Source organism: Methylobacterium sp. Leaf111 (genome assembly GCF_001423285.1).
Taxonomy (GTDB): domain Bacteria; phylum Pseudomonadota; class Alphaproteobacteria; order Rhizobiales; family Beijerinckiaceae; genus Methylobacterium.
This window is the reverse complement of sequence record NZ_LMNE01000023.1, coordinates 228,217-283,063: the sequence shown is the minus strand read 5'-3', so window position 1 is coordinate 283,063 and position 54,847 is coordinate 228,217. Positions and strand designations below refer to the sequence as shown.

Sequence of the window (54,847 nt, the reverse complement as noted above, 5' to 3'; positions counted from 1 at the left end):
CGGGGCCGTGCCGCCCGGCTCACCGCACGACGCTGCGCCGGGCGCGCGGCGACCGGCACAGAGGCGCGCCGTCCGCTCCGGCGCCGGGCTCACCGGGTCTTCGTCACAGGGTCCTTGCCACTCGGTCCTCGACGATCGTCACCGGGCCATGCGGTCGGCCCGCCCCGGCCGTTCGCCCGCCGTCGGGTCAGGCCGCCGCGCGTTGCGGCGCGAGGGCGCTGCGGCTCTTGCCCAGGGCCTTGGCGGCATAGAGCGCCTCGTCGGCCGCGGAGAGCAGGCCCGCCAGGTCGGTGCCGTGCTCGGGCGCCAGCGCGATCCCGATGCTGACCCCGACCTGCACCGTCCGCGCGCGATCCAGGGGGAAGGGAACGGAGATCTGCGCCACGATCCGGTCGCTGAACGCGATCAGCGCGGCGGGCGCCGGGACATCGGTGAGGACGACGAACTCGTCGCCGCCGATGCGCGCGACCATATCCTGCGGTCGCGCGCTGGACCGCAGGCGCTCCGCGACGGCCTGGAGCAGCTGATCGCCCGCGGCGTGGCCATGCGTGTCGTTGATGGCCTTGAAGCCATCGAGGTCGAGATACAGCAGGGCCGTGAGACCATCGCGCCGCGCTGCGATCGCGTCCGCCAGCCCGGCCCGGTTCAGAAGGCCGGTCAGGCTGTCGTGCCGGGCCCGGAACGCATGGTCGCGCTCGGCCTGCATGGTGGCAACCAACATCCGGTTCAGGCGAAACCCGGCCGCGCTCATGCTGGCGAGGTAGAACGGGATCTGCAGGAACGTGATGAGGAGGAGCGGCTCCCCGGTGAAGGGCGCGGCGAGGCAGCAGGAGCCGAGCGTCAGAACGATCATCGCCCCGGCGAGCCGCGGCGCGCCGAAGTTGCGGAACGAGATGCCCCCGACCATCGCCGCCGCGGAGAGGCAGGCCAGGGTCGCCACGACCCAGTCCCCGCTGGTCAGGCTGATGAAGGTCCCGTAGCCGACGCTGGCAGCCCAGGCGAGACCGAGCAGGATATAGAGGTCGGTCGGCGTCTTGCGGCGCGCGGCGGCGGCCCGCTGCGCGATGACGAGCACCAAGAGGCGGGTGAGGCAGATGCCGCACTCCAGCACACACCAGAGCAGGAACGGCCTCTGCGGAATCCGCGAGGCCACGAGCGCCGAGACCGCCAGAGTGTTCAGGACGCCCCCGGCGAAGATCGGCAGCGTCCCGAACAGGCTCGCGACCAGGGCCTTGCGGATCTCGTCGGGGACCTCGTGGCCTGCATCGGTCAGCCACCGTGTCACGCGCCAGCGGGGCAGGCTGAACAGCCGTGGATCGTTCTGCATCGCTCTACCTGGACCGGGCGGAAGACGCCCCTGGGCGCGTAAGGATCCCGATAGGTCCCGAACGCGCCGCATCCTGATCGATCACCCGCCTTGGGTTAACATTCACACAACCGGACGCCTGGGGGTTCAGCCCCTGGGCGGTTGCACCCCATCCACCGGCGGCCGACCAAGGCGGGCTGCGGGGCGGTCCGGCGCCTACGCCGCGCGGGCGCCGCCCTCCGGGTAGGCGACCGTCTGGCGACGGGAGGGCCGGCCGATCAGGTAGCCCTGGACCGCGTCGCAGCCGATCGCCCGGAGGAGATCGAGTTGCTCGCGGCTCTCCACGCCCTCCGCCAGGGTCGGGATGTTCATGTCGCGGCCCATCTGCGTCACCGCTTTGATGACCGCCAGGGATTGCCGGTCGTCCAGCGCCGCGGCGACGAAGCTGCGATCGATCTTGATCCGGTCGAGGGGAAGATCGCGCAGGTGGGCAAGGGAGGAGTAGCCCGTCCCGAAATCGTCCATCGCGATCTTGACGCCGACCCGGCGCAGAGCGTCCAGGGTATGGGCGATCTGCCGCCCGTCCTCGACAAGCGCCGTCTCCGTGAGTTCGAGTTCGAGCCGGCTCGCAGGCAGGCCGCTCGCGGCCAGGGCTTCGGCGACATGCGTCAGCAGGAGGGGCGAACGGAGCTGGACCGCGGACACGTTGACGGCCAGATGCTGCGCGTCCGGCCAGTTCGCAGCCTCCCGGCAGGCCTGTTCCAGCACCCATTGTCCGATCGGAACGATCAGCCCGGTCTCCTCGGCGAGGGGGATGAACTCATCCGGCGAGACCAGTCCGCGATGCGGATGGTTCCAGCGGATCAGGGCTTCACAGGAGACGATCCGGTCGGTCGTGAGCGACAGGATCGGCTGATAGACGAGATAGAACTGCCGCAGGGCGAGCGCCCCGCGCAGATCGTTCTCGAGATGGCCGCGGGCGGCGATCGCCTCGATCATGCCGGGCTGGTAGCCGACCGCCACCCCGCGGCCCCGGCGCTTGGCTTCGTACAGGGCGATATCGGCCCGCTGCATCAGGTCGCTGGGACTGGTGCTGTCGTCGAGGCCGCACACGCCGATGCTGCAGCCGACGACCACGGTCATGCTCGCGAGGATGTAGGGCTTCTCGATCTCCGCCACGATCCGGTCTGCCAGGGCCTTGGCCGAGGCCGTATCGCCCGCCGTGAGGATCGCGAGTTCGTCGCCGCCGTGCCGGGCGATGAAGTCCGCCTCGCCGATGAGCGCGCGCAGCCGGCCCGCCACCGCGACGAGCAACTGGTCACCGACCGCATGGCCGAAGGTGTCGTTGACGAATTTGAACCGATCGAGATCGAGCAGGAGCAGGGTGGATCGAGCCCCCGTCTGATGCACGGCGAGCATCCGCTCGTTGAGCGCGCGCCGGTTGCACAGACCCGTCAGGGGGTCGTGATAGGCTAGTTGCGAGATCTCCGCCTGGGCACGCCGGTCCCGGGTCACGTCGTCGTAGGTCAGGACGGCGCCGTCGGCGACGGGCTGGCAGGCGATCGACAGGATCCGGCCGTCGTCGAAGAGGTGCTCGACCCGGGTCTCCTCGTCCTTGCCCATCCAGAGCCAATGGTTGCCCGCCACACGGGCGGTGCGCTCGGCATCCCATCCGTTGGAATCACCCGTGGCCTTGAGAAAGTCCTCGAGGTGCATCCCGACCCGGACGGCGTCCGGAGCCAGATCGAGCATGCCGAGGAGGCGCTGGTTGTAGAGTTCGATGGATCCCTGGGACGAAATCTTCAGGATGCCGTTGGACATGTTCTGGAGCGCCGTCGCCAGGACGTTCAGGTGGGCCTGTTCCTGGGCCTCGAAGCGCCGGGTCGCCGCCAGGGCGACGAAGGCACCCGTGATGAGGATCGCCGCACCGGCGGCGGTCAGGATGCTCAGCGCCACCTGGACGTTCGGGCCGAGCGTCGCGGTGGGTTGCCCCTCCAGCACCGTCCCGGCCAGGGAGGTGAAGTGTGTTCCACACACCGCCAGGACGATGAGCGCGCAGGCGATCGCATCGAAGGGCCGGCGCTCGGGGAGGAGGCGCGCCCCCGCCATCACCCCCGCCCCCAGCAGGTAGGCCAGGGCGTTGGCCGTGTCCGACTGGCTTTGGGTGCAGCCTTCGAGGGCGGACATGCCGGTGATGTGCATCGCGCCGATGCCGAGCCCCGCCACGGCACCCAGGAGGCCCCGGGCCGGGCGACCCTTCGGCAGGGCCGAGAGCGCGAAGGGCACGCCCACCGCCACCACGGCGATCAGGGCGGACGCGATCGTGGTCCCGGAATGGAAGCCCAGGATGACGTCGGTCCGATATCCGAGCATGCCCAGGAAGTGCGTGGTCCAGACTCCGAGCCCGGCGGCGAGGGCCGTGCCCACCAGCCATCGTCCGCGTCGGGTCGCCGGCGCGGCCTCGGCCTTCCGGAGCAGGTGCACCGTCAGCCAGGCACTCAGGGTGCAGATCGTCGCTGCAGCCAGGACGGAGACGACGGCCTGGCTTTCCAGAAGCGTTGCGAGGGTGAGCATCATGGGATGCATTTAGCCCGGGAGACCTTATGTCTTCGTCAAAAGCTTCAGTGAACGCCGCGTTACTCTTGCTTGATGTCATCATGGTCGTCCGCGGCTTTTATCGCGGATTGAAGGCGGCAGACTCAGACACGACTTTGTGATTGGGATACTATAGCCTAGTTGTAGAGGACCCCGCCCTTCCCGTTCCTCGATCATCGTCGAGCTCCTGGTTGCCGTGAAGGCCGGCCCGACCGGCGCGCCTCGGGTCTGGAGGGACTGCCGGTTCTCCCGTGCATCCCGCCCCGGCATCTGCTAGAACGAAGGAAGAACATGTGTTGGGGCGGCCACCGGCTCGGTATCGATCCGGGCACGGGCGCTCGGCCCCTCTCCCACGCCGGGTGAAAGGGCCGGAGGGCGCGGACGCTCGGCGCGTTCCGTTTGCCCGGCGAACCCAGCAGGGCGCGGACCGCCCACTCGATCACCGGGGGCGATGGGGTGGCCGGCACGAGGCGGGATCCACACGGGCCGGTCCTCATCACGGATGATACGAGAAGAGGATCCGATCATGGCATTCAAGGCGAAATCGGCGGCCGAGACCAAGGCCGCGGATCTGGCATCCGCCCTCATCCGCATCGCCGACCGCGAGGGCGCGCCCTTGAGCATCGGCGTCGATCAGCTTCGACAGAGCCATCCGCGCCTGACGCCTCTGGCGATCGGGCAGACGTTCCGAAAGCACCGGGACGGTCTCGAGGCCGCCTTGCGCGAGCGCGGCTATGCCCTCGTCGACTATGCCGACCAGGGGCCGGGCCGCGGCATGGCGTTCGACATCGACGTCGACGTCGGCTGAGGCGGCCCCCGGTGGCTTGCCCCCCGGGCATGAAGAACCCGCCGCGGCCGGAGCCGGGCGGGTCGGTCGGGACTTGTCAAGAACAGGCCTTGCCGAAGGCCGTCAGGCGTCAGCGGCCGCCGGCGCTGCTGTTGGGGACGGCCTGCTCGGGCTTGCCGGCATTTCCACCCGCGGCCGAGTCCGTCGTCGCCGTCTCGGCACCGGTCGCACCCCGGGAGACGGACACGCTCGGGTCGTTGCCCGTGGTGTTCGGCTGACCCTGGACCACGGTGCCGCGCGGCTGGCCGGGGGCGGCGCCAGGGGCCGTGGCGGGCTGGGCCAGGGCGGACAGGCTGAAGAGGGAGGCGCTGAGGGCGAGGGCGGCAGTTCTGATCATGGGGTGTCCTGATGGCGAGATTACCAGGGCAACAGCCGGTCCGTCTTCGTCGTTCCCATCGGAACCTGTCGATCGGAACTTGCCAATCGGAACTTGCCAATCAAAACCCGCCGCGGCCGGAGCCGGGCGGGCGCGGTGAGACCTAACGGTTGATCGGGCGTCGACCTCAACGGAGGAATTCGACACGAATCGTGGACGATTCGCAGCAACAATCCAGCAACAGGAACCGAAAAACGCGTCGGAGCTTTCGCAGAACCGGGGAAGGCATTCGACGGACGCCCCCCCGCGGATGCCGGCACCGAGCAGGACGTGCGTCGCACCGGCAGCATCCCCGCGATGGATTGGCGTTCCGACCATTGGCGGTCAGGGTCGGCTCGCACGGCCGGGATCTTCGCTGGCGCATGCGAAGATCGCCTTACTCGGGCCCCTGTCCTTTCGTGACCTGTCCCGGATAACTATCGGACGCCGGCGCTGCGCAGACCTTCGCGCGGCATCGCAGGTCTTGCAGACCCGTCCGATCGCCTCGTCGCGACGGGCGTTGCCGCGTTCATCGATAGAGTCGCGCGCCCATCCTGCGCGGGGCGGACGAGCCGGCCGGTCGGTCGATCGGCCCAATGCCCGTCACGCCGGACGATTCCTGACGATGTCCCAGGGCGAACCCAGAAAAAACACCCGCCACGGCGTGAACCGCGCGGGTGTCAAGGTAACAGCCCCCGGGTTTCGGGAGGCATGAGATAGACGAACGGCCGAGCCGGAATCATCCGATGGTTGCGCGAACTCCGTGGGCCGGATGGCGCCTCTCCGGGCGACGCGCCGACGCGGGGTGCCTGCTGTCGGGCATGCGCGGGCGGCAGGGCCGCGACCTTGGATTGCCGTCGTCACGCCCTATCCGGTGGACGGCGGCCGGGCGTGTCGCCCTTGAACCGGGGCGGCGCCGGGCTGCCCCGCTACTGGTTGCCGATCGAAGGGCCGCCCGCCGCACCACCGGTCCCGGGCGGCCCGCTGGTTGGCGTGCCGCCGATGTTCAGGCCCGGGCTGCTTCCGGGAATGGAATTGGGGCTCGGATTGCCCACGACGTTCGGTGCGGGGCGACCCACGGCGTCGCTGGCCCGCGGCGCGGCGCCCGGGGCCATGGACGGCGTGGTGACCCCGGTATTTCCCGCTCCGCCGGTGGGCGCGAGCGGTTCCGCCGAGGCCGGATGCGTCAGGGGGGAGGCGGACAGGGCAATTGCCAAGGCGGCGAGGGTCAGAAGGGTGCGGGTCATCGGTCCGTCCATGCAGCTACGATCGATCGGCGACCGCCGGTCGCCCCGGAGGTTCAGCCCACCAGCCAATGGGCGGCGAGCATCACGATCGATCCCGCCACCGCAAACCCGAGCAGGGTCACGCTGCTGACCTGATCCACCTGGTCGACGGTGTTTCCGACGCGGTGTTCGCGGTTCATCGACGTGCTGTGCGGCCCGGTCCGATTGGCGTCGACGTTGCGGACATCGTTCGTGGTCTGGCGGGGTGTGGCATCGAGATGGGTCAGGGTGGTCATCGAAAAAATCCTGTGAGGGCGAATGATCGCGTCGTGGACGCGGTCCGGTGCGGGCTTCGGCTCAGGAAAACGAGCCGAAGCCCTCGAAGTCGGAAGCCGGCGAGACACGGGCGCCGGACGGCCTGGACGGTGGGCCGGCCACAGGCCCGCCGTGCTCGTCGTGAAGCCGCTCGAGGCGCTGGGTCGGGGCGGCGGAACCGGAGTTCTGACCCGCCTCGGTCGATGGCCCCGACAGGGCGCGATGGTCGGGCGTGATATGGTTGCGCATGCGGGGAACCCCGTTGGTATGCCACGACTGTCTGAATGTGAGCAGAGAATGTCTCGCAGCGACGGGCGTTCCTTGCCGACGCCCAAGCAAGGAGTCGCAGGCCGCGGCCCGTGCCGAGCCCTTGAACTCGGCGCATCCTCGCCCCGGATCGCCGCCAAGGATGCGCATTCCCGGGCGGGGACGCCGGTGACGCGAGCGACGGACCCTGGAGCCGCTCGTGGCGGCGCCGCGGATCCGGGTTCGCCGACGCACGTCGATCGCGATGCCTCGCTGCCGTCGCTGTACCGGGACTGCTCGGGATGGTGTCCCGTGGCCATCCGCGACACCCGAAACCGCCCGTGACCCTGGCCCCCGTCGCCCCCTCGGGGCAGCGCTTTCCCGCGGCCGGCCATCATGGCGCCACGAACCCGGCCGAAGCAGCCTGAACGCCACGTCAGGGATGGAACCATGCGCTCCGCTACCGGCCGCCTCTGGACGGTTCTGAAGGCCACGTTGGGAATCGGTCTACTGGCGGCCCTGTCGCTGTACTCGGCCAGCGTGGTCGACCAGAGGGGACTGAATCCCTTCGCCGCCGCCTTGGCCGAGCCGGCGACGACGGGAACGGTGAAGGCGAGCCTGGCGCGCTAGCGGAGATCACCCGCCCCTGCCGGGCCTACATGTTCTCGCCGGCATCCGGACTGACGCCGAGTTGCTCGGCCTCGACGGTGGTGTAGCCCTCCAGCCAGTCCGCGCTCTCCTGCGATCCGGCCGGATAGGGATTGGCGGAGACCGGGAGCCCATCGGTCCGGGCGGTACTGCCTTCCAGCCAGATCTTGTTCGAAGCCACGACGGTCATGAGCACACCTCCCGATGCCATGAAACGGTCCATCGGTCGGATGGTTCGAGGGAGCCCGGTGGGGGCCGAGCCCGTCACCATCCCACGCGACCGAGGGCGGGAAGCTTGAGGGCCGGACGCCGCAGATCGAGTCCCGCCACGGCACCGAGCAGGTTCACCTCGAGGCCCTCGACCCAAGCCACCGTCAGCCCGAGATAGCCGCCGAGGTTGAGCCGCAGGCCGGTTCGCGACGGCGTCAGGCCGATCCAGCGGCCGTCGTAGGGGAAGTCCTTGCCGATCGCGGTGGCCGGCAGGCTCGCCGCCATCTCGGGCACCGCGCTCATCACGGCGGCCACGAAGGTGTTCGAGTTCGGACCCGGCCAGACCGTGTAATCGCCCGGCTGCGCGTAGCGGTAGGTCCGGATCGTCTCCCGGATGCGCGGGATCATCGCCTCCGCGGTGGGACCGTCGGCGGCCACGATGGTGTCGGGAACGCTTCCGAACCAGCGCCCGTCGGGCACGAAGCGGTCGATCCAGATCGGCTGGCCCCAGGCCGTGTAGTCGAAGCGCTGATAGGCGGAGGCCCCCGCCTCCTTGACGACGATCCAGCTGTGGGTGGCGAGGATGCCGCGCCAACTCACCGTCCGCGCCGAGAAGATCCGGACGATCGCCTCGGGCTGGGTCGCGGCCGGCGGCAGGAGGCCGGTGCTGGACCGGTCGGCGGAGCGCCAGTCCCCGCGGGTCTGGCGGGCATAGAGGGCGGCGGAGATCGCGATGGGCGCGAGATAGAGGAGGACGAAGGCGAGAGCGGCGATCTTGAGCAAGGCGGTTCCGAACGGCGGGAGGACCATGCGCATATGGGGCGCCGGGCCGACGGCGGGAGGGCCACCGCGCACCGCGAGACCCCGGGGGGCCTGCGCGCGGAGGCCCCCGCCCCGGCGCGGACAGGGCTTCCTTAACCACTCGCGCGCTATCCCGGAGATGTGTCGTCCTTCGGTTAACTTGACGGTCCTGCCCGATGAGCCACCACTCGGAAACGCTCGTGATCGGGGCGGGACCCGCCGGCCTGACCGCCGCCTATCTGCTGACGAAGGCCGGGCGTTCGGTGACGGTCCTGGAGAAGGATCCGGCCCAGGTCGGCGGCATCAGTCGCACGGTCGCGCATAACGGCTACCTGTTCGATATCGGCGGTCACCGCTTCTTCTCGAAATCGAAGGCCGTGGTGGATCTCTGGGACGAGCTGCTGCCGGACGACTTCATCGAGCGGCCGCGCCTGTCGCGGATCTTCTACAAGGGCAAGTACTACGCCTATCCGCTCAAGGCCTTCGAGGCCCTGCGCAACCTCGGGATCCTGGAGAGCACCGCCTGCGTCGCCTCCTACCTCTATGCCCGCGCCCGTCCGATCGCGGAGCCGAAGAGCTTCCACGACTGGGTCCGCAACCGCTTCGGCGAACGTCTGTTCTCGATCTTCTTCAAGACCTACACGGAGAAGGTCTGGGGCATGTCCTGCGACGCCATCTCGGCGGACTGGGCGGCCCAGCGCATCAACGGACTCGATCTCGGGGCTGCGATCCGCGACGCGCTGGTTCGCTCCCTCGGCCTGCGCAGGGCGCCGCGCGCCGGCGAGCCCGTGATCAAGACGCTGATCGAGTCCTTCCGCTATCCCCGCAAGGGGCCGGGCATGATGTGGGAGGCGGCCGCCGCGAAGGTGGCGGCCCAGGGCGGAACGCTGCGCCTCGACCGGGGCGTGGACGGCCTGCACTACGAGGTCCGGACCGGCCTCTGGACCGTGACGGCCAAGGCCGCCGACGGCACCCGCGAGATCTTCACGGCGCGCAACGTCATCTCCTCGGCGCCGCTGCGCGAACTCGTCGGATCGCTCTCGCCCGCGCCGATCAGCACCTTCCAGGCCCGCGCCCTGCAGTACCGGGACTTCCTCACCGTGGCGCTGATCGCGCGTTCGGACCGGAATTTCCCCGACAACTGGATCTACATCCACGATCCGTCCGTGCAGGTCGGGCGCGTGCAGAACTTCCGCTCGTGGTCGCCCGAGATGGTGCCGGACGCGGCGCATACCTGCCTCGGCCTGGAGTATTTCTGCTTCGAGGGCGACGGGCTCTGGGCGCAGTCCGATGCCGACCTCATCGCGCTGGCCAAGCGCGAGATCGGCCAGATCGGGCTGATCCGCTCCGAGGACGTGGTCGACGCCTGCGTCGTGCGTCAGCCCAAGGCCTATCCGGTCTACGACGAGGACTACAAGGCCCACGTCGCCACCATCCGGCGGGACCTCGAACAGGCCTATCCGAGCCTGCACCTCGTCGGGCGCAACGGCATGCACAAGTACAACAACCAGGACCACGCGATGATGACCGCGATGCTCACGGTGGAGAACATCCTCGCCGGGGAGCGCCGCTACGATCCGTGGTGCGTGAACGAGGATGCGGAATACACCGAGGCGGGCGTCTCGGGCGCACAGGACGCCCTGACGAGCGAGCGCATGGTGCCGCGCCGGGCAGCCTGACGATGCGCGCGGCGTCCGGGACCTCCGACCCCCTGGTGGCCGTCCCGGATACCGTCCCCATGCCCGGAGCCGTTCCGCGCTGGGCGGCGGTCCTGCGCCGCTCGGCTTGGCCGGCGCTCGGCATGGGAGGTCTCTATCTCCTGCTGCATCCCTACGAGGGGATCGACGGCGATGCCCGCATCTACGTGGGGCGGGCCCTCGCCGACCTCGATCCGGACGGGGTCGGACGCGACCTCATGTTCACCTATGATGGGCAGTCGCGCTTCAGCCTGTTCCCCGTCGCCTTACGGGCGCTGGTGGGGGCGCTGGGGCCCGGTCCGGCGGCCCTGGCCGTCAGCCTCGTCGGGCTGATCGCCTGGTTCTGCGCCGCCTCGGCCCTGGCCGCGGCCCTGGGCGCCGGCCGGCGGCGCTGGGTCGTCCTCGCGGCGATGGCGGTCCTGCCCGCCTCTTACGGCTATCCCGGCATCTTCCGCGTCGGCGAGGCGCTGGCGACGCCCCGGACCCTCGCGGAGGCGGCGGTCCTCGCCGGTCTCGCGGCGAGCCTGTCCGGCCGCCGCGCAGGGGCCCTGGCCTTCATGGCCCTGGGAGGCCTCGTCCACCCGATCATGGGGCTGGCCGGCCTGGCGGTGCTCGTCCTCGCCCTGGTGGCGGAGAACCGGCGCTGGCTGCTGGTCCTGGTCCCGGGTCTCCTCGCCATCCTGGTGGCCGCCCGCCTCGGCGTGCCGCTGTTCGCGCGCCTGCTGCAGCCCGTCGATCCCGCCTTCCTCGAGATCCTGCGCCAGCGCTGTGCCGACCTCTTCCCCACGCTCTGGCCGAGCCAGGCCTGGGGTCCGCCCCTCGTGCAGGCCGCCACGATCCTCGTCGCCGCGACCCGCGTTCCGATCCGGGCTCGGAGGCTCCTCCTGGCCGCGCTTCTGGCGGGCGCCGGCGGGGTGGCGGCCACCACGGTGTTCGAGGAGCAATGGTCGTCGCTCCTGGTGATCCAGGTCCAGCCCTGGCGCTTCCTCTGGGTAACCTCCGTCCTCGGCGCCGCCGCCCTGGGCCTGTGCGCCAGCATCCTCCCGCGTGGGACGCCGGGCGACCGGATCACCCTCGCCCTCCTGGGGCTCGCCTGGGTGTTCTCCACCGACCTGCCCATCGCGGCGGCCGCCGGCCTCCTCGCCGTCGGGGTCCACGCGGCACTCCGCCGGGACCGGCTAGCGCCGTCGCGCGGCCTGATGCGCGCGACCCTGGGTCTGGTCGGCCTCCTCGTCGCCGGCCGCCTCCTCCTCGAAACGCTCGCCCTCGGCTGGCTCGCCGCGAACCGGACCGAGGGCGCCCATCTCGGCCTTAGCCTGATCCGAAGTTTCCCGATCGTGCCGTCGCTCGCCTTCGGGGCCGGCCTCGCGTGGCTCGCCGCTGAGCGGTCCCGGGTCGCTCGGCCGGTCCTGGCCGTGGCGCTAGTCATCGCCCTCCTGGGCCTCTGGGACGAGCGGGCGCGGGCGTTCCGGCGGATCGAGGACCGCACCCTGCTGCCCGGTCTCGTCGAGGCCATCGCGCGCCGGCCGGGCGAGGTGCTCTGGCTGGACGGGCGGGCCGAGACCTGGCTGACGCTGGGCCGCCCGAGCTGGATCACCAACCTTCAGGGCGCCAGCATCGTCTTCTCGCGCCCTCTGGCGATGCTGTGGTCCGAGCGGATCGACCGGCTCATCGCCCTCGGCCTCGCCACCGAGGCCCAGCGCAGGCCGTTCGCGCCTCCGGTGCCCCCGCGGGCCGACGACCTACCGGCCGGTGCGGTCGCGACGCTCTGTGCGGCTGCGGACGGGCCCGCCTGGATCGTGGTGCCCCTGCGGGAGGGCCAGGCGCCGCCGGACGGAGCGCGCGTCTTCCCGCTCGCGGAACCCTATGTGAGACCGATGGCGACGGTCGAGGGCATGGGCTGGCAGCGCGTGACCGCCTACGGGCTGCTCACCTGCCGCGCCTGAGTCCGATCCCACGCCGCGGCTCAATCCCCGCGAAGGAGCACGAGGACCGTGAGCACGGCGATCGGGATGACGAGGCAGCCGAACGAGACGGCGGCGACGCCGAAGGCCCCCGCGAGGGCGCCGACGGCGAAGGCCAGCACCGCGGGCAGCATCCGGCGCATCCGCCCCCGCGCAGCCCCGTCCGGCGGCACGGCGCCCCGCGCCCAGTCGACAAGGTCTATCACCGCCTGGGTGACGTTGACCGTCATCACCGTGGTGGCGGCGAGATGCGCGAGGCCGAGGCGTCCGATGGCGTTCTGGACTCCCATCGCCGCGACGCCGAGCATCCCGACCGTCACCGCCGCCGCGCCATCGGGGGAGCCGAGGGGCGAGAGGGCGAGACCGACGACGCAGAAGGCGGCCAGCAAGGCGATCTCGAGGGCCAGCAGCCAGCGCAGGGGCGCCCGGCCGCGGCGCTCCAGGGCCAGGGCGAGGAGCCGGGTGGCCGCGACCGCCCCCACGAAGGCCGGCAGGGCGAGGAGCTTGGCGACCACGCCGGTCGAGGTCGAGACGAGTTCGGCCCCCAGCAGCACGAAGTTGCCGGTCACGTGGGCGGTGAACAGGCCCGTCAGGGCGATGAAGGCGGCCGCGTCGACGAAGCCGGCCACGAAGGCGAGACCGATCCCGGCGGCGAGGTCCGTGTCGATGCGGAGGGGGCCCGACCCGCGCGTGCGGGAACGCTCGTTCGAAGAGGAGATCGGTGCCATCCGGTGCGTCTGCTGAGGATCCAGGGTGGAGGGATGTCGAATCGGCCGCCCCCCCATGCGCCGCCGGTTCTCGCCGAACCCGCGGCGAAACGGAAGCATCGGGGTACGGGATCATGGTCGGAGGATTTGAGCCTGCGTGCTTCGACCCGTGACCCTCCTCGCGGAACGGGGTGGAATCCTTCGGAGAGGCCAAAGAAAGCTTGCGACGACCGCAGGAGTCCCTGAACCGCTGGCGGGGCCGTTCGTTGTGTCGGCATGACCCATGCTGCAACTGATCCCGCCCCCGCCGAGTCCCGAATCGCGGACGCGCGCCACCGTGAACTCGCGACCGAGCACCTCCTGTTCGGAACGATCCGGTTCCTGGCCCAGGAACATCCGGACCTGCTCAAGAGCCTGGAGGCGAGCGTCGACCACCTCTGGGACAAGGCCGACGACGACACCCGGGACGACGAGGCCGTGCGCGAGGTCGCACGCCGCTTCCTCAAGAGCCTGCGGGCCGAGCGCTGATCCTCCGGCCGCGCGGCCCCGGCCCGAACGTCCGTGCCACGCGTCCGTTCTCAGCGCGACAGGAGGTCCCCATGGCGCACAATGCGATGATGGCCACAGCCATCCGACGCACCACGCTCTCCGCCACCCTCGTTCTGGGCACCCTCGTTCTGGGCCTCGGCGGCGGCGCGCTGGCCCGGGGCGGCAGCGGCGGCGGCGACGGCCTGTCGCCCTACGCCGCCCTGAGCGGCAACGACCGCTCGGCCGGCGTGAACAACGGCAACTACCGCGATCCCGCCCTCGACCCGTATCTGGGCGCCTACGAGGGCCGCTACGATCGGCCGGTTCGCGCGCGCCCTCGCCCGAGCCGGCAGCCCTATGACGGCACGCCGTACTGACACGGCACGCCCTGACGACCGGTGCGGAGGGAGCGGCGCCGAGGGGGTCCGAGGCTCTCCGTTCCGAGAGGATCGGATCGGAAGGGTCCGTCTGCGGCACGCTCCCATGGGACGAGCGGCGCCAGACCCGGAATCCGCCGGCGCCCATGCCCTGCCGGAGGTAGAGCGGGTCCGGTCCGATCGGAATGGGAAACGCGCCGGTTGGCGGCAGGCGGCCGTATCTGCGGGCGACGATCGACTCGCGCGCTTTCGCCTCCTCGTCCATGCGGACACAGGCGCGGGCGGGCCGACGCATTCCGTCCGCGGCGGACGCAACCGATCCCGGGCCGGGAACTTGCGTTCTCGCCGCGACGGCCGCGCCTCGGCCACCAGGAGTGCCCCATGGATACCCCCGCCCTGCCGCCATCCGCGTTCGACGCCCCCGCCATCCTTCTGTCGGGGACGGTCGACCAGGAGATGTACCGGGATTTCCGCCGCCAGCTCGACGCGGTCGGCGACCGAACCCTCGTGGTGGTCGAGCTGACGACGCTCGGCGGCGATCCCGAGGTCGCCCGAATGATGGGCGAGGACATCCGCTTCAAGACCGGCCTCCTGACGGATCGCCGGTTCGTCTTCCTCGGTAAGGCCGCGATCTACTCGGCCGGGACCACCTTCATGAGCTTCTTCGCCCGGTCGAACCGCTATCTCACCCGGGGCACGCGGCTGATGATCCACGAGCGCAAGCTCGACAAGCAGGTGGTCCTCAACGGACCGCTCACGACCTGCATCGCCAGCGTGAAGGCCGCCCTGCACGAGATCGAGTGCTCCATCGCGATCCAGAACGAGGGCTTCGCCAACCTCATCCGGGGCTCGCAGGTGACCCTGGACACGGTGCTGCAGCGGGCTCCCGAGAACTGGTACATCGAGGCGAGCGAGGCGCAGGAACTGCGCCTGATCGAGGGGATCCTCTGAGCGGCCAAAGCCGCTCGGCCCGTCAGCCCGTCCCGTCGACTGGTAGGCGCTCCGGTGCGGCCTCCTCGGCGCGATCCGCCGGGAAGGCGGTGCGCAGGAGCGCCACCTGCCGGCTCAGCGCCCGCTCGCCAGCCTCGCGGCCACATTTCTCCACGTGGACCCCGCGGTTGACGACCTGAAGGTTCGGGGCGCCCCAGAAGCCGAGCAGCGTCGGCCAGGGATCGTCCCGGTGCTCCCGCCAGACGCGGTAGAGGGGCACGCGATGGTCGACCTCGGCGGTCTTGAACAACCGCTTGCCCGAGGCGGCGCAGCGGTGGCGCTGATGCGCCTTCAGAACCTTCACCTGGTCGCTGGGCGCCACCCAGAGCTTCCAGGCGGCGACACAGGCCGCGTGCCAGCGCGCATTCTTGTTCGGGACGCCCGCCCCCCAGAGATCCCGGTGCCAACCGAAGCGGAAGACCGGCTGCCCGCAGATGCAGCAATGGCCCTTGCCGCGCGCATGGGCCGGCTCCCGGAAGGGCGAGGGCGGCATCCGGAAGGTGGCGGCGAGGCCGGATCCTTTCTCGGTGCCGAGACGCCAGGTCCAGCCCTCGGGATGGCCCGAGCGTGTGGCGAGGGCCCGCGCCAGCCGGTCCGCGCGCAGGAGATGCGCACGCCAGTAGCTCTCCACCGCGAGGCGCGGCGTCGGCGGGATCAGCGGGCGCGACAGGGCGTGCCGCAGGACGGGGGCCGGGAAGATGCCCGGCAGGGCGCGGTCGAGGCGCGCGCGCGCGGCGACGTTCCGCTCGGCCCGCCACTCCGATGCGGCGCTCACGCCTGAACGAGGCTGTCGTCGGCGGGCGCGGGCGTGGCGACCGGCGCCGGGCGTCCCGCGACCGCATCCGCGAGGCGGTTCAGGCGTCTACCCAGATCGATGACCTCGTTCAAGGCAATGGATTTCTCGCCATTCTTGACGGCACGGGTGATATCGCTGAGTTGCAGCTTGGAAATACGAAGCAACTCGGCGGCAAGCTGGTCTCTGGTCATCGTGCGGATCGCGGAGTTTGGTGGGCGGCGGGGTTCGCGAGAGTTAGGGCGTAAGGGTTACCGAGGCGTTGCTGTGCGGGGGCGGCGGCCCCGGAGAAGGTCTTATCCCGGTCGCCGATCGCAGCGCGTCCGATTGCGTGCGTGTCGGGCGCGGCGGCGGCCTCGACGGCCTCGACGATGGTATGTCGTGATCCGCCATCGTGGAAACTGAGGCAGAACGCTTTATTGTCCTGGGCCGACGGCGCTGGCACCAAGAAGCCTTTGCCGCCGCGCCGGCAGCGCGCTCAACTGGGATGGCGCGCCCTCATACTGATCTCTTGCATCGATCACAGAACCGTGAGTTGTCTCGCGCGTTCGGAACGCCCATCCCGGGGGGTGTGAGAATGGGTCGATTGGGATTTGTCCGATGGGCCCTCTGATCCATCCGGTCGGGTTCAGTCAGACGTGTCGCTTCCGTCGTTTGCCTTTTCCACCCAGGAGGTCGGTGCGGAGTTCGCATTCGAGGCGTATCGCGACCTCTATGCCGGCGGCGCCGATGTCGCACGGATCGGCCCGGATTTCTCCGCGCAGGTGCAGGCCTACCGGCTGGATCGGATGATCCTGTTCAAGCGCCAGCTGAACGGGCTTCAGCACAGCCGATCCCCGCAGCGGGTGCGCCGGGACGGCTTCGACCATATCACGCTCCACCTGCTCCTCGATGGCGACCTCCTGGCTGGCCCGCCCGGGCACGAGCGCCGCGTCCGACCGGGGGAGATCCTGGTCTGCGACAATACGCTGCCGCACCAGAGCCGGGCGCACCGCGTGCGGCAGATCTCGACGCCGGTGGCGCGCGAGCTCATCGAGCCCCTGGTCCCCGACCTGCGCAAATTCCATGGGGCGATCCTTCCGGAGACCGTGGGCGGCCTCGTGGCCGATTTCATCGTGTCCCTGACCCGCCGCTCGGAGACCCTCGACGGTTCGGTGGTCTCGCGGTCGAGCGCGGTCCTCGGCATGCTGCTGGCCGCCGCGCTGCGCGGCCATGCCGCCCCCACCGAGGCGATCGTCTGGGCCGCCGTCCACGATGGCCCCGACGACGCCGCCCGCCGCCGCGAGGCCGAGGCCCACGTGGAGCGGCACCTCGCGGATCGCGACCTCAGCGCCGAGACCATCGCGGCGGAACTCGGGATCTCGCGGAGTCGCCTCTACCGGGCCTTCCTGCCGGATGGCGGGGTCGCGCGCTTCGTGCAGCAGCGCCGCCTGGAACGGGTGCGCGATGCCCTCCGGCGCCAGGGCGAAACGCGCTCGATCGCCACCCTCGCCTACGCCTACGGTTTTGCCAGCGAGCAGCATTTCAACCGCGCCTTCCGGACGGCGTTCGGCCGCCCGCCCGGACAGTTCCGGACCCATATCCAGCAGCTGCGCGGCGACCCGCATGCCCGGGGCGATCGATCCTGGCCCCTCGCGGCCTGGCACAGCGAGCTCTACTGATGCCCCTCGACTCCGGCGTGCGTCGGCCTCCTCGCGCGTCGCGGACCGCCCCTCGCGCGTCGCGGACCGTATGAGCGAGACCGCCGGACGGCGCCCGCTCACGGCTCCGGCACGCAGGGTCCTGGGGTTCGGCCCCCTGGTCCTGCTCATCCTCGCGCAGCTTTCGGCGGCCAGCGACCGCTTCCTGATCACCCTCGTGACGACCCCGGTGAAGCAGGACCTCGCCCTCAGCGACGCCCAGCTCGGCCTGCTCCACGGCTCGGCCTTCGTCATCCTGTACGCGCTGACCATGCCGCTTTTCGGCAGCTTGGCGGATCGGGGGCACCAGCGGACGATCCTGCTCGCCAGCATCGGCCTCTGGACCTTGGCGACCCTCGGATTCGGACTCGCGGGCTCCTTCGCGGTGCTGTTCCTCAGCCGGTTCGTCCTCGGACTGGGACAGGCCGGTCTCGCGCCGGCCTCGCTGTCGCTCATCGCCCACGGCTCCGAGCAGGGCCGCATGGCCCGGAACGTGTCGCTGTACACGGCGGGAGGCAGCCTCGGGCAGAGCTTCGCCCTGCTCGCCGGCGGTGCGGTCCTGGCCTGGCTCGTCCTGCGCGGCGGCCTGGCGTTTCCCGGCCTCGACCCGCTGCCGCCCTGGCGCGCCCTGTTCCTGCTCGCCTGCCTGCCCAACCTCGTGCTGATCCTCGGCGCGGTGGCCGTCCGGCTGCCGCGGGCGCCACCCGCCGCCAGGGCGGGGCTGAACCCCGCCTGGGCGTGGATCCTGCGGCGGCGGCGGATCTACCTGCCCCACTTCGCGGCCGCGGCCTGCGCCGTCCTGATGGGTCGGACCCTGGCCGCCTGGGGGCCGACCCTCTACGTGCGAAACCACGGCATGAGCCCCGCGGAGAGCGGCGTGGTTCTGGGCGGCCTGCTGCTGATCGGCGGTCCGCTCGGCCATCTGTCCGCAGGCCTGCTCCTGGACCGGGTGGCGCGGGCGCGCCGGCGTGCGGCCGCCTCGCGCCTGCTCGGTCTCGGCCTGATGGCGGCCCTGCCGCCCGCGATCGTGATGGCGGTGGCCGCCGACCGGACGCTCTCGCTCGCCGCCTTCACCCTCCTCACGGCCGTGATCGGGTTCACCGCCCCCCCCGCCGTGACGGGGGTGCAGCTCCTCACGCCCGTCAGCCTCCGCGGGCGGGTCAGCGCCCTCTTCATCGCCGCCGTGACCCTGACGGCCTCGGGCACCGGGCCGCCCCTCCTGGGGTTCCTGGCCGACACCGTCTTCGGCGCCGAACACCTTGGACGGGCCCTGATGGTGCTGTACGGCCTCGTGGGCGTCCCCGGGATCCTCCTGGCCTTTCGGGCGGCCCGGATGGGCCGTCCACTCACCGGCGCAGGGCGCTGAGCCAGGACGAGACCGGATCGAGGACGTCGCTGGCGACGGAGGCGGCCCAGGCGCGCGCCCGCTCGGTCAGGGCGGGACGTCGGGCCGGCTCGCCCGCGCGCGCCTCGCGCGATCCGGCATCGACCTCCGTCATCGCCGCGGCCACGAAGGCATCTTCCTGGGCCTGGCAGGCATCGAGGGCGTTGCGCTGGGAGCCGGCGCGGCTCTGCGTCCGCGGCTGCTGCGCGAACGCGTCCCGCACGCAGGCGTGCCAGGTCTGTTCGAGGGCGGCGAGCCCGGCCTCGGACCGGCTAGGCACCTGCGCCGTCGCCGCCTGTGGCGCGAGGCTGATCAGCAGGAAGGCGGCGCGGACGGTCATCGACATGGAGGGGAGTATGACCGTCCGGCCCGTCGCGGCCTAGAACAAAAGCGCAACACCCGGGGAGCCGCGATCGTCCGTCCGCCGGATTGCCCCCCGGCCGGGACCGAACGCCGGGCCGCCCGCGCCGGGCGCTTCGGATCCGTCCGGGTCGATCGCGCGATCAGACCACGATCGCGAAATCCTGATACTGGAGAAGCGGGTTGTTGGAGAAGGTGGCCACCTGTTGGGCGGCCGCACTCCCGATGCCGTCCGCGTCCCAGCTCAGCGTGTGCGACCCCGAATTGAAGACGAACTCCGCGTGCGCCTTCGTGGCGAGACCGGTGGCGCTCGTCTCGAACCAGTCGCTCGCGAGCGTGCCGACGGGAAGCCCGTAGTCGGAGGCGTGCACCTGGATCTTGTCGCCCTGCGCCCGCGAGAAGTCGCGCACGAGGTCGATGCCCTGACCGGCCTTGCTGAAGAGGAAGGCGTCGGCGCCGAGCCCGCCCGTCAGGATATCGTTTCCGGCCTTGCCCTCCAGGATATCGGCGCCGTCGCCGCCGGCGAGCGTGTTCGCCGCGCTGTTTCCGGTCAGGACGTTCGCCAGGGCATTGCCCGTTCCGTTGATGGCGTTCGTCCCCGTCAGGACGAGCTTCTCGACATTCGCCGCCAGCGTGTAGGTCACCGCGCTCTGAACGGTGTCGATCCCCGCATTCACGGCCTCGATGATCCGGTCTCCGGAGTTGTCGACGATGTAGGTGTCGTTGCCGCTGAGGCCTTGCAGCGTGTCGGCGCCGGCCCCGGCATTGATCGTATCCGCGCCGTCCGTTCCGAAGATCCAATCGCTCGCGGTCGTTCCGACCGGCGCCGACGCGAGGACGATGGAGACGTTGTGCTGTCCCAGTCCGGTCAGGGTCAGATCCAGGTTGACGCCGGAGAGGCTCGCGCCATCCGTTCCGGTGATTTGCACCATCTGCCCGACATGGGACTTCAGCTGGATGATGTCGTGGCCCTCACCGACGACCGAGTAACTGAGGTTGGTGCCGTCGCCGGTCACGCTGAGGAGGTCGGACCGGTCCGCAAGGGTCGTCAGGTGGGTGACGTCGTCCGGCGTGCCGTCGAGGGCGATCTTGAAGGTCCCGCCCGCCTTCGGCACGAAGACGCTGTTGCTGTCGTAGGCGTACCAGCCGGCCACGTTCTTGATCGTATGGCCGCTGCCGATATCGAGGGCGAACTTGCCGAGATCTCCGGCCGCGGTGGTCGCCGACGCGGTGAGGACGTTCGCGGCCGCATCGAAGCTGTAGCTGACGTCGGACTTCTCGAGGGTCGCGGTGCGCTGGGCCAGATCGTTCAGGGTCACGAATTCCGAGCCCGCCTGCGCGGCCCGTGCGATGAAATCCGTGAACATCTGCTGGGTGTAGCCGGCATCCGTCGTATCGGTCAGCCAATTCGTCGGACCGTAATCGTGCCAGGGCCAGACCACGACCGGCAGGTCGGAATGCGCCGTCAGCGTCGCCCACTCCTTGGCCCACGCTGCGGAGGCCTGCGCGGCGGTGAGGTGCTGGTAGCCCACGAGGGTGAAGTCGAAGGAGGTATTGGGCGCGATGTAGACCGATTTCATATCGGTGGCCGTCGGGCTGAGATAGCCGATCGCCCCCGGATACCCGGCGCCGATCAGGGAGGCGCCGCCCGAGATGTAGGGATAGTACTGCGCGATCTGCCGCGCGGTGGCGAGATTTTCTCCCGCCCCGGGAACGGCGGCACCGATATTGGTCAAACCGAGCTGCTGCTCGATGATCGCGCGGGATTGCTGGAATTCGGTCTGGAATTGGGCCGCGGTGAGGAGGTTGGTGTTCTCGGGATGCGTCAGGGAATGCGAGCCGATCTCGTTCCCCATCGCCAACATCTGGTTGTAGTACTTCTTCGAGTAGGTCCAGTCCGTGACCTCGCCCTCGGCCGGATTGTTGCCGACATCGATGTAGTACGATCCGACGAAGTTGTAGGCCTGCTTCCACTGCGTCAGGATCGGCAGGAGCTTGTCGTAGATGCCCGATCCGGAGGCCGGCCGGACATCATCGGTGTACATGGCCTGATCCATGTCCACGCGGGCGGCGACGATCGCCTTGTTCCGGCTCATGTGGAGGCTGACATCCGGCCCCGTCGCCGGCGCCATGGTCCAATCCAGGGCGTGGGCCAGCATGTTGTTGTCGGCGAGCATGCCGTCCGTGGCGAAGTGAACGTTCTTGCCCCCGGTCTGCGTCGCCATCACCGCGATGTTGGATTGCCCGTTGACGATCTGATTGGCGAGCGTCGTTCCCAGCCCGTCCGTACTGGTGAAGTAGGAGGTGCTGATGTTCGTGTACTGGTGGATCGACTCGCCGGCCGTGTACCCGGCCATGACGGGATTGGTCGTGGCCGCCGCCTTGACCTCGACGTTCGCGCCGTTGACCCCGTCGACGCGGCTGACATCCAAGAGCGCCTTCATGCGCGCGTAGGAATCGCCGGAGAGCGGAGCGTTCTTCTCGTCGTTCGTCATGAAGTCGCCGGCGGTGATGATGCCGACGTGGTAGGTCTTCTCCAGGCTGGTCAGGGTGTCGGTGATCGCCGCGACCTTCGCGGCGGCGACGTTGCGGAACGAGGGAAAGATCAGCGTGTCGTAGTTCGACAGCTTCGCCAGATCGGTGAGATCCGATTCCGACAGGAGGTCGTAGGGGACGCCCGCGGCCGCGGCCTGGTTCTGCGCCGCCATGTAGAGCTGCGAATACGCCATCGGGCTGAAGTAGTTCGCCGCCGTGGATTCCGAGTAGACGATCCCGACCTTGTGCCCCGTATAGGTCCGGGCCGGCAGGGTGCTGGCATCCGAGACCGTGTAGGGGCCGGCCCCGTAATCGCCTGGTAGGAAGACGCTGTTGTTCACGTCGGCCAGGACGTTGAGGCTCTTCGGCGTCCCGATCTGCGCCGCCGAGACGCTGACCTCCAGCACCGTGCGATCGGCATTGTAGACGGCGGTCAGCGGCGTCGCCGACACGAGCGTCTGTCCGTCGCCCCCGCGATAGAGGTACGGCTTTCCGTCGGCAGCGATATTGATGTTGTAGTCGTAGCCCCCGTACAGACCCCAGATGCTGTAGCCGGTGGTGGCATTCTTGTCGGTGTTCAGCCAGATCGTCGTGTACGCCCCGATCGACGTCCCCGTCGGCGCCTGGAGGGCGAAGGTCAGGACACCGCCCGACAGGTCGCCGTACAAACTGTATCCGGCCGCTGTCGTGCCTGCGGGATTGAGCCGAGCCGACGATGTCCAATCGTTCAGGTTGCCATCAACCGTGGGCATGACAAAGCGTCCCCTCACAAGAGTAGAAAATTGGTCCAGCGCCGAAAGGACAAATCCCTCAGGCTTTTTCTCTTTGGCCAACGCAGATCAATGATTCGATGACGCCATCCATCGGCAATCGTGATGGCATCGACAACTTTCAGATCTGGAACGAATCCCGCATGTCTCGAATCATACTCAGTTGATCGGATAAAGTAATTCCGCCAAGGGGATTACCTCCAGGGGGCCAGTCCGGATACCTGACAATGGCTACACCCGGTTCCGTTCAGGGTGGGCCCAGGCCGGATGTCGGAGCGAGGCGCCCTGCGGCCGGAGGGGCGTTCGACGGCTGCGAGGGGCCCTGGCGGCGCCAGAAAGTGCCGAACGCGTCCCGGAGCCTCCGGCGTCCGCGCGCGTTGAGATGAAGATCACCTCACATCAGCGAGCCCCGATGCCCATGAACCGATTGGCCGAGACCGAGGCGGTTCTCACCCGCACGGATCAGGTGTGGCGTTCCGAGATGACGCGTCTCTACGGCTCGGACGGCGTCCTCCGCTTCGGCTACCGTCCGGAGGGGCAAGGCGCCGTCGATACGCCCATGCGGCGGGCCTACGAGGCGCGCCGGCACGCCATCGCGCTGTGGCGGCACGAGCGCCGGGTGGAAGCCTAGCCGCCGGGCCGATGGGGCTGATCTCCGTCCTGGGCCTCTGGGCCGCCTATTGGGCCGCGCTGTTCGCCCAGGTCGCCCATCTGCGATCCCTGGAGGACGGCGCGGGCGCCCTCGCCTTCTCCCGGGTGTCCCGAACCCTGCTCGCCATCGGCACCGGGCTCTTTCTGTTGGCCAAGACTGGATAATTGGCCCAGGCCGGGTAGCCTTCCGTCATCGACCCGGCCGCACCGGCGCACGGGACGGGCTCTGTGCCTGGGCCTCTGTCTTGGCCCGTCTCTTGGCCCGTCTCTTGGTCCGTGTCTCGGCCCGTGTCTTGGGAACGCGTCGCTCCGTGACAGGACTTCGCGGCCGAACGTTCACAGACGCATCGGCCTCCCGATGCAGCCCTGTCGGATCAGCGAACTTTCTCTCGGTCCGAGATCGACGAGGACTGGACTAAAGTGTGCAGGGCCGATGAGACGACGCATCGTTGCGGTAGATTGCGATTTTCGAACCGTTGCGACCCGAACTCTGCTAAAGACCTGTTATTCGGCTCATGAGATAGGGACCCGTCCGGGCTCCTGCGGTGACCTCGTCCATCGAGAAAGACACCGCATGCCCTACGAGAAACCGACGATGGAGTTCTCGGACCTGACCGGACAGGCGACCCAGGACGGCATCACGGTGACGGTGAACGTCTACCGCTTCGCCGGCTCCCAGGATCCCTGGACGCTGGAGGTCATCGATCCGACGGGATGGTCGACCCTCTGGGACACCACCTTCGCCTGCGACGCGGATGCCCTCGACGCGTTCACCGAGGCCGTCGAGGCGGGCGATGGCATGCGCGTGTTCCTGGAGCCGCCGCCGACCCTGCACTGAGGGAAGCCCCTCGGCCAGCGGAACCGCCCCCTCGCGGCCCGGCGGCCCCCTCCCGCGCGCGACGACAATCCCGGAGAGACCCCATGCGCATCCTCGTCGGCTGCGAGATGACCTACACCTTCCCCCAGCCCACCCCGGTCATCGCCACCCTCAACGTCCATGCCTCGCGGGTTTCGGACCTGGAGCGCCCGGACCACCTCGTCACGCAGCCCGCGGTGCCGCTGGAGGGCTATCGCGACAGTTTCGGCAACTGGTGCCAGCGGATGACGGCTCCGGCCGGCGCGTTCACGCTGAAGACCGAGACGATCGTGCGCGACGGGGGCCGCGGGGACCATCCGCACCCGACGGCGGCGGAGACGCCCATCGCGCAGCTCCCGACCGACAGCCTCCTGTTCCTCCTGGGCAGCCGCTACTGCGAGACCGACCGCCTCTCGCAGATCGCCTGGGACCTGTTCGGCCATCTGCCGCCCGGCTGGAGCCGTGTCCAGGCGATCTGCGACTACGTGCACGACCGCATCACCTTTGGCTACGAGCATGCCCGCGCCACCCGGACCGCCTTCGAGGTGTTCGAGGAGCAGCGCGGCGTCTGTCGCGACTACGCGCACCTCGCCATCGCCTTCTGCCGCTGCCTCAACATCCCGACGCGCTACTGCAACGGCTACGTCAGCGACATCGGCCTGCCGCTCCCGCACGCACCGGGCGACTTCGCGGCCTGGATGGAGGTCTTCCTCGATGGAAGCTGGCACACCTTCGATCCGCGCAACAATGCGTCGCGGATCGGCCGCATCCTGATCGCCTACGGCCGGGATGCGGCCGACGTGCCGCTCACCCTGACCTTCGGGCCCAACACCCTGACCCGATTCGTTGTGACGACCGAGGAAGCCCCGGCCGTCGCCTGACCGGCGCTGCGAAGCGCCCCCGCTCCCAACCGAAAGCCGAACCCCATGACCTCCCCCGCCATGCTCGCCGAGAACGTCTCCATCGCGGATCTCGCGGGCCGGAACGCCGACCGCCTCGAGTACCTGAGAGGCGTCTACCGCAACATGGTCCCCGACCAGGCGCGCAATCCGACCCTGCGGGTTCGGATCAGCCGCCTCGGATCGGAGGTTCGGCCGGCCTACCGGATCGAGCGCGACGATACCGACGGCCAGACCGTCGTGTTGGGGTTCTACCAGGGCGACAAGCACAAGCCGCTCCCCAAGCGGCTCCACGATTGCGACGGGCCGAGCTGGAGCAGCGAGACCATGAGCTACGTCGAGCTGCGCGCCCTGCACAACGGCGCGATCGGGGTCTGAACCGGCCTCCCCCTCGGGGTCGGATCGGCGCGTCCGTCCAGCCCCAGACCGATCGGCGACGCCTTGATCGGCTGGCGCGCTCCGCCCTGAGGCGGGCGTGCGAAGCCCGCCGGCGTCGCCACCGGGAGGCGGCGCGCTTCCCCAACGACAACCTCAGCCGCCACGACGACGTCGCCTCGATCGAATCGACCTTCGCCCTCGGCCCGGTCAAGCGCGCCAAGACCCGGTCGATCCTGCAGCGATAACGAGCATCGCCTGCCTGAAATCCTGGCTTACGACCCGCAATTGCACAAGTGCAGCGCAACATCCACGACCGCTTGACGGATCGAACACGCGCATATTCTATGCGTATAGTTTGGATAGTTCGACCGGCGCGAGAGCGGGGAGCGGTGCCATGCGTGATCGTCGTGCGTTTCTGAAGACCTCGCTGACGGCGGCCGCCCTGGGGGCTTCCGGCCTCCCGCTGTCCGGTGTCCTGCGCGGCGCCCACGCGGCGGAGGGGCCTCTCGTCATCGGCGCCCCGCTGCCGATCTCCGGCGCCTTCGCGGCCAACGGCAAGTACGCCTCGCTCGGCGCCGCGTTCGCGGCGCAGGAGGCCGGCAAGGTCCTCGGACGCACCGTCACGGTCGCGGACATCGACACCGAGGGCAAGCCGGCGCCGGCCGCCCGCAAGGTGCAGGAGGCGATGGCGCAGGGCACCCGGCTCTTCGCCGGCGGCATCCTCTCCTCCGAGGCCCTGGTGATGGGCAAGGAGGCGGCGAAGTCCGACGGCGTCTTCATCACCACGGCGGGCGCCGACGAGATCACGGGCTCCGACTGCAACCGCAGCACCTTCCGCTGGACGGTGCCGACCTTCGGCGCCATCGCGCAGACGGTGCGGCCCCTCATCGCGCAGATGCCCGACGCCAAGCGCTGGTACACCATCACTCCGCAATACGTGTTCGGCGAGGGCCTGCTGAGCGCCGCCAAGGCGGTCTTCCAGGAGAAGGGCATCGAGCATGTCGGCAACAGCTATCACTCGCTGGCCGAGAAGGAGTTCAGCGGCTACCTGACCAACGCGATCGCGGCCAAGCCCGACGTGCTGCTGCTCCTCAACTTCGGCTCGCAATCCTCGGATGCCCTGCGCCAGGCGGTGAGCTTCGGCCTCAAGAAGCGCATGACCATCGTGCTCGCCTGGGCCTCGGGCCTGGAGCAGTTCGAGGCCCTGGGTGCCGATCTCTGCGAGGGCGTCTATTTCGGCGCGCAGTACTGGCACGGCATCGACTCGCCCCTGAACAAGGCCCTGGTGGCCAAGGTCCGCGAGACCGCCAGGATGACGCCGAACTACTCCTTCGCCGGCTCGTACCAGATCACCAAGCTGCTCCTCGACGCCGCCGCCAAGGCCGGCAGCGCCGACGGCCCCGCCGTGATCAAGGCCCTTGAAGGGATGCGCTATGCCGGCCTGACCGGCGAGGAGGAGATCCGCGCCGCGGACCACCAGGTCATCAAGGATTACTACCTGCTCAAGGGCAAGGCGAAGTCCGCCATGAAGGACAAGGACGACTTCGCCGACGTCATCCAGTCCGGCAAGTCGTTCCTCTCGCCCGAGGCCGCCGGCTGCAAGATGGCGTGAGGAAGATGGCGTGAGGGCTGGCTCCGACCCTCCCCCCTCCGCGGAGGAGGGTGGTCGCGGAGCGACCGGGCGAGGGGGCGACCTCTCCGGACAGCACGCACCCCTCACCCGACCCGCGACGCGGACGACACCTTGGCTGAACGGGAGACTCCGTGACCTACCTGTTCCAGATCCTGAACGGCCTCGGGCTCGGGATGCTCTACTTCCTCCTGGCGGTGGGCCTGAGCATCATCTTCGGGCTGCTGCAGTTCGTGAATTTCGCCCACGGGGCGTTCTACCTGCTGGGGGCCTACCTCGCCTACGAGGGCGTCGAGCGGGGCCTGAGCTTCTGGGTGGCGATGCCGCTCGCCGCCCTCGTCGTCGCGGGGCTGGCGGCCCTGACCGAGCGGCTGCTCCTGCGCCGGGTCTACAAGCTGCCCCACACCTTCCACATCCTCGTCACCGTCGGCCTCGCCCTGGTGGTGCAGGAACTCGTCATCATCGTCTGGGGACCCCTCGGCGGGAACGTCGCCCCGCCGGAGGAACTGAGCGGCGTGTTGATCCTCGGCGACTTCGTCTATCCGGAGTACCGGCTCTTCGTAATCGGCTTCACGGCGCTCCTGGCCGCGGGCCTGTGGTGGCTCCTCGACCGGACGCGGCTCGGCGCCATCGTGCGGGCGGGGTCGGAATCGCCCGCGAACATGGCGCTCCTCGGCTACGATACCTTGCGCATCAACACCGCCGTCTTCGCCCTCGGCGCGGGGCTCGCGGGGCTGGCCGGGGCGCTGGCCGCCCCCATCCGCGGCGTCGAGCCCTTCATGGGCGTCGAGGCGCTCGGCATCGCCTTCGTGGTGGTGGTGATCGGCGGCATGGGCAGCTACGCCGGGGCGCTCGCCGCCGGCCTCCTCGTCGGCATCGCCCAGAGCCTGATGGCCACCCTGTGGCCCGAGGGGGCGCGCCTCGTCATCTATCTCGGCATGGCCGGCATCATCATGGCGATGCCGCGCGGCCTGTTCGGCCGGGCCTGAGGAGGATTTCGCGATGGTCCCTCTTCTCGACCGGCCTCTCGTCCAGTTCGGCCTCGCGCTCGCCGCCGTGCTGATCCTGCCGCTCGTCATGCGCTCCGGCACGCTGGCCAGCGAGATCCTGATCTACGGGCTGGCGGTCGCCGCCTGCAACCTGCTGCTGGGCTATACCGGCCTCCTCTCCTTCGGCCAGGGCATCTTCTTCGGCCTGGGCAGCTACGTCGCCGGGCTCGGCCTCGTCCGCGCCGGCCTGCCCGCCCCCGTCATGCTGCTGCTGTCCCTGGCCCTGGGGGCGCTGGTGGCGGCCGGCGTGGGCTGGGTCTCGATCCGGCGCCAGGGCGTCTACTTCGTCATGCTGACGCTGGCCTTCTCGCAGATGTTCTACTTCCTGGCCTACACCTTCAGCGGCCTCACGGGCGGCGACAACGGCCTGCTCGACATTCCCCGCCCGCGCCTCGCCGGCACGGTTTTGGCCGATCCCTGGACCTACTACGCCTTCGTGGCCGTGCTCTTCCTCGGGCTCTTCGCCGCCCTGCAGCGGGTCGCGCTCTCGACCTTCGGGCGCACCCTGCTCGCCATCCGCGACAACGAGGGCCGGGCCGGGGCGATCGGCTATCCGGTGCGCGCCTTCAAGGTCGCGGCCTTCGCGATCTCCGGGGCGGTGACGGCCTTCGCGGGCGCGCTCCACGCCATGCTGATCGGCGTCGCGCCCCTCTCGAACATCGACTACCACACCAGCGAGACCCTGCTGATCATGACGATCATCGGCGGCAGCGCCAACCTGTTCGCCTCGCTCCTCGGGGCCGGCGCCTACCTGCTCGCCGCCGACGCCCTCTCGGCGATCTGGCCGCGCTGGCTCCTCCTGCTCGGGCTCCTCCTCATCGTCATCACGCTGTTCCTGCAGCGCGGCCTCTGGGGCCTGATCGAGCACGCCGTCGCCCTCGTGACGCGGGCGCCGCCGGTCGACGATCCGGCGCCGGACCGGCCCGTGGTGACCGCCCCCGAGGTCGCGCCCGCGCCGGAGGCTCTTCCCGGCGCGGAGACCGGCCGCGCACCGGAGGTCGCCCGATGAGCGCGCCGATCCTCGCTACCGACGCCCTGAGCGTCCGCTACGGCAGCTTCGTCGCCCTGCAGGACGTGACCCTGCGCATCGCCGAGAACAGCGTCCACTCGATCATCGGCCCGAACGGCGCCGGCAAGACGACCCTGTTCCACGCGCTGACCGGTCGGATCGCGCCCTCGGCCGGGCGCATCACCCTGGGCAGCCGGGACATCACCCGCACCGCCGACCACGAGCGGGTGCGTCTCGGCCTCGCCCGCTCCTTCCAGGTCACCAGCCTGTTCCCGACCTTGAGCGTCCGTGAGAATCTGCGGCTGGCCGCGCAGGGCAAGACGCCCTGGCAGGCGCTGGCCCCCTGGCGCCGGGCCGAGGCGAACCGGCCGGCGCTGGCCATGGCCGAGGCGATGCTGGAACGCCTCGACCTGACCGCGGTGGCCCTGCGCGCCGCGGGCGCGCTCTCGCACGGCCAGCAGCGGCGCCTGGAGGTCGGGATGGCGATGGCGGCGGCGCCGAAGGTCATCCTCCTCGACGAGCCGACCTCCGGCATGGGCATCGACGACATCGCCGCCATGACGGCGCTGATCCGCGACCTCGGCCGCGACCACACCGTCCTGTTCATCGAGCACAACATGGGCATCGTCATGAACATCTCCGACACCGTGACGGTGATGCGCGCCGGCCGCGTGCTGGTGGAGGGGCCGCCGGCCCGGGTCCGCGACGACCCGGAGGTGCGGCGGGCCTATCTCGGCAACATGATCACGGGCGACCTAACGCCCGCCCGGGCGCACGCCTCGTGAGCGGCCCGGTCGCCCTCAGCCTGGACGCGGTCCAGGGCTTCTACGGCAAGAGCCACATCCTCCAGGGCGTCAGCCTGGAGGTGCGCGACGGCGAGATCGTCTGCCTGCTCGGGCGCAACGGTGCCGGCAAGACCTCGACGCTCAAGGCGATCAGCGGCCTCCTGCCCCCGCGCGGCGGCCGGGTGCAGTTCCACGGAACCGACGTAGCGGGCTGGCCCGCCCACCGCATCGCCCGGGCCGGCCTCACCCTCGTGCCGGAGGACCGGGGCATCTTCAGCCTGCTCAGCGTCGCGGAGAATCTCGCCATCGCCGTGCGCAAGGGCTCGCCCTGGGGCCTGCGGGACATCTACGCGATGTTCCCGCGTCTCGAAGAGCGCCGCCGCAACGGGGGCGCGCAGCTCTCGGGCGGCGAGCAGCAGATGCTCTCCATCGCCCGCGCCCTCCTCTCCGGGCCGAAGCTCCTCATGCTCGACGAGCCGGTGGAGGGCCTCGCCCCCGTCATCGTCGAAGAGATCGTGGCCCAGATCCGCGCCATCCGCGAGGCCGGGGTCCCGATCCTGCTGGTGGAGCAGAACCTGGCGGTCTGCACGAGCCTGGCCGACCGCCACTACATCCTCGAACTCGGCCGCGTCGCCTACGCGGCCGGCAATGCCGACTTCGTCGCCGACGAGGCGGCGCGCGACCGCTTCCTCGGCGTGAAGGCGGCGTGAGCAGCAGGGACTCCGAAACACCGATGTCGAACCTCACCATCAACGCCGAACGCCTCTGGGACACCCTGACCGAGACCGCCGCCATCGGCGCCACCCCCGACGGCGGCATCGCCCGCCTGACCCTGAGCGACGAGGACCGCCGGGTGCGCGACTGGCTGCGGACCCAGGTCGAGGCCCTGGGCTGCACCCTCACGGTGGATGCGGTGGGCAACATGTTCGCCCTGCGCCCCGGCCGGAACCCGGACCTGCAGCCCATCGCGCTCGGCAGCCACCTCGACACGCAGCCCACGGGGGGCAAGTTCGACGGGGTGCTGGGCGTGCTCGCCGGGCTCGAGGTGCTGCGCACCCTGGACGGGGCCAGCTACGTCACCGAGGCGCCGCTGCTGCTGGTGAACTGGACCAACGAGGAGGGCGCGCGCTTCGCCCCCGCCATGCTCGGCTCCGGCGTCTATGCGGGCATCTATGCCGGCGACTGGGCCGAGGCGCGCCAGGACAGCGCCGGCACGCGCTTCGGCGAAGCCCTCGACGCCATCGGCTACCGCGGCACGGCGCCTGCGGGCGCGGTGCCGTTCGGGGCGATGTTCGAACTGCACATCGAGCAGGGCCCGATCCTGGAGGCGGAAGGCGCCACCATCGGCGTGGTGCAGGGCGTGCAGGGCATGCGCTGGTTCGAGGTCACCCTGGAGGGCCGGTCCGCCCATACGGGCTCGACCCCGATGCCGCTGCGCCGCAACGCGCTGGTCGGCGCCGCCCGGCTGGTGGAGGCGGTGGACGCCGCCGCTCAGGCGCACGCCCCCGACGCGGTGGGCACCGTTGGCCACCTCACGGTGACGCCGAACTCCAACAACGTCATCCCGGGCCACGTCTTCCTCACCGTCGATCTGCGCCACCCGCAGGACGCGGTGCTCGACGCCCTGGAGGCGGAACTCGAGGCGGCCGTGGCGCGCGTCGCCACCGAGCTCGGGCTGGAGGCCCGCCTGCAGGCCATCGCCCGGACCGCGCCCGTCGCCTTCGACCCCGAGTGCATCGCCTCCGTCCGGCGGGCGGCCGCGAAGGGCGGCCACGCCACCCGCGACATGGTCTCGGGGGCCGGCCACGACGCCGCCCACGTCGCCGGCCTGGTGCCCACCACCATGGTGTTCGTGCCGAGCGCCGGGGGCCTCAGCCACAACCCGGCCGAATCCACCGCCCCGTCCGAATGCGCCGCCGGCGCGCAGGTCCTGCTCGACGCGGTGCTCGACTACGACGCCCGCCAAAGCGCCGCGCCCTGACCCCAACGACACGAGTTGCCGCCATGCGCATCGTCACCGCCCGGGTGAACCACGAGACCAACACCTTCTCGCCCCTGGCCACCCCGCTGGCCGCCTTCCACCCGCTCTGGGGCGACGCGGCCCTGGCGGCGGGCCGCGACAGCACCACGGCGCTGGGCGCCTTCATCCGCTTCGCGGAGGCGCGCGGCGCCACCGTCGCGGTGCCGGTCTCGGCCCATGCCAACCCGAGCGGCCCGGTGGCGGACGCAGCCTTCGAGGCGCTCTGCGCGGCGATCCTCGACGCGATCCGCCCGGGCTGCGACGCCATCCTCCTCGACCTGCATGGGGCGATGGTGACGGAGAGCCACGACGACGGCGAGGGTGCGCTGCTCGCCCGCATCCGCGCCCTGGCGCCCGGCGTGCCGCTCGGCGTCGCCCTCGACCTCCACGGCAACATCACGGACGCGATGGTGGCGCAGTGCGACGCGCTCGCCGGCTTCAAGACCTACCCGCACGTGGACATGGCCGAGACCGGCGCCCGCGTCGCCGGGATCGTCGGGCGCATGCTCGACGAGGGCCTCAGGCCCCACCGCGCCTGGGTCCACCCGCCGATGCTCGCCCACACCTTGCGCATGGACACCCGCGTACCCGGCCCGATGCAGGCGGCGGTGGCGGCCGCCCGGGCGGCGGAGGCCCGCCCCGGCGTGCTCGCCGCCACGATCTTCGGCGGCTTCTCCCTGGCCGACCTCGCCGAGGCCGGCGTCTCGGTCACGGTCACGGCCGAGACGCAGGGCGCCGCCGACGCGGCGGCCCGCGACCTCGCGGCCGGGCTCTGGGACGCCCGGGACGCCTTCGTCTACGCGGAGGCGCCGCTGGCCGAGTCCATCGCGGCGGGACAAGCCGCGCTGGCGCAGCCCGGCGACGGCCCGGTGCTCCTCCTCGACCACGGCGACAACTGCATGTCGGGCGGCACCTGCGACGTGATGGACGTGCTCGCCGCCGCCCTCGACGCCGGGATGGACGGCATCCTCGCCGGCCCGATCTGCGATCCGGAGGCCGTGGCCGCCCTGCACGCGGCGGGCGTGGGCGCCCGGGTCGCCTGCGGCCTCGGCAACCGCGTGCCCCTGCCGGGCTTCCCGCGCCAGGCCCCCCTCCCCCTCGCCGGCACGGTGACGGCGCTGGGCGACGGGGACTACGTCATCACCGGCCCGACCTATACGGGCCAACGCTGCCGCATGGGCCGGGCGGCGGTGCTCGACACGGGCGCGGCCCGCATCCTCGTCACGGAAGAGCCGCACGAGCCCTGGGACCTCGGCGTGTTCACCAGCCTCGGCCTCGACCCGGCGGCCGCCCGGGTGCTGATCCTGAAGTCGCGGATGTATTGCCGGCCGGTCTTCGAGCCCCTCGCCCGGGCGGTGGTGGAGTGCGCGAGCCGGGGCGTCACCAGCTCCGATTACGGCCTGTTCCCTTTCGCCAAGCTCGCCCGCCCGATCTTCCCCCTCGACGCCGACGCGGCCTGGGCTCCACCGAGTCCGGCTCCCCGATGACCACGCCCGAGGTGGACGGCCCGCCCGCGCCGATGCGGCGGATCAAGCTGTCGGACCAGATCGCCGAGGATCTCTGCAACCGGATCGCCCGCGAACGCCTGGCCCCCGGCGACCGCCTGCCGAACGAGCGCGCCCTGATGCAGCATTACGGCTGCGCCAAGGGCACGATCCGCGAGGCCCTGAAGGCCCTGGAGGTCCAGGGTCTGGTGACGATGCAGTCCGGCCCCAACGGCGGCCCGGAGATCCGCCCGATCTCGGTGGACGCCGCCGCCCAGCAGCTGCGCCGGTTCCTGCATTTCCAGGAGCTCGACTTCGCCCAGGTCTACGCCCTGCGCCGCAGCCTGGAGGTGACGCTCGGCGTCAGCGTGGTTGGCCGCCTCGGCGAGGCGGAGTTCCGCCGCCTGGAGGCGAACATGGCCGCCTGCGAGGCCGCCAACGCGGGCGACCAGCGCGGCCTCGGCCGGGTGGTCGAGGTCGATTTCCACGACATCCTGTGCGACGCCAGCGACAACCCGCTCCTCGCCTTCATGTGCCGGTTCCTCAACAGCCTGCTGCGCGACCTCGTGGAATTCCGCAGCGACAGCCTCACCGAGCACGAGGCCTTCGGCGCCCACAACCTCGAAAGCCACCGCGCCCTCGTGGCCGCCTACCGGGCCGAGGACGCCGAGGCCGTCCGGCGCGAGATGCGCGAGCACATGTGCTGCGCCGAGCACTTCATGCAGCGCCTCGATGCCAAGTTCCGCAAGGACCTGCTGAGCCGACGGGGCGCGAACGGCGCGGGTGTGTGAGGGTCGGGCCCGGGACGACGGCCCTCAGCGTCTGGGAGCCGGCCCAGGGACGGGTGCCCTCACTGGGTCAGGCGCAGCGTTCCGATGCTCTTTCCGATCTGGTCGAAGGCCGCGATGAGGGCGTCCGAGGTGTTGGCGATGAACGCCTGGCTCTGCGAACTCGCGCAGCCGTTCAGCAGGCTCAGGCCCTGGCTGTCGATCGGATCGCCCGCGGTGCTGAAGCCGATCGTGTAGAGCTGGATGCCGGCCGCCTTGGCGTTGGTGCAGGCCGTCTGGGTCAGGGCGTCCAGGGCGTTGCGCGCCTGGGTGGTGGTCGTGAGATTCTGGTAGTTGGGCGGCAGGCGCCCGTTCGGCGTCGAGCCGTCGGCGTTCTTGAAATACCCCATCGAGAAGAAGAACGTCCCGTTGTAGTTCTGGTAGGGGTTGTCGCTCCAGCTGTTCGCCCCGTCCGTCATCAGGATGATGATCTTGTTGACGTTCGCCGAGGCGTAGGAGCCGCCATCGCCGAAGACGCTGTTGGGCGACACCGTGCGCCATCCCCACATCAGGCCTTCGAGGATGTTCGTCGCGCCCTGCGGCTTCAGGCTCGAGACCAGCGACTTGAGGATCGTGACGTCGTTGGTCAGCCGCTGCAGGGGCTGACTGGTGCAGCCGAAATTGGGTCCGTTCGGCAGGGCGAGGTAGGAGCTCTCCGTGGGCGCCGCGCCCTGGGGATTGACGTACTTGCAGGCCCGCGCCTCGGTGGCGGCGAAGCTCAGGCTGGTGTCCGCCTTGCAGGAATTGGAGCCCGTCGCGTCGTTCAGGTAGCTGTTGAACGTGTAGTTCCCCGCATAGGTCGTATAGGACGTCGTCCCCTGACCGGGCTCGTCGGGTGCGAACATCGGGACGTAGAGGGAATCGGCGCTCGCCCCCGGTTGCCCGTCCTGGACGTTCAGCGGATAGGGCAAGGTCTCCAGGCACCCGCCCCAGCCCCAGCTCGGCGAGACGGTCTTGAGGGAATCGAAGATCCCGAACCGACTGGTGAACCCGGCCGCCGTGGCGCCGCTGACGTTGTTCCAGTGGTAGGAGGATTTGCCGAGCTTATCGATCCAGGCCGCGTTCCGGTACGTGACCGGATTGACCGCGACGGACGCCGCGAAGGGAACGATCGAGATCCGCGTATCCGCGGTGAAGGCGGGGTTGTTGTGGACGTAGTCGATGAAGTTGTTCGCCGCCTGCTGGGCGGCCTGCATCTTCGTCGTGCTGCCGCCGCTCGAACTCATCGAGCCGGTCGTGTCCAGCACGAGGGCGATCTCGAACGTCTTCGGAAGCGGCGTCGCGCATTGCGCGACGGCGGTGGGATTCAGATCCAGCGTCTTGGAGACCTGGCCGAACAGGGCCGGCGAGCTGATATGGGTGGCCAGGACGATCTTGCGCGGGCTCGTCGTCACGCTGATGGGATCGACCGTCAATCCGGCGGCTCCCATGTAGCCGGCCATCATGGCCTGGGCTTGGGCCTGCATCTGGGCCGTGGTCGTCGTGCTCGGGCTCTGGCACAGGCTCAGGGCCGTCGCATCGGTGGCCGCCTGGAGCTTGGCCTGCATCCGCGTGGCGGTTCCGTAATCGAGGGCGGCCCCCGCGAAGGCGAGCAGCGGCAGGCTCGCGAGCGCGAAGATCACCGCGACGTTCCCGCGGCGATCGCCGTGGAAGCGTTGGACCAAACCAGGACGACGCACGATCATCTCCTCACCTCGTCGCACTCAGGTCACGGGGGCGGGGCAGGGCGATCCCTTGGGCAGGACCACCTCGCTGTAGGGGTTCACCCCGTAGGGCTGGCCGCCGCGGGTCGGCCAGGGCGTGTTGACGGTCAGGGTGATCTGCCCGTTGGTCCCGCCGAGCTGGTTCACCAGGGCGCTGCCCAGCATCGGCGCGTAGGGCATCGTCACCTCCGCGAGGATGTAGCGGGTGCCGGTGACCTGGAATCCCTGCGGAACGCTCAGGTCCGCGGCGGCCCCGGTGGCGCGCGCCTTGGCGTTGTCCGTGGCGGCGCTCGAACAGACGACGGGCCTCAGGGAGAAGCCCTTCAGGTCGACCCCCAGCGCGCTCACGACGATCTTGACGTTCGTGGTGTCGAAGGGACGAAGAATGAGCTTGGCCGACTTCAGGATGTCGGCCATCGCCGCATCCGTCATCGGGTTCTGCTTGTCGCCCTGCGACGTGAGATCCGCGACGGCCCGCGACAGGAGGGTCACCTTGCGCCAGTTGTCGACACCATTCGACAGCTCGATGATGCCGACCAGCAGCAGGAGCATGATCGGGAAGATGAGGGCGAATTCCACCGCCGAGACGCCGCCGGCCGCCCGCCCGAACGAACGGGCACGGATCCGGACGGCGTGGATGTTCCGGGCAGGTGGCGGGAAGGAGCCTGGCGAACCCATGTCAGGTGTTGCAGCCCGTGGTCGATGTCGTCTGGTAGGGCTCCGTCCGGAAGACGGCCGTCGACAGCATCAGCTGGGATCCATCGGCGAAGGTATTCGGGCTCAGCTTCAGGAACGAGAAGAACACCGGAAACTTCGCGGCCGCCGAAACGATGACGATGGCGCCCGGCTGCGGACAGCTGAACTGCGTCCCGGCCGTGCGGGACCAGCCGCCCGTGCTCGAGTCGAACGGGCTGGAAACGCTGCCGCTGCCGTAGGACCCGCTCAGCGTGACGTCGAGCTTGATCGACTGGCAGTCGAAGGCCGGCATCAGCGCGCCGGAGTTGCAGAGATTGTCCCGCAGACGTCCCAACAGAACGGCCGGGTCCCGCTGCCCGCTATTGGCCACCTGAAAGGATCCCGTCAGAATGGATCGGCTTGCCTTCTGCACAGCATAGTCGAGGTTCTGCGCAGCCCAGACCTGAAACGAGATCTGAATGATCGCAGCAAGCATCGTGAAGAACGGAATTGCAACGAGCCCGAATTCGACGGCGGTCGCGCCACGACTGTCCGAGCGGAATCGTTCGAGCAGCGCAACCGCACGCAAGTTGAAAAAAACGTCGGCTTTTCCGGTCGTTTCAGGCTGGCAGGGATGTCCTGTACGATTCAAGACCATCTTTCGAAAGGTTTTCTGATCGAACAGCATCGGAACAAGTTTCTGTGATACAAGCTCTATAACGCAGAAGTTGCATGCGGCTCGATTTTTAAATCTTACGTGCTACAGGCATACGGGCCAGCAATTCACAATGTATGAATCCGTTTTTCGAATTTTTGCTTTCGTGCACCTTCGGACTCCTGCGAATTGAGCACCGGCCAGTCCGCGGGCGATCCGCCCGTGCCCAACCGGGGCTTCTCCGGACACCGATTCCCGCGCATCCGGGACGAGGCGGGCCCTGGAATCGAAGCGCCGCTCGGTCCCGGGGCGCCGACGTGTCGGGCGCGAGATGCACGAGCACATGCGCTGCGCCGGGCACTTCCTGCAGCGCCCCGATGCCAAGTTCCGCAAGGATCTGCTGAGCCGACGGGGCGCGAACGGCGCGGCGCCGTGAGCAGGACCCGCGATCGGCTAGAGTTCACGCAGCCAGGACAGCAGGCGTGACGCGCGGTCGTCGTGCGGGCAGACCTGGCAGGTGGCGTCGACCTCGCTCGGGTTCAGGCCGTACTTGCGCCGGAACGCCCGGCTGAACACCTGCTCGTTCTCGAAACCGCTCTCGAACGCCAGTTGCGCGATCCTCGGGCGCCGCCCGCCGGCGGCGCAGGCGAGCTGCTGCATGGCGTGCGCGAGGCGCCGGCTGCGGATATAGGCGTAGACCCCCCCATCGGCCTCGAACAGCTTGTAGAGGGGCGTCCGCGACAGGCCGAACTTGGCCATCAGCGTCTCGGCGTCGATCGCGGCGAGGTTTCGGTCGATCTCCTGGCGCACGGCGATCCCGAGGACGCCGGTGTGATTGTAGGCGCTGTCCGCCTCCGCGATGAACGCCGCGTTGCAGAGGGCGATGGAGGCCTCGGCGAGCCTGTTCTTCTGCAGCGGGGCCGCCGTCCGAAGGCAGGTCCGCAAGCCTTTCAGATGGTCGGCGAGCAGAAGGGTGAGGGGTGTGGTCGTCGGAGGGATGACCCGTCCATGCCAGCTCGACGGATCGCCGCGCCAACCATCCAGGACACGGCGCGGCACGATCGCCCCCAATTCGGCGCCCCCGCCCGCGCGGTCGATCGAGAGCTCCTGAGAAAGATCGAAGACGACCAGCATCTCCTTCTCGATTTCCGAAACGCACCTTTCGGTTGCAATCTTTTTCCGACCTGAGAGCTGGAGGGAGATGCAGATGTGATCGATGTTCTGGTTCGCGATTTGAGACGATTTTCTCTCCGCGACCTGCTTGAAGCCGTCGGTCTCGGTAAACATCATTTTCTTCAGATTATAATATCTTTGGTATACACTGCACGGAACAAAGACGTCCTGCTCGCAACGCACCTCGAATAGATCCGACAAGGCATCAATCCAGGCTCTTCGACGCGTATTGTTATCGGCGATGCTCTGGAAAAGATACTCTATCATCTATCCGATCCAGTTCTATGGCCCTCTCGATTGACCTAAAACAGTCCGGATATCCCGGAGTACGCCTCCCGGACAATCTATTGTTCGCTCTTCGCGCAGTGAATAGCGCCACAGCGGATCCGCACGCTCCGGGATGGATTGTCTGGATTGAAGGACGGAACGTCCGTCCGTGCACACGCCATCGTCAGTCTCAGAACGCCGCGCGCGCTGCGCTGCACCCGTCTTGCGTGCACGCGCGCGGTTTTGGCTGACTGAAACGGCCCTGAGTCGGTTCGCGGAGATGCGTGCGTCCCGGTCGGACTCGTCGACGCGTGCCGCCCGACCAGGGGCGTGCCTGCGGCGGATTCCCTCGGCGAAGCCCATCCTCGGAAAAGGGCGCCCAGGGTGCGGAACCCGCATCGACGGGCGAGGCGGAGGCCGCGAACAGCGCCTCCGATCTCGGTCGAATGGGCACACCATGCAATCGCTCCTCCCGACTGGGATAGAGAAAGATCAGGCGCCGTATCTATCTTCCATAAGATTCAGATATATTTTTAGTTTACATTATAATTTGGCCTATAGACTGCGACTTCGAACCTCATCCCGGAAACAGAAAGACTATTTCCTAGTCCGGACCGGACGGGTGGTCTGACGGGTCGCTCCGACCCTCGGACGGAAGCCTGCCAAGCTCGAACGCCGGGAGAGTGGAGCACGCGCAACGCGGGACGGCCCAAGATCGATGGTGCCGACCGGAAGCCCCGATCGCGGCCCGCCGGAGGATAATCCAGGAGGTTACTGGCGCATGACCTTGGAACTATTCCAACAGCAACGGAACGGATCAGGCTCGTCTCTCATCGCGGACGACCACGCATTCGACAGAATAATTCCCGAGCGATCCCGCACTCAGCGGCCCAGAGACCTGATAATATTCTGAACTTAACCGTGATCTGCGTTGATATGAAACAGGTTTATTCGAAATCATATTAGATTGAAACTTGTCAGACTGGATGGATCAGAGAAATCTCCGTTGTAGAATCCGCTTCCGATGGGCCGGAAGGGATGCGGCGGACGAGGCTGGAGCAGGCGGGGACGGGGCTTCCGGCGATGTCCGCTCGTTCGCGGCAGGGCCGTCCGTCAGGGGCCCGGCCGGGTCCGGTTTTGCCGGGCGCCCGGTCGATGAACGTCCGGCCCGCTTGCGCGTCCGGCCGGTAACGAGTGCCGCAAACCCGCCTGCAAACCCGATTGTCGTGAAGATCGCCCATGAGACGAGACACACGAGCCCGATCCGCACACCGTCCCACGAGGGGGCGGACTGCGTCATCATCACGATGGCACCCGTCAGCGCTGCCCCTGCGGCAAGCCATCTGGACAGTTCGGAAGCGAGAGCCATGGCCGGCCGGATCATGCTGGGAGAGGGGCCGCGGTCGCACCGGCGTGCGCGAACCCCGGGCGCAACTCGGCGCGGTCAATCGAACCGCGCCGAGTTGCCGGGTCCGCTTAGCGCAGGAGCTGCAGGATGCTCTGGTTCGCCTGATTGGCGAGGGACAGCGCCGAGACGCCGAGCGACTGCTGAAGCTGCAGGGCCTGCGAGTTGGCAACCTCCTCGTTCATGTCCGCCGCCGTCAGGTTGGAGGCGCCGGTCGCGAGGATGTTGGTCATGCTTTTGGTGAAGTCCTGGCGGGTCTGGATGATCGACATGTTCGAGGAGAGCACGTTCGATTGGGTCTTCAGGGTGTTGAGCGCACCGGTCAGCGCGTCCGCCGCTTTCGTGAGGTCCGCATTGTTCTGGATGCCGAAGTTCGACCCACCGGCGGACGTGGCTATATCCTGCATCAGACCGATCCCTAGGTTTGCTGAGTTGGTCACCGTGCCTTGCACGACGAGCTTTGACTGGTCCGGCCCGGTCAACTCGTTGAAGACGACCGAGGTCTTGTCGCCGTTGAGCAGATTGATGCCACTGAAGCCGGAATCCTTGGCTGCGGAGTCGATCTGGGTGCGCAAGGTGTTGAACTGCTCGACCAGAGCCGAGCGGGCCGCCGAGGTGAGGCCGCCGACGACGGCATTCGACTTCGCACCGAAGATCCGCGTCGTCGCCGTCGTGTTGGCGGTGAAGCCGGTCGCCGGCGGCGTCGCGGCGGCACCGAGATTGATGGTGAGAGGATCGGATCCCTCGCCGACCACCTGCATCAAACCCTGGTTGTCTACCGACGCGGTGGCGAGGCCCGACTTGTTGATCTGGCTGACGAGGTCGGCGACCGTATCGGACGCCGTGATCGTGTAGCTGTAGCTCGCGTTGCCAGCCGAAATCTGCAGGGTGTTGACGGTCGTCGCCAGCCCGACGTTTCCGTTGGCACCGGCCTTGGCCGGGGCGACCGGAGCGATCAGGGTCATGCCGAGGGAGTAGTCACGGACGCTCATGCCCGCAGCAGTGGCCAAGTTCGGAGCACCGAGGACGGCGGTCCCGGAAATCTTGGGCAGGTTCTGCGCGGCGCTGCTCTGGGCCTGCTGCACCACCGCCTGCATCGACTTCACGTAGGTGCTGATCGTGTCGAGGCCATTCGACGCCTGCTTGATGGTCTGGATGCCGTTGGACATGCCTGCGAGCAGGCTCGTCAGGGAGCCGGCGCGATCCGTGAGCGCCTGCGCGGTGAAATACTTGACCGGATCATCCAGGGCGCTGTTGACGCTCTTTCGAGTCGTCAGGCGCTCCTGATTGGTAGACATCAGCGACGCGGTGTTCTGTAGAGAGAGCACGTTGTCACGCGCAGCCTGAGTTAGACCAACAGAATAGTCCATGAGATGCAATCCAGGTTTGGAGCCGTCGATGCCGTCTAGGCACATCAATCTCGACCGGGATTGGTTTATGGATTTGTAAGTACAGAACTCTGAGTCGATTGATTAGGTGACGATCCGTACTTTACTTAGGACGATGCGTACTATAGCCAGACTTGATTGCTCTGCGCCTCGTTTGGGCGTTTCCCGCGCGGCGCGCCTGCGGTCCGCCGGTGCGCCGCGCCCCGGGGACGGGCCGGCCGGTGGGAATCGCCGCGACTTGGGCCGCGCCGGATGGTATCCGCCCGCCGAACCGGTCCATGGTCGATCGAGAGCGGGATGGGTGCTGCAGACGTGTCGACGATGAGGATCACCGCGTGAACGGGCAGGCACAGCCTCCATTCCCCAAGACGCGTCCGGGTCCCGGCCGGGCCGCCGAGGTGTTCGGCGTGTTCCTCAAGCTCGGCCTGACGTCCTTCGGCGGTCCGATCGCGCATCTCGGCTACTTCCGGGACGAGCTGGTGCAGCGCCGGCGCTGGATCGACGAGGCGGGCTATGCCGACCTCGTCGCCCTGTGCCAGTTCCTGCCGGGGCCGGCCTCCAGTCAGGTCGGCTTCTCCCTCGGGCTGCTGCGGGCCGGCGGCCTCCTCGGCGGGCTCGCCGCCTGGGCGGCCTTCACGCTGCCCTCCGCGCTGGTGCTCCTCGCCTTCGCCCTTGGGGCCGGCGCCCTGACGGGCCCCTGGGCGGAGGCCGTGCTGCACGGCCTCAAGCTCGTGGCCGTGGCGGTGGTGGCCCAGGCGGTCTGGGGCATGGCCCGCACGCTCACCCCCGACCGGCCCCGCGCCGGGATCGCCATCGCGGCGCTGATGGGGGTCGTCTTCCTGCCCGGCCCCGTCGGACAGGTGCTGGCGATCGCCCTCGGGGCCGCGGCCGGGCTGATCCTGTGCCGGGGTGCGCCCGCCGCCACCGTCGGCCGCCTCGCGGTGCCGGTCTCGCGCCGGGCGGGCGCGGTGGCGCTGATCCTGTTCGCGGGGCTGCTCGTGGGGCCGACCCTCGTGGGGCCGGCCCTGCTCGCCCCGAGCGGCGGCGCGGGTCCGGCAGGCCAGGGGCTCGCCCTGTTCGACGCCTTCTACCGCGCGGGCGCCCTGGTGTTCGGCGGCGGCCACGTGGTGCTGCCGCTGCTGCAGGCGGAGGTGGTCGGCCCCGGCTGGATCGATCCGGCCCGGTTCCTCGCCGGCTACGGCGCCGCCCAGGCGGTGCCGGGGCCGCTCTTCACCGTGGCGGCCTATCTCGGCGCGGCGGTCGGCCCGGTGCCGCACGGCCTGCCCGGGGCGGTCATCGCCCTGGTGGCGATCTTCCTGCCGGGCCTGCTCCTGGTCTACGGCGCCCTGCCCTACTGGGACGGCCTGCGCGCCCGTCCCCGTGCCCAGGCGGCGATGCGCGGCACCAACGCCGCCGTGGTCGGCATCCTGGGAGCCGCCCTCTACGATCCCGTCTGGGTCAGCGCCGTGGGCGATGCCCGCGACTTTGCCCTCGCGGTCCTAGCCTTCGTGCTGCTCACCGCAGGGCGGGCGCCCCCCTGGATCGTCGTCCTGCTCACCGCGGCCGGCGGGCTCGTGCTGGCCCGGCTCCGCTGACCCCTACGGGCGCACCGCCGGGGTCTCCATCGGCAGGGGTGCGGCCCGGTCCATGAGGTAGCGCTCCAGGGCGACGAACTCCGCCGCGCCGTAGGCGAAGGGCTCGGCCCGCATTCCCGTCATGCAGTTGCGCAGGCGCCGCTGCACGGACCCGACCCCCTGCCATTCCAGGCGGTAGAGCGGATAGCCGGTGGGGTGGCCCTGCGGGACCAGGGCCGCGCCGAGGCGGCGCCCGGGGTTGTCGTCGTGGCAGGCGGCGCAGGACAGGCCGAGCTGGCCCATGCGCTGCGTGAACAGCGCCTTGCCGGCCGCCCGGGCGGGACCGAGGCGGGGATCGTCCGGGGCCGTGATCGGCAGGCCCGCGGACTGGGCGGCGACGTAGGTGGCGAGCCCGAGGAGCTCGCGGCTCTCGTACGGATAGGGCTCCGCGCCCTGGTGGCGCCGCCGGCAGGCATTGATCCGGCCCTCGAGGTCGAGGGGGGCCGCGGTCTCGGCGTCCCAGGCCGGGTAGCGGGCGGCGACGCCGCGCATCGTGGTCCCGGCCTCGCCGTGGCAGCCGGCGCAGGCGGGCCGGCCCGGGGCCGGCGGCTTGCCCCAGAGGTCGGCGCCGTCCGCGAGCCAGAGCAGGGCCGGGTTGGCCATGCCGTCGCGCTGCATCGCCTGGATGTCGGGGCTCATGGTGTCGAAGCCCGAGCGCCGCGCGGCGGCGGGACTCCCGTCCGCCCGCCCCGGCCCCGCCGACAGGACCGCGACCATCAGGAGCGCGAGCCGCCTCACGTCACCGTCAGGGTCGCGGTCTCGGTCTGCGAGAAACCGTTGTCGCCGCGCCAGGTGAAGGTGAGCGTGCCCGTCCGCGTCGCCCGCAGGCTGAAGGTCAGGTAGGGGTTGGCTGCGGTGGCCGGAAACAGCTCGGCCCGGAACACCGTCTCGCCGTCGTAGAGGCAGGCGAACTCCGTGATGATGTCCCGCGGGCGGATGCGCCCGTCGGCCCCCGGCCGGAAGCCGGTCTCCATCGGGTGCGAGATCAGGGTCTTGATCGTGACGACCTCGCCGACCTGGGCGGATTTCGGCACGTTGATCAGGGTGCGGGCCATGGCGGCTCAGCCCTCCAGGCAGGCGGCGAGGGTGACGATGGCGTCGGCCGTGGTCGACCAGTAGCGCCCGTCGCTGGTCTCCGCGATGGCGGTGATGCGTTGCGTGTCGGCGAGGCGGATTCGGGTCGTGATCGCAGCGCGACCTCCACGCGACCCTAGGTATACGGTGATGACGTTCGGCTGCGGATTCCTGTCGTTGAACACCGCGATGCGGCGGACATGGTCCTCCGGCGTCATGGGGCTGTCCACCGCCACGGTGATCGTCACCGCGTTGCCGTTCTCGACCAGCGGCGGCAGGTCGAGGCGGACGCGCCCCGGGAGGATCTCGGCCTCGCCCGCGAAGCGCCGGATGGCCTCGGCCGTGCTCTCGGTGCGGATCGCGGCCCCGGCCGCCACCGGGTGCAGGGCGACGGTCGCGGCGAGGCCGGGTCCAAGGGCGAGGAGGCCGCGTCGGCTCGGGTGGTGGGACATGTGCGGGCTCACGGCGCCGGCCTCTCCGAAGGGGTTTCGCGTAGCGTCGCAAGGAAGGCGACGATGTCCTCGATCTCCTGGGGTGCCAGCACCGGCCGGCCGCGCCAGGCTGCGCCGACCCGCGTGGTGCCCGCGAGGCTGTAATAGGAGGGCATGATGGTGTCCGGGTTCAAGACCCGGCCGTCCACGAGGCGCAGGCGCAGGGCTCCGGGCGCGAGCCGGTCGCCGACGCCCACGAGGTCGGGGCCGAGATTGCCGGGAAACGGCTCCTCGGGGAACGGCCCGGCGTGGCAGAGCAGGCAGAGCCCCTTGGTGCGGTCGGTCACGAGGGCCCGGCCCCGCGCGGGATCCCCCGGCACGCCGGTCAGGCTGGCGGGTATGGCACGGTCGACGACGGTGACGGGCCGCAGGGGCCCCGCGCCCGGTTCGGCTCCCGCCGCGGCCTCGGCCCGCGCGGCCAGGATCGTGCAGCCGATCCAGACCCATCCGGGCACGCGCCTCACCCGAAGACCTGCCGGGTGATGGTGCGGTACCAGTCGGCGGCGTGGAGGGCCTCCTGCTCGCGCAGGGCCATCGACGCGTCGACCGGGCTGATGCCGCCGGCCCCCTCCACGTCAGCGAGGACGCCGCCCGCCGGGTGGTAGACGCCCGCGATCGAGATGCCGTAGCCGGGCGCCACCAGGCTGTAGCAGGTGTTGATCAGCTTCGGCGTCTCGGGTGCGCGGCCAGCCAGGAGGTCGATCACCGCGTCGGCGCAGACCTTGGCCTGGGCGTTGGCCGAGAAAGCGGATTTCGGCATCGCCCCGGCGATGGCCGCGTCGCCGATGACGTGGATGCCGGGCACCAGCCGGGATTCGAAGGTGACGGGATCGATCGGGCACCAGCCGCTGCGGTCGGCGACGCCAGCGACGGCGGCGATCCGCCCCGCCCGCTGGGGCGGGATGATGCAGGCCACGTCGGCCTTGTAGTCCGAGAAGTCGGTGCGGACGATCATGGCGTCCGGGTCGACGGCAGTGACCTGTCCGCCCTCCGCCAGGGGGACGTATTCGAGTTGCGTCGGGTAGAGGGCCTTCCAGCCCGACTGGAACAGGCGCTGCTTCGAGAAGGTGTCCTTGGCGTCGAGGAGGATCAGCTTCGCGCGGGGCTTGGTGGTCTTGAGCACATGGGCGATCAGGCTCGCGCGCTCGTAGGGGCCGGGCGGGCAGCGATAGGGATTGCCCGGCACCGCCAGCACCACGGTGCCGCCCTCGGGCATCGCGGCGAGCTGCCGGGCGAGGAGCAGCGTCTGCTCGCCCGCCTTCCAGGCATGGGGCATGCGCTCGGCCGCCGCCGCGTCGTAGCCGGGAATGGCGTCGAAGCGCAGGTCGATCCCCGGCGAGAGCACGAGTCGGTCATAAGTGCGTGCGGTGCCGTCTGCGAGCGTCACCCGGCGTACATCCGCGTCGATGCCGGTGGCAGCGGCGTGCACGACGCGGATGCCGGCACGGGCAAGGCCCTCGTAGCCGAACCGCTGCGCCGCCATCGGCTGGAGCCCGGCGATGACCTCGTTGCTGAACGGGCAGGAGACGTAGGTCGAATTCACCTCGACCAGGGTCACGTCGAGGCCGCCGCCGTGGAGCGCACGTGCGGCGGTGGCGCCGCCGAAGCCGCCGCCGATCACCACGACCTTTGCCGCGGCCTGAGCCAGAGCCGGCCGCCCCAAAGCGAAGGCTGCCCCGGTGGCGAGGAACGCCCGGCGCGTCCGGCTCATGGCCGCTCCTGGCTCGTCTCGGGGGCGGCCGGACGCTGCCGCGACAGGTAGGCGGCGATCGCTCGGGACTCCTCCTCCGAGAAACCCCTGGCGATGCGGCTCATCACGCTCGCGGGTCGCACGCCCGAACGGTACTGGGCGAGCGCCGCCGCGATTTCGGCCTCCGGGCGACCGTCGATCGCCCCCATCGCGGCCCCCTCGGCGTGACACCCGGCGCAGGAGGAAGCCCCCGGCGGCGGGCGCTCCCTCGCCAGGACCATCCCGACGGACCCGGCGAGCAGCCAGGCCGCGAGCACAGCCGGGCGCATCACGCCCGGCGCAGGTCCGTGTTCTTCACCGGCATCTGGCGCACTCGCTTGCCGGTGGCCGCATAGATCGCGTTCAGCACAGCGGGGGCCGCCACCGCGATGGTGGGCTCGCCGACCCCACCCCAGAAGCCGCCCGACGGCATCACGATCGTCTCGACCACGGGCATCTCCTGAAGCCGCATCACGGGGTAGGTGTCGAAGTTCGTCTGCTCGATGCGGCCGTCCTTGACGGTGCATTCCTGGTAGAGCGCCGCGGACAGGCCGTACACGAAGGAACCCGCGATCTGGGCGTCGATCTGCTGTGGGTTGAGGGCATGGCCCGGATCGGTGGCCGCGACGATGCGGTGAACCTTGACCGTCCCATCCTCGCCGACGGAGACCTCGGCCACCGCTGCCACGTACGAGCCGAAGCCCATCATCTGGGCGAGACCCCGGTGGACGCCTGCGGGGGGCTTCGTGCCCCAGCCGGCCTTGTCCGCCACCGCCTGCAGCACCGCCCGGTGCTTGGGGTGCTGCTCCATCAGCTTCAGCCGGAAGGCCAGGGGATCCTGTCCCACCGCATGGGCGAGCTCGTCCATGAAGCATTCGAGGTAGATCGCATTCGGGTTCATGTTCACGCCGCGCCAGAAGCCCGGCGGGACGTGCGGGTTGCGCATGGCGTGGTCGACCAAAATGTTCGGGATCGCGTAGCCAATCGCGGCCTCCGCGCCGCCGGCATTGAGCCCCTGGAACACCACCGGATCCTTGCCGTCCACCATCCGGTTCGGCGCCACCGAGACCAGGATCGATTGCCCCGAGATGCGCATGTGCAGCCCGGTGACGTTGCCGGCGTCGTCCAGCCCGGCGCGCATCCGGCATTGGGTGATCGGGTGGTAGCGCCCGTGGGTCATGTCCTCCTCGCGGGTCCAGATCAGCTTGATCGGGGTCCCGGGCATCTCCTTCGCGATGAGGACGGCTTGGCGCAGCCAGTCGTGGGTGGCGCCGCGCCGGCCGAAGCCGCCGCCGAGCAGGAGCTTGTAGACGTCGCACTGTTTCGCCGAGAGGCCGGCGGCCTCGGCCACGGCGGCGAGCGCCGCCTCGCCGTTCTGGGTCGGTGCCCAGGCCTCGCAGCGCTCCGGGGTCCAGCGCACCGTGGCGTTCATCGGCTCCATGGTGGCGTGGTTCTGGAAGGGGACGCCGTAGGTCGCCTCCACGACCCGGGCCGCGCCCTTCAGGGCGGTCGCGACGTCGCCGCCCTTGTTGCCCACATAGGCGTCCTCGGCGTCCAGGCCGTCGCGCAGGGTCGCCGCGATGGTCTCGCTCGAAACCTGGCCGTTCGGGCCTTCGTCCCAGACGATCGGCAGGGCCTCCACGGCGGTCTTGGCACGCCAGAAGGTGTCGGCGATGACCGCCACGCCGGTATCGCCCACCGCGACGACCTTCCTGACCCCGGGCATACCCTCGACAGCCTTGGCGTCGAAGCTCTTCACGGTGCCGCCGAAGACGGGGCAGTCGCGGATTGCCGCGTTCAGCAGGCCAGGCATGGTGAGATCGATGCCGTAGATCTGGCTGCCGTCGGTCTTCTCGACGGTATCGAGGCGCTTCACCGGCTTGCCGGCGATGGTCCAGTCCTTCGGATCCTTGAGGACGATGTCCTTCGGCGGCGTGACCTTGGCTGCCGCCATCGCCACCGCACCGAAGGTGGTGGTGCGGCCGGAGCCCCCATGGCTGATCACGCCCTTCTCGACCCGGCACTCCGAAGGAGCGACGCCCCAACCCTGGGCGGCGGCCTCGACCAGCATGATGCGGGCGGCGGCTCCCCCCTTGCGAACATAGTCCTGGGACTCGCGGATGCCGCGGCTACCGCCCGTGCCGAAATCGCCCCAGACCCGGCCGCGGGCGACGTTCTGGCCCGGCGTGGGATACTCGGTGACCACCTTGCTCCAGTCGCAGCCGAGCTCCTCGGCGACGAGCTGGGCGAGGCCCGTGAGAGTGCCCTGGCCCATCTCGGATCGGGCGATGCGGATCACCACGGTCTCGTCCGGCTTGATCACCACCCAGGCATTGACCTCGGGCGTGAGCGCCGGCGGAGCCTCCTGCGCGGCAGCCTCGGGGAAGGGCACGTGAAATCCGAGGCTGAGGCCGCCGGCGGCAACGGCGCCGGCCACGAAAGCGCGTCGGGAAGGCTTGTTCGCGAGGGCATTCATGGCTGTCTCCTCAACCGGCCTGGCCGCCATCGGCGGCGAGCTTGATGCCGGCCAGGACGCGGTTGTAGGTGCCGCAGCGGCAGATGTTGGTGATCTCGGAGCGGATCTGCGCCTCGCTCGGGTGCGGGTTCTGCGCCAGCAGCGCCGCCGACGCCATGATCATTCCAGACTGGCAGAAGCCGCATTGCGGCACGTCGAGTTCGGCCCAGGCCTTCTGCACCGGGTGCGAGCGATCCTTCGACAGGCCCTCGATCGTCACGATCTTCTGGTCAGGGGTGACGCTGGAGACCGGCATCGAACAGGAGCGCACCGCCGTGCCGTCGATATGCACCGTGCAGGCGCCGCACTGAGCGATGCCGCAGCCGTACTTGGTGCCAGTGAGGCCGGCCTGCTCGCGGATGACCCAGAGGAGCGGCGTGTCGGGTTCGGCCTCGACCTCGCGGATGGCGCCGTTCAAATTCAAACGGATCATGCGTTTCCTGCCGTGTTGCCCAGTCGTGAGTCGTGCTCCGCCGGATGTCCGCGGCGGCGGCTCCCTCTTTGATGGTTGTACGGTGCCGTGGTCGACCAAGTCCACAGGCATTTCTCGTCGCGAACCATGTGCAGGTCGGCCCCTGGCATGGGATCTTCCAAATCCGCCCCGCGACCGATTATCTTCATGCATTTCCGTTATTCAAATTTATCTTTGAATATTCATGAGATCTTGCCTCAATTTGGACCGCCTCCCAACCATTCGCATGGGATTTTATCCAGAATAACGACTGCGTTTCGGCGAGAGGCGGGTCATCCATGAGGCCCGGACTTCGATGCGCTTGAATCCGGTAGCCGTGATGCCGACGTACTGAAGATGTGGCCGCACGCGCCTGCGTCGGCTCCGACTTTCTAAAAGGCACCCCGCGGGCATCACGTGGTGCGACGTAATCGTGGGTGATCGCGTTCCATCAGAATGCAGATTTCCCCCCCCCCCCCGATCGAAGTGCCTCCTTCCCAAGGTCCGCGCTCCGATAGGGGCTGGGCGGCTCGAGTCTCAACAGCTGCAACCGCCCAGCCCCGCCTTTCAGACCCGCGTCAGGCCGCGCGCATCCGACGGGACACACCGGCTCAGATCACGGCGCCCCGCTCCGGGTCCGGTCCCTGCGGAATGAGCCGGTGATATTCGCCCTCGGGCAGTCCGTTGCTGCTAGCGGCGAGCGCCTCGAGCGCCTGCACGCTGAGGGTCGCGCCGAGGCGCTGGGATCCCAGGGTCTGGACCAGGAATGCGTGGGTGACGGGCATCTCATCCCCGCCCACCCGGTCATGCGACATGAGAATCTGCGAGCCAGACGGATTTGCAGGGGCAGGGTCGCATGCCCCCAGGGGGTGTGGCCGATCTGAACCTGAACGAAGCGGCGCGGGTCTCTCACGCCCCCGCCACGTTCTTCGGTAAGATCGGGGATCGCTTCCACCAGCGAAGGGCCCATTCACATCCGCGTGATACTTTCAGCCTGATCGGCACAGTCAGGCCTGTCACTGATATTTGTTAATGCGCCGGCGTTCGCCTTGTTAATGCAGGCCCATTCGGGAACACCCCCTGGCGAGAGGGCGAGGTCGATACCCGCGGGCAGACCCGGCCAACGCGGGCACCTCCCCACCTGTCTTCATGTTAGTAGGTGAGGATTGCGCGGTCCGGCCGGTCTACGGAGTTCCGATGCGTCACTCCTGCCCACGCCAAACCTGCCCGAGAAAGGCACTTGCGCAATGAGCCTTGCCGCCGGCACCGATCTCAGCCTGCTCGTTCGAAAATTGGAGACGATCATCACCGTCTCGGACCTCGAGCGTCGGGCGATCGAACGCCTGCCGGTCACGCGCCGGCAATTGAGCGCCCATCAGGACATCGTGCGCGACGGCGACCATCCCAAGCAATGCTGCCTCCTGCTCGAAGGGTGGGCCTTCCGCTACAAGCTCCTCGACGAGGGCAAGCGGCAGATCCTGTCGGTCCACATCCCCGGGGACATCCCCGACCTGCAGAGCCTGCACCTGCCGGTGATGGACCATAGCCTCAGCACCCTGACGGCCTGCACCCTGGCCTTCATCCCGCACGAGGCGATGCTCGACCTCACCCGCAACCATCCCGGCATCACGGCCGCCCTCTGGCGGGATACCCTCGTGGACGCGGCGATCTTCCGGGAGTGGATGACCAATATCGGACGCCGCTCGACGCTCGGCCGGATCACGCACCTGTTCTGCGAGATCTACCTGAAGTTGCACGGCATGGGACTGGCGCGGGACTTCGCCTGCGAGATGCCCCTCACCCAGGGTGACATCGCCGATGCGATCGGCGTCTCGAACGTCCACGTCAACCGCGTCCTACAGGATCTGCGCGGCCAGGGACTGCTGACCCTTCAGGGGCAGCGCCTCGTCATCCACGACTGGGACGCACTGACGAACCGCGCGGAATTCGACCCGGCCTACCTGCATCAGAAGCGGCCACCCGGCCCATGACGCTGAGCCTCCAGTCCATCCGGATCCGGACAGGGAGCAGCGACGAGGAAGGCCGGCTGGTCATGGACGAGGGACTCCTCGTCGCGATCCTGATCCAACTCTCGGCCGACCATGGCGCGGAGGCCGGACACTGGTTCCTGGAGGTGGGTTTCGGCAACCTCGGTTCTCCGAGGCCGGCGCCTTTCCGCGATCTGGCTGCAGCGCTGGCCTGGATCGCGACGCAGGCGGACACGCCGTCCGGCGAGGGCGTGCGCGACGGGGTCCGCAGGCCGTGAATTTCCGGTTCCGGGCGCATTCGGCGCTGCGCCCCACGGGCGGGCCGCTCCGGACGAGGATCTCAGGTCAGCCGAAGCCGATGGCCGTCCGGGTCCCGGAGGTGGCGGGGCGCGCCATCGGCGCCGGCGAAGACCAGGACGGTGGCGGCGATGTCGCGGTCGTCGCAGACGTGACCGCCGCGGGAAAATTCTCCTGCGTAGTCAAGGAGTTCGACGTGCGGTGTGGGTGCCCCCGGCGGCCTCAGGCCCGTCACGGTGACGTGCGGGTCCGGCACGTCGTCGAGGCGGGCCTGCGCGGGACCGGCATTGGTGGAGCGCGACGCCGCCCTGAAGCCGAGGCCCGCGTAGAAGGCGAGGCTCGCGGCGGTATCCGTCACCGAGATCGCCGAATGGTCGAGGCCGAGGCAGGGATCGGGGCCGCCGCTGCGCCAGGCCTCCGGTACCTGCCCGGGGGAAAACGCAAGGAATTCAAGGGGATGCCCCTCGGGGTCGCGGAACTTGAAGGCGGTGACGCCGCCCGAGGCCGCCGGCAGGCGCTCCGGCCCGGCCGTGGAGATCGGGCGCCAGCCCGGCGTCGCCGACAGGCGTGAGACCGCGGCCGCCATGTCCGAGACCACGATGGCGATGTGCTGGAACAGGGGGCTCCAGCCCGGCACGGCGTCGGGATAGGGCCGCCCCGGACGGTCGAACCCGACGAGGTCGACGGCCTGCGCGCCGAGCCGGAGGGACACGACGGTTTCGCCAAAAGTGGTTCGCCGGTCGACCAGAGGTCGTGTCGAGGTCACACGGGAAAACCCGAGCGCCGCCGTGAAATACCGCGCCAGCGTTTCAGGATCGGCGCTGACGAGGCGAATCCGGTCCAGGCGCAGCGGTCCGGCCCCGCTATCCGGCCTCACGCCATCCGTCACGGGGTCTGCGCGCCGCGCCGGTTGAGGAAGATCGCGTAGAGGGTGTGCGAGCCGCCGATGAACAGGCGGTTCTTCATCCGGCCGCCGAAGGTCAGGTTCGAGACCCGGTGGGGCACGAAGATCTTGCCCATCAGGTGGCCGGAGGGATCGATGCAGTGGACGCCGTCGGCGGCGCTGCTCCAGACGTTGCCGTCCTCGTCGACCCGCATCCCGTCGCAGTAGCCGGGGGCGACGGTGTGGAAGACCCCGCCCCCCGAGAGCGCGAAGTCGGAGCCGACGTCGAAGACGCGGATGTACTGGCGCGGGTTCGGCCGGCTCTGGTCGCCGGTCTCGGAGACGTAGAGCCTCCGCTCGTCGGGGGAGAAGGCGAGCCCGTTCGGTCCGTCGAAATCGGTGGCCATGGCGCGGACCGCGCCGGAAGCCGGGTCCAGGCGGTAGAGGGCCGGCGGCTGCTCGGAATCCTGGCGCCCACCCTCGTAGTCGGTGGCGATGCCGTAGACCGGGTCGGTGAACCAGATCCCGCCGTCGGAGGCCACCACCACGTCGTTGGGGGCGTTGAGGCGGCGCCCGGCATGGTGGGTGACCAGGGTGGTGACGGCGCCGTCGTATTCGGTGCGGGTGAGGCAGCGGTTCCGGTGCGAGCAGGCGATCAGCCGGCCCTGGCGGTCGCGGGTCTGGCCGTTGGCGAAGTGCGAAGGCGCCCGGTAGACCGAGAGCCCCTCCGCCTCGCTCCAGCGCAGGGTGCGGTCGCGCGGCAGGTCCTGGAACAGCAGGCAGTCGGCATCCCCGAACCAGACCGGCCCCTCGATCCAGCGGAAGCCGGTGGCGATCTCCTCCAGTTCGGCATTGCCCAGCAGGTATCCGGCAAAGCGCGGATCGACGACCTCGAACCCCGGATCTTCGCGCGTGGACGCCATGGGGCTACCGGAACCGGCACGGGGTGGCGACGGTGGGCGGCGCATCGAACTGCACCACCATCAGCACGGCGGGTTCAGGCCCGACCGTGCCGGAGAGGTGCCCCTGGCGCCCGTCCACCGCCTTCGTGTTCTGGTCCTCCCCGAAGGAGATCTCGCCGGGCCCCATCTCGACCCGGGTGCCGTCCATGGATTCGACGAACCAGCGCCCCGAGAGCGGGATGATCCATTGGGGCTTCGGGTTCTCGTGCCAGGCGCCGGTCCAGCCCACCGGCTGCACCGTGACCATCACGGTGGCGCCGTCATGGGTCTTGGTGCCCTGCCATTGCGGATCGGCCGGCGGCTGCATCGACTTCATGTCGAAATCGGTCAGGGCGCAGCGGGTCTGGTGGCTGACGCCCTCGGCGTCGGTCCAGAGGTGCCAGTAGGGCACGCGGGGTTTTTCGGGGGCGGTCTCGTCGCTCATGGGCTCGTCCTGACGGGGGTGGAAACGGGGGTGGTGCGGTAGGGCTGCGAGGAGGCCAGCGGGTCGGCGAGGAAGAGCCGCACCGTGTCGGCCCCGGTGCCGAAGGTGATGAGCAGAAACCCGCCGGCCAGGGCGAAGTTCTTCAGGAAATCCCAGAATAGACCCCGGCCCTTGCTGTCGCCGCCGGCCCAGAAATCGCCCGGGCGCCAGAACTGCTTCCACAGGAGCGCCGTGACGCCGCAATAGCCGGCGAGCACGAAGGCGGCGGCCCGGTCGGCGATGCCGGTGAGGATGCCGGCCGACATCACCACCTCGACGAACAGCCCCGCGAGGATGAGGGCGCGGGCGAGCCCGGTGCTGGCGACGCGCTCGCGGGCCTGGCCGACCGCGCCCCGAAAATTCAGGATCTTGTCCAGCGCACTGAAGGGCAGGAACAGCAGGACGAGGAGGAGCCGGACCGCGAAGGCGATACCGATGCTGAGTGCGATCAAGATCCGGTCCTGACCTGAGAGGTGGGCGACCCGCCGGGATGGGATGGCTCGGCAGAACGTGATGCCATCGGCGGTTGAACGCGGCACCCGCGCGGGGGTTCAAACGTTCGGAGCATCGGATGCTGCACCGCGGCGCGCGATCGTGGCGCAAGCGAGGCTCCGGTGCCGGCATCCGCGAACCGACCCGCCCGCGGCGCAGGATCCCGAAGGACGCCCCATGGAAACCCCCATGAATCAGGACCATTACGACGTGGTGATCGTGGGCTCGGGGCCGGGCGGCGGCACCATGGCCTGGCGCCTCGCCCAGACCGGCAAGCGGGTGCTGCTCCTGGAGCGCGGCGGCTACCTGCCGCGGGAGCGCGAGAACTGGGACAGTCAGGCGGTCTTCGTGGATGCGCGCTACCAGGCGCCCGAGACCTGGTACGGCGCCGACGGGCGCACCTTCCACCCGGGCCTGCACTACTACGTGGGCGGCAACAGCAAGGTCTACGGCTCGGTGCTGCTGCGCCTGCGCGCCCGCGACTTCGACGTGGTGCGCCACCCCGACGGCGAGGCGCCGGAATGGCCGGTGAAGTACGACACCTTCGCGCCCTACTACCAGGCGGCGGAGGAGCTCTTCCACGTCCACGGCCTGCGCGGCGAGGACCCGACCGAGCCCCCGGCGGACAAGCCCTACGCCTACCCGCCGGTCTCCCACGAGCCGCGCATCCAGGAGCTGTTC

56 protein-coding genes (1 of these 56 cut by a window edge) are annotated in these 54,847 nt (G+C 69.6%); 26 read left to right on the top strand and 30 right to left on the bottom strand.

The genetic code is table 11. The annotated features are described in order from the left end of the window. Positions 1 to 187 precede the first annotated feature (187 nt). Both ASF41_RS14295 and ASF41_RS14290 read right to left on the bottom strand, forming a co-directional pair. Positions 188 to 1,327 (bottom strand): GGDEF domain-containing protein, encoded by a 1,140-nt coding sequence (locus ASF41_RS14295; RefSeq protein ID WP_056352220.1) that lies wholly within the window; start codon positions 1,325 to 1,327, stop codon positions 188 to 190. Positions 1,328 to 1,522: 195 nt separating this feature from the next. Next, positions 1,523 to 3,883 carry an EAL domain-containing protein gene (locus ASF41_RS14290; protein ID WP_162242117.1) on the bottom strand — a complete coding sequence of 787 codons (2,361 nt, stop codon included), beginning with the start codon at positions 3,881 to 3,883 and terminating at the stop codon, positions 1,523 to 1,525. 544 nt (positions 3,884 to 4,427) lie between these two features. Between ASF41_RS14290 and ASF41_RS14285 the strand changes: the two genes are divergently transcribed. Beyond that, positions 4,428 to 4,709, top strand: a complete 282-nt coding sequence (locus ASF41_RS14285; protein WP_056275908.1) for a hypothetical protein — start codon at positions 4,428 to 4,430, stop codon at positions 4,707 to 4,709. Positions 4,710 to 4,818: 109 nt separating this feature from the next. Here the strand turns inward: ASF41_RS14285 and ASF41_RS14280 are convergent, their stop codons facing one another. The 3 genes from ASF41_RS14280 to ASF41_RS14270 all read right to left on the bottom strand — a co-directional run bounded on the left by ASF41_RS14280 (position 4,819) and on the right by ASF41_RS14270 (position 6,625). After that, entirely contained in the window at positions 4,819 to 5,085 is a 267-nt protein-coding gene (locus ASF41_RS14280) for a hypothetical protein (protein ID WP_056352218.1), read from the bottom strand. A 947-nt stretch (positions 5,086 to 6,032) separates the two neighbouring features. Continuing rightward, entirely contained in the window at positions 6,033 to 6,350 is a 318-nt protein-coding gene (locus ASF41_RS14275; protein WP_082487596.1) for a hypothetical protein, read from the bottom strand. A gap of 53 nt (positions 6,351 to 6,403) precedes the next feature. After that, on the bottom strand, positions 6,404 to 6,625 hold the full coding sequence (locus tag ASF41_RS14270) for a hypothetical protein (RefSeq protein ID WP_056216093.1): 222 nt from the start codon (positions 6,623 to 6,625) through the stop codon (positions 6,404 to 6,406). Positions 6,626 to 7,340: 715 nt separating this feature from the next. Between ASF41_RS14270 and ASF41_RS14265 the strand changes: the two genes are divergently transcribed. Then, positions 7,341 to 7,520: a hypothetical protein gene (locus ASF41_RS14265; protein WP_056494159.1), complete on the top strand. Its 180-nt coding sequence runs from the start codon at positions 7,341 to 7,343 to the stop codon at positions 7,518 to 7,520. 25 nt (positions 7,521 to 7,545) lie between these two features. Here the strand turns inward: ASF41_RS14265 and ASF41_RS14260 are convergent, their stop codons facing one another. After that, positions 7,546 to 7,728, bottom strand: coding sequence for a hypothetical protein (locus ASF41_RS14260; protein WP_056216177.1), 183 nt, complete (start codon positions 7,726 to 7,728; stop codon positions 7,546 to 7,548). 74 nt (positions 7,729 to 7,802) lie between these two features. After that, the gene (locus ASF41_RS14255; RefSeq protein ID WP_056494156.1) at positions 7,803 to 8,558 is read right to left on the bottom strand and encodes a DUF3750 domain-containing protein; all 756 of its coding nucleotides are present in this window, start codon (positions 8,556 to 8,558) and stop codon (positions 7,803 to 7,805) included. A 167-nt stretch (positions 8,559 to 8,725) separates the two neighbouring features. Between ASF41_RS14255 and ASF41_RS14250 the strand changes: the two genes are divergently transcribed. Then, positions 8,726 to 10,228: an NAD(P)/FAD-dependent oxidoreductase gene (locus ASF41_RS14250; RefSeq protein WP_056494152.1), complete on the top strand. Its 1,503-nt coding sequence runs from the start codon at positions 8,726 to 8,728 to the stop codon at positions 10,226 to 10,228. 59 nt (positions 10,229 to 10,287) lie between these two features. After that, positions 10,288 to 12,192: a hypothetical protein gene (locus tag ASF41_RS14245; RefSeq protein ID WP_156653293.1), complete on the top strand. Its 1,905-nt coding sequence runs from the start codon at positions 10,288 to 10,290 to the stop codon at positions 12,190 to 12,192. A 20-nt stretch (positions 12,193 to 12,212) separates the two neighbouring features. Here the strand turns inward: ASF41_RS14245 and ASF41_RS14240 are convergent, their stop codons facing one another. Next, the gene (locus ASF41_RS14240; RefSeq protein WP_082504422.1) at positions 12,213 to 12,938 is read right to left on the bottom strand and encodes a YoaK family protein; all 726 of its coding nucleotides are present in this window, start codon (positions 12,936 to 12,938) and stop codon (positions 12,213 to 12,215) included. A gap of 255 nt (positions 12,939 to 13,193) precedes the next feature. Between ASF41_RS14240 and ASF41_RS14235 the strand changes: the two genes are divergently transcribed. The 3 genes from ASF41_RS14235 (at position 13,194) to ASF41_RS14225 (ending at position 14,773) form a co-directional block, all read left to right on the top strand. Beyond that, positions 13,194 to 13,445, top strand: a complete 252-nt coding sequence (locus tag ASF41_RS14235) for a hypothetical protein (RefSeq protein WP_056216104.1) — start codon at positions 13,194 to 13,196, stop codon at positions 13,443 to 13,445. 71 nt (positions 13,446 to 13,516) lie between these two features. Beyond that, positions 13,517 to 13,822 (top strand): hypothetical protein, encoded by a 306-nt coding sequence (locus tag ASF41_RS14230; protein WP_407067288.1) that lies wholly within the window; start codon positions 13,517 to 13,519, stop codon positions 13,820 to 13,822. A gap of 381 nt (positions 13,823 to 14,203) precedes the next feature. After that, complete coding sequence (locus ASF41_RS14225) at positions 14,204 to 14,773, top strand: hypothetical protein (protein ID WP_056494145.1); 570 nt, start codon at positions 14,204 to 14,206, stop codon at positions 14,771 to 14,773. Between the two features lie 22 nt (positions 14,774 to 14,795). Here the strand turns inward: ASF41_RS14225 and ASF41_RS14220 are convergent, their stop codons facing one another. Both ASF41_RS14220 and ASF41_RS14215 read right to left on the bottom strand, forming a co-directional pair. Beyond that, on the bottom strand, positions 14,796 to 15,587 hold the full coding sequence (locus ASF41_RS14220; RefSeq protein ID WP_244472698.1) for a hypothetical protein: 792 nt from the start codon (positions 15,585 to 15,587) through the stop codon (positions 14,796 to 14,798). Continuing rightward, positions 15,584 to 15,799, bottom strand: a complete 216-nt coding sequence (locus ASF41_RS14215) for a hypothetical protein (protein ID WP_056216109.1) — start codon at positions 15,797 to 15,799, stop codon at positions 15,584 to 15,586. The genes ASF41_RS14220 and ASF41_RS14215 overlap by 4 nt, the downstream gene beginning before the upstream one ends. A gap of 444 nt (positions 15,800 to 16,243) precedes the next feature. Here ASF41_RS14215 and ASF41_RS14210 point away from each other — a divergent pair, with 444 nt between their 5' ends. Together ASF41_RS14210 and ASF41_RS14205 are read left to right on the top strand one after the other, a co-directional pair. Next, positions 16,244 to 17,266, top strand: coding sequence for a helix-turn-helix domain-containing protein (locus ASF41_RS14210; protein WP_056494136.1), 1,023 nt, complete (start codon positions 16,244 to 16,246; stop codon positions 17,264 to 17,266). Between the two features lie 70 nt (positions 17,267 to 17,336). Next, a complete protein-coding gene (locus ASF41_RS14205) occupies positions 17,337 to 18,650 on the top strand; it encodes an MFS transporter (protein WP_056216112.1) in 1,314 nt (437 codons plus the stop codon). On the opposite strand, the gene ASF41_RS14200 is transcribed toward ASF41_RS14205, so the two are convergent. Further along, positions 18,631 to 19,014 (bottom strand): hypothetical protein, encoded by a 384-nt coding sequence (locus ASF41_RS14200; protein ID WP_056494133.1) that lies wholly within the window; start codon positions 19,012 to 19,014, stop codon positions 18,631 to 18,633. The two genes, ASF41_RS14205 and ASF41_RS14200, sit on opposite strands and share 20 nt — an antisense overlap. 157 nt (positions 19,015 to 19,171) lie before the next feature. Next, positions 19,172 to 22,315 carry a polysaccharide deacetylase family protein gene (locus ASF41_RS14195; RefSeq protein ID WP_082504420.1) on the bottom strand — a complete coding sequence of 1,048 codons (3,144 nt, stop codon included), beginning with the start codon at positions 22,313 to 22,315 and terminating at the stop codon, positions 19,172 to 19,174. A 436-nt stretch (positions 22,316 to 22,751) separates the two neighbouring features. Between ASF41_RS14195 and ASF41_RS14190 the strand changes: the two genes are divergently transcribed. The 13 genes from ASF41_RS14190 (at position 22,752) to ASF41_RS14135 (ending at position 33,885) form a co-directional block, all read left to right on the top strand. Then, the gene (locus ASF41_RS14190; protein ID WP_244472697.1) at positions 22,752 to 22,964 is read left to right on the top strand and encodes a hypothetical protein; all 213 of its coding nucleotides are present in this window, start codon (positions 22,752 to 22,754) and stop codon (positions 22,962 to 22,964) included. Positions 22,965 to 22,975: 11 nt separating this feature from the next. Further along, positions 22,976 to 23,149 (top strand): hypothetical protein, encoded by a 174-nt coding sequence (locus ASF41_RS25625; RefSeq protein WP_200917584.1) that lies wholly within the window; start codon positions 22,976 to 22,978, stop codon positions 23,147 to 23,149. 409 nt (positions 23,150 to 23,558) lie between these two features. Then, positions 23,559 to 23,822, top strand: a complete 264-nt coding sequence (locus ASF41_RS14185) for a hypothetical protein (RefSeq protein WP_056216120.1) — start codon at positions 23,559 to 23,561, stop codon at positions 23,820 to 23,822. Between the two features lie 83 nt (positions 23,823 to 23,905). Beyond that, positions 23,906 to 24,721 (top strand): transglutaminase family protein, encoded by an 816-nt coding sequence (locus ASF41_RS14180; protein WP_056216122.1) that lies wholly within the window; start codon positions 23,906 to 23,908, stop codon positions 24,719 to 24,721. Positions 24,722 to 24,766: 45 nt separating this feature from the next. Further along, positions 24,767 to 25,117 (top strand): hypothetical protein, encoded by a 351-nt coding sequence (locus ASF41_RS14175; protein ID WP_056216124.1) that lies wholly within the window; start codon positions 24,767 to 24,769, stop codon positions 25,115 to 25,117. Between the two features lie 394 nt (positions 25,118 to 25,511). Further along, positions 25,512 to 26,729, top strand: a complete 1,218-nt coding sequence (locus tag ASF41_RS14170) for an ABC transporter substrate-binding protein (protein ID WP_056494128.1) — start codon at positions 25,512 to 25,514, stop codon at positions 26,727 to 26,729. Positions 26,730 to 26,881: 152 nt separating this feature from the next. Then, positions 26,882 to 27,736 carry a branched-chain amino acid ABC transporter permease gene (locus tag ASF41_RS14165; RefSeq protein ID WP_082487503.1) on the top strand — a complete coding sequence of 285 codons (855 nt, stop codon included), beginning with the start codon at positions 26,882 to 26,884 and terminating at the stop codon, positions 27,734 to 27,736. Positions 27,737 to 27,749: 13 nt separating this feature from the next. Beyond that, a complete protein-coding gene (locus ASF41_RS14160; protein WP_082504418.1) occupies positions 27,750 to 28,805 on the top strand; it encodes a branched-chain amino acid ABC transporter permease in 1,056 nt (351 codons plus the stop codon). Beyond that, positions 28,802 to 29,590 (top strand): ABC transporter ATP-binding protein, encoded by a 789-nt coding sequence (locus ASF41_RS14155; RefSeq protein ID WP_056494125.1) that lies wholly within the window; start codon positions 28,802 to 28,804, stop codon positions 29,588 to 29,590. Before ASF41_RS14160 ends, ASF41_RS14155 begins: the two co-directional genes overlap by 4 nt. Further along, positions 29,587 to 30,300, top strand: a complete 714-nt coding sequence (locus ASF41_RS14150; RefSeq protein WP_056216130.1) for an ABC transporter ATP-binding protein — start codon at positions 29,587 to 29,589, stop codon at positions 30,298 to 30,300. The genes ASF41_RS14155 and ASF41_RS14150 overlap by 4 nt, the downstream gene beginning before the upstream one ends. Before the next feature lie 23 nt (positions 30,301 to 30,323). Then, positions 30,324 to 31,571 carry a Zn-dependent hydrolase gene (locus ASF41_RS14145; RefSeq protein ID WP_056494114.1) on the top strand — a complete coding sequence of 416 codons (1,248 nt, stop codon included), beginning with the start codon at positions 30,324 to 30,326 and terminating at the stop codon, positions 31,569 to 31,571. Between the two features lie 23 nt (positions 31,572 to 31,594). Next, positions 31,595 to 33,097, top strand: a complete 1,503-nt coding sequence (locus ASF41_RS14140; protein WP_056382021.1) for a M81 family metallopeptidase — start codon at positions 31,595 to 31,597, stop codon at positions 33,095 to 33,097. Beyond that, positions 33,094 to 33,885 carry a FadR/GntR family transcriptional regulator gene (locus tag ASF41_RS14135; protein ID WP_056494112.1) on the top strand — a complete coding sequence of 264 codons (792 nt, stop codon included), beginning with the start codon at positions 33,094 to 33,096 and terminating at the stop codon, positions 33,883 to 33,885. The genes ASF41_RS14140 and ASF41_RS14135 overlap by 4 nt, the downstream gene beginning before the upstream one ends. Positions 33,886 to 33,944: 59 nt before the next feature. Here the strand turns inward: ASF41_RS14135 and ASF41_RS14130 are convergent, their stop codons facing one another. The 5 genes from ASF41_RS14130 to ASF41_RS14110 all read right to left on the bottom strand — a co-directional run bounded on the left by ASF41_RS14130 (position 33,945) and on the right by ASF41_RS14110 (position 41,214). Further along, a complete protein-coding gene (locus ASF41_RS14130; RefSeq protein ID WP_244472696.1) occupies positions 33,945 to 35,543 on the bottom strand; it encodes a Tad domain-containing protein in 1,599 nt (532 codons plus the stop codon). Between the two features lie 81 nt (positions 35,544 to 35,624). Next, a complete protein-coding gene (locus ASF41_RS14125; protein WP_082504416.1) occupies positions 35,625 to 36,302 on the bottom strand; it encodes a TadE/TadG family type IV pilus assembly protein in 678 nt (225 codons plus the stop codon). Position 36,303: 1 nt separating this feature from the next. Further along, positions 36,304 to 36,987, bottom strand: coding sequence for a TadE/TadG family type IV pilus assembly protein (locus ASF41_RS14120; protein ID WP_244479659.1), 684 nt, complete (start codon positions 36,985 to 36,987; stop codon positions 36,304 to 36,306). A 420-nt stretch (positions 36,988 to 37,407) separates the two neighbouring features. Beyond that, the gene (locus ASF41_RS14115; RefSeq protein ID WP_082504414.1) at positions 37,408 to 38,394 is read right to left on the bottom strand and encodes an AraC family transcriptional regulator; all 987 of its coding nucleotides are present in this window, start codon (positions 38,392 to 38,394) and stop codon (positions 37,408 to 37,410) included. Positions 38,395 to 39,870: 1,476 nt separating this feature from the next. Then, a complete protein-coding gene (locus ASF41_RS14110) occupies positions 39,871 to 41,214 on the bottom strand; it encodes a flagellin (protein WP_082487493.1) in 1,344 nt (447 codons plus the stop codon). 308 nt (positions 41,215 to 41,522) lie between these two features. On the opposite strand from ASF41_RS14110, the gene chrA reads away from it, so the two are divergent. Further along, positions 41,523 to 42,782, top strand: coding sequence for a chromate efflux transporter (chrA, locus tag ASF41_RS14105; protein WP_056494109.1), 1,260 nt, complete (start codon positions 41,523 to 41,525; stop codon positions 42,780 to 42,782). Between the two features lie 3 nt (positions 42,783 to 42,785). Here the strand turns inward: chrA and soxA are convergent, their stop codons facing one another. From soxA to ASF41_RS14060, 9 genes are all read right to left on the bottom strand, one after another. Beyond that, complete coding sequence (gene soxA / locus ASF41_RS14100; protein WP_056494245.1) at positions 42,786 to 43,538, bottom strand: sulfur oxidation c-type cytochrome SoxA; 753 nt, start codon at positions 43,536 to 43,538, stop codon at positions 42,786 to 42,788. A gap of 17 nt (positions 43,539 to 43,555) precedes the next feature. Continuing rightward, the gene (soxZ, locus tag ASF41_RS14095) at positions 43,556 to 43,876 is read right to left on the bottom strand and encodes a thiosulfate oxidation carrier complex protein SoxZ (protein WP_056216145.1); all 321 of its coding nucleotides are present in this window, start codon (positions 43,874 to 43,876) and stop codon (positions 43,556 to 43,558) included. Between the two features lie 6 nt (positions 43,877 to 43,882). After that, positions 43,883 to 44,347: a SoxY-related AACIE arm protein gene (locus tag ASF41_RS14090; RefSeq protein ID WP_056275964.1), complete on the bottom strand. Its 465-nt coding sequence runs from the start codon at positions 44,345 to 44,347 to the stop codon at positions 43,883 to 43,885. A gap of 8 nt (positions 44,348 to 44,355) precedes the next feature. Then, positions 44,356 to 44,841, bottom strand: coding sequence for a sulfur oxidation c-type cytochrome SoxX (gene soxX / locus ASF41_RS14085; protein ID WP_407067287.1), 486 nt, complete (start codon positions 44,839 to 44,841; stop codon positions 44,356 to 44,358). 5 nt (positions 44,842 to 44,846) lie between these two features. Next, positions 44,847 to 46,097: an NAD(P)/FAD-dependent oxidoreductase gene (locus ASF41_RS14080; RefSeq protein ID WP_056494106.1), complete on the bottom strand. Its 1,251-nt coding sequence runs from the start codon at positions 46,095 to 46,097 to the stop codon at positions 44,847 to 44,849. Continuing rightward, on the bottom strand, positions 46,094 to 46,405 hold the full coding sequence (locus tag ASF41_RS14075) for a c-type cytochrome (protein WP_056275969.1): 312 nt from the start codon (positions 46,403 to 46,405) through the stop codon (positions 46,094 to 46,096). The genes ASF41_RS14080 and ASF41_RS14075 overlap by 4 nt, the downstream gene beginning before the upstream one ends. Then, positions 46,405 to 48,591 carry a molybdopterin cofactor-binding domain-containing protein gene (locus ASF41_RS14070; RefSeq protein ID WP_056494103.1) on the bottom strand — a complete coding sequence of 729 codons (2,187 nt, stop codon included), beginning with the start codon at positions 48,589 to 48,591 and terminating at the stop codon, positions 46,405 to 46,407. The genes ASF41_RS14075 and ASF41_RS14070 overlap by 1 nt, the downstream gene beginning before the upstream one ends. A gap of 10 nt (positions 48,592 to 48,601) precedes the next feature. Next, a complete protein-coding gene (locus tag ASF41_RS14065) occupies positions 48,602 to 49,063 on the bottom strand; it encodes a (2Fe-2S)-binding protein (RefSeq protein ID WP_056216155.1) in 462 nt (153 codons plus the stop codon). A 629-nt stretch (positions 49,064 to 49,692) separates the two neighbouring features. Beyond that, entirely contained in the window at positions 49,693 to 49,866 is a 174-nt protein-coding gene (locus ASF41_RS14060) for a hypothetical protein (RefSeq protein WP_156653292.1), read from the bottom strand. 462 nt (positions 49,867 to 50,328) lie between these two features. Between ASF41_RS14060 and ASF41_RS14055 the strand changes: the two genes are divergently transcribed. After that, positions 50,329 to 51,072, top strand: coding sequence for a Crp/Fnr family transcriptional regulator (locus tag ASF41_RS14055; protein ID WP_056216157.1), 744 nt, complete (start codon positions 50,329 to 50,331; stop codon positions 51,070 to 51,072). A 62-nt stretch (positions 51,073 to 51,134) separates the two neighbouring features. Then, positions 51,135 to 51,347, top strand: coding sequence for a hypothetical protein (locus ASF41_RS14050; protein WP_244479658.1), 213 nt, complete (start codon positions 51,135 to 51,137; stop codon positions 51,345 to 51,347). A gap of 62 nt (positions 51,348 to 51,409) precedes the next feature. On the opposite strand, the gene ASF41_RS14045 is transcribed toward ASF41_RS14050, so the two are convergent. From ASF41_RS14045 to ASF41_RS14030, 4 genes are read right to left on the bottom strand one after another with little or no spacing between them, the layout of a single operon-like run. Then, positions 51,410 to 52,243 carry a VOC family protein gene (locus ASF41_RS14045; protein ID WP_348271633.1) on the bottom strand — a complete coding sequence of 278 codons (834 nt, stop codon included), beginning with the start codon at positions 52,241 to 52,243 and terminating at the stop codon, positions 51,410 to 51,412. Positions 52,244 to 52,251: 8 nt separating this feature from the next. After that, positions 52,252 to 53,172: an SMP-30/gluconolactonase/LRE family protein gene (locus ASF41_RS14040; RefSeq protein WP_056494089.1), complete on the bottom strand. Its 921-nt coding sequence runs from the start codon at positions 53,170 to 53,172 to the stop codon at positions 52,252 to 52,254. A gap of 4 nt (positions 53,173 to 53,176) precedes the next feature. Then, positions 53,177 to 53,635 carry a hypothetical protein gene (locus tag ASF41_RS14035; RefSeq protein WP_056216166.1) on the bottom strand — a complete coding sequence of 153 codons (459 nt, stop codon included), beginning with the start codon at positions 53,633 to 53,635 and terminating at the stop codon, positions 53,177 to 53,179. Further along, positions 53,632 to 54,126: a DoxX family membrane protein gene (locus tag ASF41_RS14030; protein ID WP_056494086.1), complete on the bottom strand. Its 495-nt coding sequence runs from the start codon at positions 54,124 to 54,126 to the stop codon at positions 53,632 to 53,634. The genes ASF41_RS14035 and ASF41_RS14030 overlap by 4 nt, the downstream gene beginning before the upstream one ends. 217 nt (positions 54,127 to 54,343) lie before the next feature. Here ASF41_RS14030 and ASF41_RS14025 point away from each other — a divergent pair, with 217 nt between their 5' ends. Next, on the top strand, positions 54,344 to 54,847 hold the beginning of the coding sequence (locus tag ASF41_RS14025) for a GMC family oxidoreductase (RefSeq protein ID WP_244476460.1). The gene runs 1,071 nt beyond the window's last position; 504 of the gene's 1,575 nt are visible here — the first part of the coding sequence; it begins with the start codon at positions 54,344 to 54,346; the stop codon falls past the right edge of the window.

Excerpts from the sequence above, each read along its gene's own strand:
- ASF41_RS14155 (WP_056494125.1), top strand. The coding sequence starts at position 28,802 with ATGAGCGCGCCGATCCTCGCTACCGACGCCCTGAGCGTCCGCTACGGC.
- ASF41_RS14070 (WP_056494103.1), bottom strand. The coding sequence starts at position 48,591 with ATGAATGCCCTCGCGAACAAGCCTTCCCGACGCGCTTTCGTGGCCGGC.
- ASF41_RS14140 (WP_056382021.1), top strand. The coding sequence starts at position 31,595 with ATGCGCATCGTCACCGCCCGGGTGAACCACGAGACCAACACCTTCTCG.
- ASF41_RS14080 (WP_056494106.1), bottom strand. The coding sequence starts at position 46,097 with ATGAGCCGGACGCGCCGGGCGTTCCTCGCCACCGGGGCAGCCTTCGCT.
- ASF41_RS14265 (WP_056494159.1), top strand. The coding sequence starts at position 7,341 with ATGCGCTCCGCTACCGGCCGCCTCTGGACGGTTCTGAAGGCCACGTTG.
- ASF41_RS14135 (WP_056494112.1), top strand. The coding sequence starts at position 33,094 with ATGACCACGCCCGAGGTGGACGGCCCGCCCGCGCCGATGCGGCGGATC.
- ASF41_RS14110 (WP_082487493.1), bottom strand. The coding sequence starts at position 41,214 with ATGTGCCTAGACGGCATCGACGGCTCCAAACCTGGATTGCATCTCATG.
- ASF41_RS14280 (WP_056352218.1), bottom strand. The coding sequence starts at position 5,085 with ATGATCAGAACTGCCGCCCTCGCCCTCAGCGCCTCCCTCTTCAGCCTG.
- ASF41_RS14090 (WP_056275964.1), bottom strand. The coding sequence starts at position 44,347 with ATGTCCCACCACCCGAGCCGACGCGGCCTCCTCGCCCTTGGACCCGGC.
- ASF41_RS14065 (WP_056216155.1), bottom strand. The coding sequence starts at position 49,063 with ATGATCCGTTTGAATTTGAACGGCGCCATCCGCGAGGTCGAGGCCGAA.
- ASF41_RS14285 (WP_056275908.1), top strand. The coding sequence starts at position 4,428 with ATGGCATTCAAGGCGAAATCGGCGGCCGAGACCAAGGCCGCGGATCTG.
- ASF41_RS14240 (WP_082504422.1), bottom strand. The coding sequence starts at position 12,938 with ATGGCACCGATCTCCTCTTCGAACGAGCGTTCCCGCACGCGCGGGTCG.
- ASF41_RS14185 (WP_056216120.1), top strand. The coding sequence starts at position 23,559 with ATGCCCTACGAGAAACCGACGATGGAGTTCTCGGACCTGACCGGACAG.
- ASF41_RS14160 (WP_082504418.1), top strand. The coding sequence starts at position 27,750 with ATGGTCCCTCTTCTCGACCGGCCTCTCGTCCAGTTCGGCCTCGCGCTC.
- ASF41_RS14055 (WP_056216157.1), top strand. The coding sequence starts at position 50,329 with ATGAGCCTTGCCGCCGGCACCGATCTCAGCCTGCTCGTTCGAAAATTG.
- ASF41_RS14295 (WP_056352220.1), bottom strand. The coding sequence starts at position 1,327 with ATGCAGAACGATCCACGGCTGTTCAGCCTGCCCCGCTGGCGCGTGACA.
- ASF41_RS14120 (WP_244479659.1), bottom strand. The coding sequence starts at position 36,987 with ATGCTGTTCGATCAGAAAACCTTTCGAAAGATGGTCTTGAATCGTACA.
- soxZ (WP_056216145.1), bottom strand. The coding sequence starts at position 43,876 with ATGGCCCGCACCCTGATCAACGTGCCGAAATCCGCCCAGGTCGGCGAG.
- ASF41_RS14215 (WP_056216109.1), bottom strand. The coding sequence starts at position 15,799 with ATGACCAGAGACCAGCTTGCCGCCGAGTTGCTTCGTATTTCCAAGCTG.
- ASF41_RS14125 (WP_082504416.1), bottom strand. The coding sequence starts at position 36,302 with ATGGGTTCGCCAGGCTCCTTCCCGCCACCTGCCCGGAACATCCACGCC.
- ASF41_RS14255 (WP_056494156.1), bottom strand. The coding sequence starts at position 8,558 with ATGGTCCTCCCGCCGTTCGGAACCGCCTTGCTCAAGATCGCCGCTCTC.
- ASF41_RS14275 (WP_082487596.1), bottom strand. The coding sequence starts at position 6,350 with ATGACCCGCACCCTTCTGACCCTCGCCGCCTTGGCAATTGCCCTGTCC.
- ASF41_RS14225 (WP_056494145.1), top strand. The coding sequence starts at position 14,204 with ATGGATACCCCCGCCCTGCCGCCATCCGCGTTCGACGCCCCCGCCATC.
- ASF41_RS14170 (WP_056494128.1), top strand. The coding sequence starts at position 25,512 with ATGCGTGATCGTCGTGCGTTTCTGAAGACCTCGCTGACGGCGGCCGCC.
- ASF41_RS14175 (WP_056216124.1), top strand. The coding sequence starts at position 24,767 with ATGACCTCCCCCGCCATGCTCGCCGAGAACGTCTCCATCGCGGATCTC.
- ASF41_RS14145 (WP_056494114.1), top strand. The coding sequence starts at position 30,324 with ATGTCGAACCTCACCATCAACGCCGAACGCCTCTGGGACACCCTGACC.
- ASF41_RS14060 (WP_156653292.1), bottom strand. The coding sequence starts at position 49,866 with ATGCCCGTCACCCACGCATTCCTGGTCCAGACCCTGGGATCCCAGCGC.
- ASF41_RS14075 (WP_056275969.1), bottom strand. The coding sequence starts at position 46,405 with ATGCGCCCGGCTGTGCTCGCGGCCTGGCTGCTCGCCGGGTCCGTCGGG.
- ASF41_RS14180 (WP_056216122.1), top strand. The coding sequence starts at position 23,906 with ATGCGCATCCTCGTCGGCTGCGAGATGACCTACACCTTCCCCCAGCCC.
- ASF41_RS14040 (WP_056494089.1), bottom strand. The coding sequence starts at position 53,172 with ATGGCGTCCACGCGCGAAGATCCGGGGTTCGAGGTCGTCGATCCGCGC.
- ASF41_RS14050 (WP_244479658.1), top strand. The coding sequence starts at position 51,135 with ATGGACGAGGGACTCCTCGTCGCGATCCTGATCCAACTCTCGGCCGAC.
- ASF41_RS14270 (WP_056216093.1), bottom strand. The coding sequence starts at position 6,625 with ATGACCACCCTGACCCATCTCGATGCCACACCCCGCCAGACCACGAAC.
- ASF41_RS14290 (WP_162242117.1), bottom strand. The coding sequence starts at position 3,883 with ATGATGCTCACCCTCGCAACGCTTCTGGAAAGCCAGGCCGTCGTCTCC.
- ASF41_RS14260 (WP_056216177.1), bottom strand. The coding sequence starts at position 7,728 with ATGACCGTCGTGGCTTCGAACAAGATCTGGCTGGAAGGCAGTACCGCC.
- ASF41_RS14230 (WP_407067288.1), top strand. The coding sequence starts at position 13,517 with ATGGCGCACAATGCGATGATGGCCACAGCCATCCGACGCACCACGCTC.
- ASF41_RS14205 (WP_056216112.1), top strand. The coding sequence starts at position 17,337 with ATGAGCGAGACCGCCGGACGGCGCCCGCTCACGGCTCCGGCACGCAGG.
- ASF41_RS14190 (WP_244472697.1), top strand. The coding sequence starts at position 22,752 with ATGAACCGATTGGCCGAGACCGAGGCGGTTCTCACCCGCACGGATCAG.
- ASF41_RS25625 (WP_200917584.1), top strand. The coding sequence starts at position 22,976 with ATGGGGCTGATCTCCGTCCTGGGCCTCTGGGCCGCCTATTGGGCCGCG.
- ASF41_RS14250 (WP_056494152.1), top strand. The coding sequence starts at position 8,726 with ATGAGCCACCACTCGGAAACGCTCGTGATCGGGGCGGGACCCGCCGGC.
- ASF41_RS14195 (WP_082504420.1), bottom strand. The coding sequence starts at position 22,315 with ATGCCCACGGTTGATGGCAACCTGAACGATTGGACATCGTCGGCTCGG.
- ASF41_RS14035 (WP_056216166.1), bottom strand. The coding sequence starts at position 53,635 with ATGAGCGACGAGACCGCCCCCGAAAAACCCCGCGTGCCCTACTGGCAC.
- ASF41_RS14200 (WP_056494133.1), bottom strand. The coding sequence starts at position 19,014 with ATGTCGATGACCGTCCGCGCCGCCTTCCTGCTGATCAGCCTCGCGCCA.
- ASF41_RS14235 (WP_056216104.1), top strand. The coding sequence starts at position 13,194 with ATGACCCATGCTGCAACTGATCCCGCCCCCGCCGAGTCCCGAATCGCG.
- ASF41_RS14245 (WP_156653293.1), top strand. The coding sequence starts at position 10,288 with ATGCCCGGAGCCGTTCCGCGCTGGGCGGCGGTCCTGCGCCGCTCGGCT.
- ASF41_RS14115 (WP_082504414.1), bottom strand. The coding sequence starts at position 38,394 with ATGATAGAGTATCTTTTCCAGAGCATCGCCGATAACAATACGCGTCGA.
- soxA (WP_056494245.1), bottom strand. The coding sequence starts at position 43,538 with ATGGTCGCGGTCCTGTCGGCGGGGCCGGGGCGGGCGGACGGGAGTCCC.